This is a genomic window from uncultured Brachyspira sp. (assembly GCF_944393015.1).
In the GTDB taxonomy this organism is placed as follows: Bacteria; Spirochaetota; Brachyspiria; order Brachyspirales; family Brachyspiraceae; genus Brachyspira.
Genome location: NZ_CALXYQ010000021.1, coordinates 1 through 52,642, shown reverse-complemented (window position 1 = coordinate 52,642; position 52,642 = coordinate 1). Strand labels below are relative to the sequence as shown.

Annotated in this window: 50 protein-coding genes, 4 tRNA genes and 1 pseudogene; 15 read left to right on the top strand and 40 right to left on the bottom strand. The window is 27.5% G+C overall.

Annotation, left to right across the window (positions count from 1 at the left end; all coding sequences use genetic code 11):
* A pseudogene (gene eno / locus Q0K19_RS08535) lies at positions 1 to 530 on the bottom strand (phosphopyruvate hydratase); the annotation flags it as partial.
* A 168-nt stretch (positions 531 to 698) separates the two neighbouring features.
* Here eno and Q0K19_RS08530 point away from each other — a divergent pair.
* From Q0K19_RS08530 to Q0K19_RS08510, 5 genes are all read left to right on the top strand, one after another.
* Entirely contained in the window at positions 699 to 1,139 is a 441-nt protein-coding gene (locus tag Q0K19_RS08530; protein WP_297247212.1) for a hypothetical protein, read from the top strand.
* Between the two features lie 69 nt (positions 1,140 to 1,208).
* Entirely contained in the window at positions 1,209 to 1,595 is a 387-nt protein-coding gene (locus Q0K19_RS08525; protein WP_297247210.1) for a hypothetical protein, read from the top strand.
* A 53-nt stretch (positions 1,596 to 1,648) separates the two neighbouring features.
* Positions 1,649 to 2,134, top strand: a complete 486-nt coding sequence (locus Q0K19_RS08520; RefSeq protein ID WP_297247208.1) for a PTS sugar transporter subunit IIA — start codon at positions 1,649 to 1,651, stop codon at positions 2,132 to 2,134.
* Between the two features lie 38 nt (positions 2,135 to 2,172).
* On the top strand, positions 2,173 to 2,943 hold the full coding sequence (gene kdsB / locus Q0K19_RS08515; RefSeq protein ID WP_297247207.1) for a 3-deoxy-manno-octulosonate cytidylyltransferase: 771 nt from the start codon (positions 2,173 to 2,175) through the stop codon (positions 2,941 to 2,943).
* Positions 2,944 to 3,019: 76 nt separating this feature from the next.
* The gene (locus Q0K19_RS08510; RefSeq protein ID WP_297247205.1) at positions 3,020 to 3,250 is read left to right on the top strand and encodes a hypothetical protein; all 231 of its coding nucleotides are present in this window, start codon (positions 3,020 to 3,022) and stop codon (positions 3,248 to 3,250) included.
* A 95-nt stretch (positions 3,251 to 3,345) separates the two neighbouring features.
* Here the strand turns inward: Q0K19_RS08510 and gpmA are convergent, their stop codons facing one another.
* Entirely contained in the window at positions 3,346 to 4,092 is a 747-nt protein-coding gene (gene gpmA, locus Q0K19_RS08505) for a 2,3-diphosphoglycerate-dependent phosphoglycerate mutase (RefSeq protein WP_012671388.1), read from the bottom strand.
* 129 nt (positions 4,093 to 4,221) lie between these two features.
* Between gpmA and Q0K19_RS08500 the strand changes: the two genes are divergently transcribed.
* Complete coding sequence (locus Q0K19_RS08500) at positions 4,222 to 5,787, top strand: DUF6348 family protein (protein ID WP_297247203.1); 1,566 nt, start codon at positions 4,222 to 4,224, stop codon at positions 5,785 to 5,787.
* Positions 5,788 to 6,212: 425 nt separating this feature from the next.
* On the opposite strand, the gene Q0K19_RS08495 is transcribed toward Q0K19_RS08500, so the two are convergent.
* Complete coding sequence (locus Q0K19_RS08495; protein WP_297247201.1) at positions 6,213 to 6,476, bottom strand: hypothetical protein; 264 nt, start codon at positions 6,474 to 6,476, stop codon at positions 6,213 to 6,215.
* Between the two features lie 570 nt (positions 6,477 to 7,046).
* On the opposite strand from Q0K19_RS08495, the gene Q0K19_RS08490 reads away from it, so the two are divergent.
* Entirely contained in the window at positions 7,047 to 7,901 is an 855-nt protein-coding gene (locus Q0K19_RS08490; protein WP_297247199.1) for an Rpn family recombination-promoting nuclease/putative transposase, read from the top strand.
* Positions 7,902 to 8,398: 497 nt separating this feature from the next.
* On the opposite strand, the gene Q0K19_RS08485 is transcribed toward Q0K19_RS08490, so the two are convergent.
* The 19 genes from Q0K19_RS08485 to Q0K19_RS08395 form a co-directional block, all read right to left on the bottom strand.
* Entirely contained in the window at positions 8,399 to 9,823 is a 1,425-nt protein-coding gene (locus Q0K19_RS08485; protein ID WP_297247197.1) for a 6-phospho-beta-glucosidase, read from the bottom strand.
* A 41-nt stretch (positions 9,824 to 9,864) separates the two neighbouring features.
* Entirely contained in the window at positions 9,865 to 11,805 is a 1,941-nt protein-coding gene (locus Q0K19_RS08480) for a beta-glucoside-specific PTS transporter subunit IIABC (RefSeq protein WP_297247195.1), read from the bottom strand.
* Between the two features lie 93 nt (positions 11,806 to 11,898).
* Positions 11,899 to 12,444 carry a PRD domain-containing protein gene (locus tag Q0K19_RS08475; RefSeq protein WP_297247193.1) on the bottom strand — a complete coding sequence of 182 codons (546 nt, stop codon included), beginning with the start codon at positions 12,442 to 12,444 and terminating at the stop codon, positions 11,899 to 11,901.
* Between the two features lie 9 nt (positions 12,445 to 12,453).
* Complete coding sequence (locus tag Q0K19_RS08470; protein WP_297247191.1) at positions 12,454 to 12,735, bottom strand: CAT RNA binding domain-containing protein; 282 nt, start codon at positions 12,733 to 12,735, stop codon at positions 12,454 to 12,456.
* 449 nt (positions 12,736 to 13,184) lie between these two features.
* On the bottom strand, positions 13,185 to 13,637 hold the full coding sequence (locus tag Q0K19_RS08465) for a hypothetical protein (RefSeq protein WP_297247189.1): 453 nt from the start codon (positions 13,635 to 13,637) through the stop codon (positions 13,185 to 13,187).
* Between the two features lie 761 nt (positions 13,638 to 14,398).
* Positions 14,399 to 15,835 carry a 6-phospho-beta-glucosidase gene (locus Q0K19_RS08460; protein ID WP_297247187.1) on the bottom strand — a complete coding sequence of 479 codons (1,437 nt, stop codon included), beginning with the start codon at positions 15,833 to 15,835 and terminating at the stop codon, positions 14,399 to 14,401.
* Between the two features lie 27 nt (positions 15,836 to 15,862).
* The gene (locus Q0K19_RS08455) at positions 15,863 to 16,600 is read right to left on the bottom strand and encodes a PTS glucose transporter subunit IIA (protein WP_297247185.1); all 738 of its coding nucleotides are present in this window, start codon (positions 16,598 to 16,600) and stop codon (positions 15,863 to 15,865) included.
* Positions 16,507 to 17,760, bottom strand: coding sequence for a PTS transporter subunit EIIC (locus Q0K19_RS08450; protein ID WP_297247183.1), 1,254 nt, complete (start codon positions 17,758 to 17,760; stop codon positions 16,507 to 16,509). Before Q0K19_RS08450 ends, Q0K19_RS08455 begins: the two co-directional genes overlap by 94 nt.
* Before the next feature lie 170 nt (positions 17,761 to 17,930).
* Positions 17,931 to 18,254, bottom strand: a complete 324-nt coding sequence (locus Q0K19_RS08445) for a PRD domain-containing protein (protein WP_297247181.1) — start codon at positions 18,252 to 18,254, stop codon at positions 17,931 to 17,933.
* A 13-nt stretch (positions 18,255 to 18,267) separates the two neighbouring features.
* Complete coding sequence (locus Q0K19_RS08440) at positions 18,268 to 18,522, bottom strand: PRD domain-containing protein (RefSeq protein ID WP_297247216.1); 255 nt, start codon at positions 18,520 to 18,522, stop codon at positions 18,268 to 18,270.
* A 58-nt stretch (positions 18,523 to 18,580) separates the two neighbouring features.
* Positions 18,581 to 18,757, bottom strand: a complete 177-nt coding sequence (locus Q0K19_RS08435) for a CAT RNA binding domain-containing protein (protein ID WP_297247179.1) — start codon at positions 18,755 to 18,757, stop codon at positions 18,581 to 18,583.
* Between the two features lie 1,098 nt (positions 18,758 to 19,855).
* Positions 19,856 to 20,422 carry a DUF4234 domain-containing protein gene (locus Q0K19_RS08430; protein ID WP_297247177.1) on the bottom strand — a complete coding sequence of 189 codons (567 nt, stop codon included), beginning with the start codon at positions 20,420 to 20,422 and terminating at the stop codon, positions 19,856 to 19,858.
* A 493-nt stretch (positions 20,423 to 20,915) separates the two neighbouring features.
* The gene (locus Q0K19_RS08425; protein WP_297247214.1) at positions 20,916 to 21,776 is read right to left on the bottom strand and encodes an Rpn family recombination-promoting nuclease/putative transposase; all 861 of its coding nucleotides are present in this window, start codon (positions 21,774 to 21,776) and stop codon (positions 20,916 to 20,918) included.
* A gap of 50 nt (positions 21,777 to 21,826) precedes the next feature.
* Positions 21,827 to 22,654, bottom strand: a complete 828-nt coding sequence (locus Q0K19_RS08420; RefSeq protein ID WP_297247175.1) for a hypothetical protein — start codon at positions 22,652 to 22,654, stop codon at positions 21,827 to 21,829.
* A 284-nt stretch (positions 22,655 to 22,938) separates the two neighbouring features.
* On the bottom strand, positions 22,939 to 23,808 hold the full coding sequence (locus Q0K19_RS08415; protein WP_297247173.1) for a hypothetical protein: 870 nt from the start codon (positions 23,806 to 23,808) through the stop codon (positions 22,939 to 22,941).
* A gap of 401 nt (positions 23,809 to 24,209) precedes the next feature.
* Complete coding sequence (locus Q0K19_RS08410; RefSeq protein WP_297247171.1) at positions 24,210 to 25,241, bottom strand: ankyrin repeat domain-containing protein; 1,032 nt, start codon at positions 25,239 to 25,241, stop codon at positions 24,210 to 24,212.
* 180 nt (positions 25,242 to 25,421) lie between these two features.
* Positions 25,422 to 25,754, bottom strand: a complete 333-nt coding sequence (locus tag Q0K19_RS08405; RefSeq protein WP_297247169.1) for an ankyrin repeat domain-containing protein — start codon at positions 25,752 to 25,754, stop codon at positions 25,422 to 25,424.
* Positions 25,755 to 25,777: 23 nt separating this feature from the next.
* Positions 25,778 to 26,002: a hypothetical protein gene (locus tag Q0K19_RS08400; RefSeq protein WP_297247167.1), complete on the bottom strand. Its 225-nt coding sequence runs from the start codon at positions 26,000 to 26,002 to the stop codon at positions 25,778 to 25,780.
* A 716-nt stretch (positions 26,003 to 26,718) separates the two neighbouring features.
* Positions 26,719 to 28,188, bottom strand: a complete 1,470-nt coding sequence (locus Q0K19_RS08395; RefSeq protein ID WP_297247165.1) for a S41 family peptidase — start codon at positions 28,186 to 28,188, stop codon at positions 26,719 to 26,721.
* A 210-nt stretch (positions 28,189 to 28,398) separates the two neighbouring features.
* Here Q0K19_RS08395 and Q0K19_RS08390 point away from each other — a divergent pair, with 210 nt between their 5' ends.
* The 3 genes from Q0K19_RS08390 (at position 28,399) to Q0K19_RS08380 (ending at position 30,831) form a co-directional block, all read left to right on the top strand.
* A complete protein-coding gene (locus Q0K19_RS08390; protein ID WP_297247163.1) occupies positions 28,399 to 29,097 on the top strand; it encodes a hypothetical protein in 699 nt (232 codons plus the stop codon).
* A 21-nt stretch (positions 29,098 to 29,118) separates the two neighbouring features.
* Positions 29,119 to 30,228, top strand: coding sequence for a glycosyltransferase family 2 protein (locus tag Q0K19_RS08385; RefSeq protein ID WP_297247161.1), 1,110 nt, complete (start codon positions 29,119 to 29,121; stop codon positions 30,226 to 30,228).
* Between the two features lie 84 nt (positions 30,229 to 30,312).
* Positions 30,313 to 30,831 (top strand): YcxB family protein, encoded by a 519-nt coding sequence (locus tag Q0K19_RS08380; protein WP_297247159.1) that lies wholly within the window; start codon positions 30,313 to 30,315, stop codon positions 30,829 to 30,831.
* 59 nt (positions 30,832 to 30,890) lie between these two features.
* On the opposite strand, the gene alr is transcribed toward Q0K19_RS08380, so the two are convergent.
* The 6 genes from alr to Q0K19_RS08350 form a co-directional block, all read right to left on the bottom strand.
* Positions 30,891 to 31,988 (bottom strand): alanine racemase, encoded by a 1,098-nt coding sequence (gene alr / locus Q0K19_RS08375; RefSeq protein ID WP_297247158.1) that lies wholly within the window; start codon positions 31,986 to 31,988, stop codon positions 30,891 to 30,893.
* 108 nt (positions 31,989 to 32,096) lie between these two features.
* On the bottom strand, positions 32,097 to 34,982 hold the full coding sequence (locus tag Q0K19_RS08370) for a methyl-accepting chemotaxis protein (RefSeq protein ID WP_297247156.1): 2,886 nt from the start codon (positions 34,980 to 34,982) through the stop codon (positions 32,097 to 32,099).
* A gap of 100 nt (positions 34,983 to 35,082) precedes the next feature.
* Entirely contained in the window at positions 35,083 to 35,931 is an 849-nt protein-coding gene (flgF, locus tag Q0K19_RS08365) for a flagellar basal-body rod protein FlgF (RefSeq protein WP_014489217.1), read from the bottom strand.
* 36 nt (positions 35,932 to 35,967) lie between these two features.
* Positions 35,968 to 37,245, bottom strand: a complete 1,278-nt coding sequence (gene murA, locus Q0K19_RS08360; protein ID WP_297247153.1) for a UDP-N-acetylglucosamine 1-carboxyvinyltransferase — start codon at positions 37,243 to 37,245, stop codon at positions 35,968 to 35,970.
* A gap of 676 nt (positions 37,246 to 37,921) precedes the next feature.
* Positions 37,922 to 38,458, bottom strand: coding sequence for a tetratricopeptide repeat protein (locus Q0K19_RS08355; protein ID WP_297247151.1), 537 nt, complete (start codon positions 38,456 to 38,458; stop codon positions 37,922 to 37,924).
* Positions 38,439 to 38,723, bottom strand: coding sequence for a tetratricopeptide repeat protein (locus Q0K19_RS08350; protein ID WP_297247149.1), 285 nt, complete (start codon positions 38,721 to 38,723; stop codon positions 38,439 to 38,441). The genes Q0K19_RS08355 and Q0K19_RS08350 overlap by 20 nt, the downstream gene beginning before the upstream one ends.
* Positions 38,724 to 39,221: 498 nt before the next feature.
* Between Q0K19_RS08350 and Q0K19_RS08345 the strand changes: the two genes are divergently transcribed.
* From Q0K19_RS08345 to Q0K19_RS08330, 4 genes are all read left to right on the top strand, one after another.
* A complete protein-coding gene (locus tag Q0K19_RS08345) occupies positions 39,222 to 39,623 on the top strand; it encodes a hypothetical protein (RefSeq protein ID WP_041177523.1) in 402 nt (133 codons plus the stop codon).
* A gap of 147 nt (positions 39,624 to 39,770) precedes the next feature.
* Complete coding sequence (der, locus tag Q0K19_RS08340) at positions 39,771 to 41,279, top strand: ribosome biogenesis GTPase Der (protein ID WP_297247146.1); 1,509 nt, start codon at positions 39,771 to 39,773, stop codon at positions 41,277 to 41,279.
* 4 nt (positions 41,280 to 41,283) lie between these two features.
* Positions 41,284 to 41,931: a glycerol-3-phosphate 1-O-acyltransferase PlsY gene (gene plsY, locus Q0K19_RS08335; RefSeq protein ID WP_297247144.1), complete on the top strand. Its 648-nt coding sequence runs from the start codon at positions 41,284 to 41,286 to the stop codon at positions 41,929 to 41,931.
* A gap of 107 nt (positions 41,932 to 42,038) precedes the next feature.
* Positions 42,039 to 42,434, top strand: coding sequence for a hypothetical protein (locus Q0K19_RS08330; protein WP_297247142.1), 396 nt, complete (start codon positions 42,039 to 42,041; stop codon positions 42,432 to 42,434).
* 612 nt (positions 42,435 to 43,046) lie between these two features.
* Here Q0K19_RS08330 and Q0K19_RS08325 read toward each other — a convergent pair.
* A complete protein-coding gene (locus Q0K19_RS08325; RefSeq protein ID WP_297247140.1) occupies positions 43,047 to 44,186 on the bottom strand; it encodes a VWA domain-containing protein in 1,140 nt (379 codons plus the stop codon).
* Between the two features lie 242 nt (positions 44,187 to 44,428).
* On the opposite strand from Q0K19_RS08325, the gene Q0K19_RS08320 reads away from it, so the two are divergent.
* Positions 44,429 to 45,631, top strand: coding sequence for an ATP/GTP-binding protein (locus Q0K19_RS08320; RefSeq protein WP_297247138.1), 1,203 nt, complete (start codon positions 44,429 to 44,431; stop codon positions 45,629 to 45,631).
* Between the two features lie 3 nt (positions 45,632 to 45,634).
* Here Q0K19_RS08320 and Q0K19_RS08315 read toward each other — a convergent pair whose 3' ends face one another.
* From Q0K19_RS08315 to Q0K19_RS08265, 11 genes are all read right to left on the bottom strand, one after another.
* The gene (locus tag Q0K19_RS08315) at positions 45,635 to 46,816 is read right to left on the bottom strand and encodes a tetratricopeptide repeat protein (protein ID WP_297247136.1); all 1,182 of its coding nucleotides are present in this window, start codon (positions 46,814 to 46,816) and stop codon (positions 45,635 to 45,637) included.
* A 73-nt stretch (positions 46,817 to 46,889) separates the two neighbouring features.
* Positions 46,890 to 46,963: transfer RNA gene (locus Q0K19_RS08310), tRNA-Arg, on the bottom strand.
* Positions 46,964 to 47,175: 212 nt separating this feature from the next.
* Positions 47,176 to 47,937, bottom strand: coding sequence for a hypothetical protein (locus Q0K19_RS08305; protein WP_297247134.1), 762 nt, complete (start codon positions 47,935 to 47,937; stop codon positions 47,176 to 47,178).
* A 50-nt stretch (positions 47,938 to 47,987) separates the two neighbouring features.
* Positions 47,988 to 48,701 carry a hypothetical protein gene (locus Q0K19_RS08300; RefSeq protein WP_297247132.1) on the bottom strand — a complete coding sequence of 238 codons (714 nt, stop codon included), beginning with the start codon at positions 48,699 to 48,701 and terminating at the stop codon, positions 47,988 to 47,990.
* Positions 48,702 to 48,786: 85 nt separating this feature from the next.
* Positions 48,787 to 49,539: a hypothetical protein gene (locus tag Q0K19_RS08295; protein WP_297247130.1), complete on the bottom strand. Its 753-nt coding sequence runs from the start codon at positions 49,537 to 49,539 to the stop codon at positions 48,787 to 48,789.
* A 39-nt stretch (positions 49,540 to 49,578) separates the two neighbouring features.
* Positions 49,579 to 50,292, bottom strand: coding sequence for a hypothetical protein (locus Q0K19_RS08290; RefSeq protein WP_297247129.1), 714 nt, complete (start codon positions 50,290 to 50,292; stop codon positions 49,579 to 49,581).
* A 72-nt stretch (positions 50,293 to 50,364) separates the two neighbouring features.
* Entirely contained in the window at positions 50,365 to 51,102 is a 738-nt protein-coding gene (locus tag Q0K19_RS08285; protein WP_297247127.1) for a hypothetical protein, read from the bottom strand.
* Positions 51,103 to 51,198: 96 nt separating this feature from the next.
* Positions 51,199 to 51,903: a hypothetical protein gene (locus tag Q0K19_RS08280; protein ID WP_297247125.1), complete on the bottom strand. Its 705-nt coding sequence runs from the start codon at positions 51,901 to 51,903 to the stop codon at positions 51,199 to 51,201.
* Positions 51,904 to 52,207: 304 nt separating this feature from the next.
* Positions 52,208 to 52,283, bottom strand: a tRNA-His gene (locus Q0K19_RS08275).
* Between the two features lie 67 nt (positions 52,284 to 52,350).
* A tRNA-Arg gene (locus Q0K19_RS08270) sits at positions 52,351 to 52,424 on the bottom strand.
* A gap of 2 nt (positions 52,425 to 52,426) precedes the next feature.
* A tRNA-Pro gene (locus Q0K19_RS08265) sits at positions 52,427 to 52,500 on the bottom strand.
* Between the last annotated feature and the right edge of the window lie 142 nt (positions 52,501 to 52,642).

Here is a 52,642-nt window from a genome sequence, read left to right as displayed (position 1 = left end):
TCTTTGAAAGTAGGAGCACCAACTGGCATAACCATATATTCTTGGAAGTCGATTGGAGCTGATGAGTGAGCACCGCCGTTTAAGATATTAGCCATAGGTACTGGTAAAGTTTTAGCATTAGCACCGCCTATATATCTATATAATGGCATACCTAATTCTTCAGCAGCTGCTTTAGCTACAGCAAGTGATACACCAAGTATAGCGTTAGCACCTAATTTTCCTTTATTTTCTGTTCCGTCAAGTTCAATCATAGTTCTGTCGATTTCAACTTGATCTAAAGCATCCATATCAATAAGTTCATTACAAATAATTTCATTAACGTTTTCAACAGCTTTTTGAACGCCTTTTCCTAAATATCTTGATTTGTCTCCGTCTCTTAATTCTACTGCCTCATGTTCTCCTGTAGAAGCTCCAGATGGTACAGCTGCTCTTCCCATAACTCCGCTATCAAGCCATACATCAACTTCTACTGTAGGGTTTCCTCTTGAATCTAATATTTCTCTAGCTACTATATTATCTATTAAAGACATATTAAAACTCCTTATAAATTATAATTCTTATATATAATATAACATAAAATATAAATTTCAAGTGAAAAAATTGAACATATAAAAAATATACATATTGAAACTATTATTAAATTATTTTATATTATTTTTTATCATTTGATTTGTTTTATATTTTGAGAGGGCTTTATTATGAAAAAAATTGGATTAATACTTTTATTTACATTACTATTTTTAGCAGGCTGCAATATGTATGTCAGCGATAAAGTGAGTATTTTAATGTTTGATGAAGATACTAAAGGCAATAGACTCACAAATGAAACTTTAAATTTTATTTTGGTTAAAAGAGAAGATACTAACAGCTTTAACAAATTAACATATATTGCAGGAACTATTAACAATAAAAGCGGAAATCAGATTATAAAAAGTATAGAAGAAGCTAAATATATAGAAGATATTAAAAACACTAATAATGTTAAAGATTTGAAATTTGATAATACTAAAATGACTATTAATTATGGTAAAGATAAAATACTATTTACAGATATTGATGGTAAGAAATACACACTTCCGCTGAATAATTCTGAAAATACTTGGTTTTATAAACTACTAAATAATAGTACAAATTTATAATAATTTTATATTAAATTATAAGTTGACATATTATAAAAAAAATGTAATATTGTAACAAGGATTTATGTTATGCCAAAATATCTTTTACCCCAAGATGAACTTTCAAGGGCTTCCGATTGGATAAGTAATTTTCTTATGCGTGAAGGCTATCATGCCGATTACACTATAGAAAGTCTATTTGAAATAGATAAATTTTTTAAAGAAAAAATGAATTTAGTCTTGGAAAGAGATGATAATAGAAATTTTATATTTTCTATAAGTGCGTATATAGGTGAAGTTATAAGGAAAAAATTTAATGGTCATTGGGAATTGTCCAGAGATATAGATTTAGATGATGAAACTATAGGAATTGGTTTCAAAAATCATAAAACTATATATCCCCTTAATATCACATTAGAGTTAATACAAAAAAAATATACTATAAAAGAATATTTAAAAGATAATTTTGGAATTTAATATAAATTTTTTATATTAAATTATTATATTATATATAATGAAGGTTAAATTGTATGATTTCATTAAATGATGTTGAAAAATACATAAATAATTCTTATGTTATTTTAGATTTAAAAGCTGACAATAAAGAAGAAGCTATAAGTGAAATGTTAATATATTCAGAGGCTAATGGACTTAGAATAAATATAGCTCAAATAATAGAATCTATGTATAAAAAAGAGGATATTATAAGCAGCGGTTTAGGATATGGTGTAGCCTTTCCGCATGTAAGAACTAATCAAGTTGAAGACAATGATTTAATATTTGCTGTATCAAAAAAAGGATTAAACTATTCTGCACTTGATAAAAAACCGGTTCATTTACTTACTATGTTTTTAACCAATAAAAATAGTAATGAAAAATATTTAGGACTTCTCTCTTTATTTACAAAGATTTCAAGAATGAGTATGTACCCTGTTGTATTATTAGAATCAAAAACTATAGAAGAATTTAAAGAAAAATTAATAGATATATCCAAAGAAATGCTTAATGCTAAATAAAGAAATAATAAAAAAATAAATATTATTGGAGTAATAATATGGCTAAAATCACAGCAATAATACCTGCCAGATATGAATCAACTAGATTTCCAAAAAAATTAACTTATGAATTATTAGGAAAGCCTATAATAATAGCAGTTTATGATAATGTTAAGGCTGCTAAAAAAATAGATGACTGTATTATTGCAACAGACTCTAAAGAAATAATGGATATATGTGAAAAAAATAATGCTAAGGCGGTAATGACTTCATCAGAACATACTTCAGGAACTTCAAGGATAATAGAAGTTGCTAAAAAGATAGAAAGCGATATTATTATAAATGTACAAGGTGATGAACCTTTAATAAATGAATCAGTGCTTAATCCTTTAATAGATGCTTTTGATGATGAAAATGTTGATATTGCCACCTTAAAAACAAGAATAGAAGATGACAGCCCATTAATAAAAGATGAAAATGCTGTTAAAGTTGTTACTGATATAAATAATTATGCTATGTATTTTTCTAGAGCCACAATACCTCATAAAAGATTCGATCAGAATATTAGTGCTGAATACTATAAACATATAGGAGTTTATGCTTTTAGAAGAGACATTCTATTAAAGATAGAAGGCTTACAAGAATGTAAATATGAGATGATAGAAAAGCTAGAACAATTAAGATGGCTTTATAATGGCATGAAAATAAAAGTTTTAGAAACTAAAAAATTCCTTCATGGTATAGATACAAGAGAAGATTTAGAGTTCGTTCAGAATTATTTAAGAAATTTTGCCCAAAGTGAATTAAATAATGAAAATTTATATAAGTAATTATTAATCACGACAAAAAATGTCATCATTAAAATGTATTATTCCTAAATACCAATTTTTATTTTAAGGATTTAATATGCTTGAAATTATTTTTATAGTATCAGCTGTAAGTTTATTTTTATTTACAGACTTTGAAAAGATTTTCATTGATATATTGGATACATCATTTGGACTTATTAAGGGTGTATTCATTATTATATTTTTAGTGAAAAGATTTCTAGTAAAAAATATAAGTCAATTCTTATATGATATTTTTATTGAGCCTATAATTTATATCTTTGGTTTTCTAAATAAAAAGAACAATTAAAACTAAATATACAATTTAATAAAAAAGGAAGTCTTTTAATGATTAAAGACTTCCTTTTATTTTTATAAAATAAAAAACTATATATTTTTATATTCTTATTTTTTCTTACCTTGATTTGCTACTGCTTCCATAGCTTTTTTAACAGCTTCAGGATCTCCTAAATACTGTTTATTAACTGCTTTGAAATTATCATCAAGTTCATAAACTAAAGGCATTCCTGTTGGTATATTAAGCTCAGTGATATCAGCATCAGAAATATTATCCAAATATTTTACTAAAGCTCTTAAGCTGTTACCATGTGCAGCAATGATGATTTTTTTACCTGCTTTAATATCTGGAAGTATAACATTTTCCCAGAAAGGCACTACTCTTGCAACTGTATCTTTCAAACATTCAGTAAGAGGAAGTTCTTTTTCTGATAAGTTTTTATAACGAGGATCATGTCCAGGATATCTTTCATCAGATTTTTCTAATGCTGGAGGCGGAGTATCATAACTTCTTCTCCAAATTTTTACTTGATCTTCTCCGTATTTTTCAGCTGTTTGTGATTTGTTTAATCCCTGTAAAGCTCCGTAATGTCTTTCATTTAACTGCCAGCATTTGTCTACAGGTATCCATAAAAGTCCCATTTCTTCTAATACTAAATTTAAAGTTTTGATAGCACGAGTTAGTGTAGAAGTGTATGCTTTATCGAAAGTAAATCCTGCTTTTTTTAACTCAGCTCCGCCTGCTTTAGCTTCTTCTATTCCTTTTTCTGATAATGTAACATCTGCCCAGCCTGTAAACAGATTTTCTTTGTTCCAAACACTCTCACCATGACGAATTAAAACAACTTTTGTCATCTTTATAACTCCTTATAATGATATTAAGTTTTATTATATACTAAAATCATAAAAAAGTTAAACAAAAATATATTGTTTTATTATCATAAATATATTATATTTTACCAATAACAAATAAGGATATTATGTATGAATAATGAAGAATTAGATTTACAATTTCACAAATTATATGAAGAAGGAAATCATAGAGGAATTATTGAATTAATACTCTCCTTACCTGAAGAACAATTAAATGATGATATTAAAGGGCAGCTTGCTGTAGCATATAATAATACTGGAGAATTTGACCTAGCAATAGAAATATTAAATTCTTTATCCGAAGAAACCAAAAGCCATCATACTTGGTTTTATAAAATTGCCTATGCATATTCAGGAAAATCTGATATGAGCAATGCCAATTTAAATATAGACAGAGCATTGTATACATTAGAAATGAACAAATCTTTAATAAGCAATGAAGAATATGATTATTACAACAATTTATATAATAATTTAAAAGAATATATACAAGGCGGAAGTATGCATTATGAAGCTAATGCAGTTAATATTGATGATCCTGATTCTATCATAAAAGATATATCATCTATTTTATCAAATGATATAGATAATGAAATAATAGAGGGAAGTATTGTTATAAAAAAATGGAATATATTTATAAATGCTTATCCTGATACTATAACAGATAAAAGTGCAGTTATAAACTATTATATATCAAGTCCTGATTGGGACAGAGATATATTTGAATGCTGTGCCAGTGCTGGAAAAGATGCCAATACTTCTGTAGGGCTTTCAAATGGAAGTTTCATATTCGGTATAATGACAGGCATAAAAGCGATGAATGAAAACAGAATACTTGATGAAGTAGAAACTGAATTTGCCGGTAAAAAACATAAATGGAAAGTTTATACAAGTAATTTAGTTAATATGGGCGGCGATAATGGAAAGCCTAAAAATGTAAATATTTATTGGGACATGTTCAAAGATGATATTTTAAAAAGAATAGGAAATCAAAAAATATGCTACATTAAAATATATGGAGCTAAGGCAGGTAATGATTATTCTATAGGAGAGCTTAGAATCAATGATGTTAATATACCAGTGCTTGCCGACAAAATGAATGAATATGTTAAAACTTGGAATGAAACAGATTTTTCATCAGACAAGCAGTTTTTCTTTTTAGTACAGGATAATGAAACTTACACTCCTTACCCATTCAGTAATGATGAGATTTTAAAATTTATTCGAGAATATTCAAATATAGTTTTAAATTTAAAAGAATCTGAAGAGTCATATGATAAATTAGGAAATTTGGCAGAAGAGCTTACAAAGGATTATAGTCTTGCAAGTGATTTATTTTTATTCTTACCTGAAATATGTGCTGACAATGAATTTTATAATGAGCTTCATTCCGGAGAGATTGTTAATTTCAATTTTCAGTCATCTCAAAAAAATTGTTCTGTATACAAAACCCAGCTTTATACATATCATTTAATCAATAATTATCTATTTGAACTTTTTAGAGAAGGAGCATTTAACGGCAAGGAAAATGATATATATTTAAGATTTATAAATATGAGTGCAGGATACAATATATATTCTCAGATTAAAGCTGACTATGAAAAGAAAAATCAAAAGTTAGAAAATCTTGAAGTAAATTTAGGTTTTAATGTAGATGATGATTATGAAATTATATAACGCACGATAAGTAAATCAATAAATATAATAAAAATTATATTTAAGTGAAAATAATATTTTTTAATTTTGTTTATCGTGCGGTGAATGCATTATAAATTTAAATAAAACTCGGGCGGGCATTAACATTTATTTTAAAACAATAAAGAAATAAAAAACAAAAATAACAGAATAAAGAAAAAAAATATAAAGGGCGGGGAATTAGAAAAGATTCATTCCCAAACCCAGACATTTAAATTTTTTCCCTTTATTAAAATTCTAATTTTAGAATAAAATATAAAAGTTTAGATGAAAGTATATATAAATAAAAAATTTTTAACTTATTTTTTATCAACTTTTTCATGGCATACGCTCTGCGGACTTCGTCAAAGTTGCAAAAGCACATAAAATTATTTAAGAATAGTTACAAATATAATCAATCTTTGCCGCTATTTAATATCCCAGACTTTATCTTCACAGAATTTTTTTGCTATATCATTTCCTTCTTTAGCCATACCAATAATTGAATTTTTTATCATTTCTTTAGACCGTTCATTACCTGAATTGTAGTATTTATCCAAATCATTATATGCTTCTTCAACATATTTTTTAAATTCTTTTGAATCTTTGCTAAATATTTTGGGTAATATAAAATATCTAGTAAAAATGAATATAACTAATAAAAATGCAAACCAAAATGTTAATCCTGACATATACAATTCCTATATAAATATTATAAACAATATTTTAATTTTTGTCTATTAATTTATATAAAAGTATACAAATTTTAAAATTAATATGTATTTTGTTTTGTATATTATAATTCATAAATAAATCATCATTGTTATTAATATTTTCAAAAAATATAAAATAAAAGTAACAGAATAAAGCAATAAAATATAAAGGGCTGGAAATTAGAAAAGATTAAAAAAACAAATTTTATTCTAACTCCCCACCCTCTAAATTTAGAATCTTAACTGTTATTTTTGTTATATTTTATTTTGTTATTTTACTCTGTTATTCTAATACCCACCCAAGCGGTTATTATATTGAAAATTTTTATTAACGCACGGTAAGTAAAATTTTATATATAATGATAATTGTAATTAATAAATATACTTAATAATATAATAATATTCTGCGTGCGGTGAATGCATTATAAATTTAAACAAAACTTGGGGCATTAAAATTTATTTTTAACAACCAAAAAACAAAAATAACAGAATAAAATAAATCAAAAAATTTATTTTGACATTTACAAATTATTTCATTATAATAATATTATGAGTGGAAAGTATTTTAATGTTTTGAATGATTATTTTATGCGTTATATGTTTGCTAAAGAAGGACATGAGCATATACTTAAAAATCTTATTAATTCTGTTAGGATAGATTCTAATCAAGAGCCTTTTGAATATATAGAAGTTTTAAATACTTTTAATCTAAAAGAAAATGTATTTGATAAAGAATCAATAGCAGATGTTAAAGCAAAAACGAAATCAGGCGAAACTATAATTATAGAAATACAAAGAATAGGTAATCAGTCATTTATATATAGAAGTTTATACTATTGGGCTAAAAATTATTTTACAAATTTAAAATCTAAGGATATATATTCAGATTTAACACCTGTAATAAGTATTAATATTCTTGATTTTAATTTGATAAAAGGTATAGATAAGCCTCATAGCTGTTATTTTATTAAAGAGTTAGAAACTAATCATATATTAACTAATCATTTAGAGCTTCATTTTCTAGAGCTTAGGAAATTTAGTAATTCTTATAATTTATATGAAGGTTTATCAGATTGGTTTGAGTTTTTAAATTCGAAAGATAAATTGGAGGATACTATGGAAATATTAGTAAAGAAAAATCCTATAATGAAAGAAGTATATGAAGAATATAACAAATTTGTAAAAAGTAATGATTTATATAATGGCTATAGTAATTATGAAAGAGATTATTTTAATGTTTTAATGCTTAATGAGGAGCGTATAAAGGGAATAGAAGAAGGAATGCAAAAAGGTATAAAAGAAGGACAAACTTCTATAGCAAAACAAATGAAAGATGATAAAGTTGATATTAATATTATTTCTAAATATACAGGTTTGACTATAGAAGAAATAAAAAAATTATGAGCTAAACATTTATAGTATGCTTAAAAATGCATACAAATAAAGAAAAAATATGGGAAATTAGAAAAGATTTAAAAACAAAATTTTATTCTAACTCCCACCCTCTAAATTTAAAATCTTAACTGCTATTTTTATATATTTTATTTTGTTATTTTACACTGTTATTTTAATACCCACCCAAGCTGTTATTATATTGAAAATTTTTATTAACGCACGGTAAATGTATTTTTTTATATAGTTTAAATTATAATTTGAAATAAGCTTATATTTTAAATTTCACACACCGTGCGTGATAGTTTAAATTATAATCAATCTAAGTCCTCACCATTAGAAGCTATAACTTTCTTATTTTATTTATATATAAAAAATCTCGCTTTTATACCTCTATCAGCTAAAGCTGATAGAGGCTCGATTTTTTTATTTAAGAATTAACTCACAACTTCCTTCATCAGTTATCAGCTGCTCGTTTATCGCTGAATTTTAAACCGCATAAATAATAATCAGTCTAAGTCCTCGCCATTAGAAGCTATAACTTTCTTGTACCATGCAAAAGATTTTTTCTTTGTTCGCTTTAAAGTTCCTTTGCCTTCATTGTCTAAGTCTACATAAATAAAACCGTATCTCTTTTTCATCTCTCCGGAACTTGCAGAAACCAAATCAATACAGCCCCAAGTAGTATAGCCCATCAAATCAACACCGTCTATTTCAACAGCATCTTTCATAACTTTTATATGTTCTCTGTGAAAATTAATTCTGTAATCGTCTATGATCTCACCATTTTCATTTATAGTGTCTATTGCTCCTATTCCATTTTCTACTATAAATAAAGGCTTTCTGTATCTGTCATAAACTTGATTCAAAGTTACACGTAAACCCAAAGGATCAACAGGCCAGCCCCAATCAGTATATTTAAGATATGGATTTTTAGCAGAAGCAAATACATTTCCTTCAGAAGATTGAGTATTAGCAGAAACATCAACACATCTTGAATGATAATATGAGAAAGAAACAAAATCCACAGTATTTTCTTCTAAGAGTTTTAAATCTCCTTCCCATATTTCCGGCATGCAATTATTTTTCTCAAGCATTTTCAAAGCATAATTAGGATATTTTCCCTGTGCCTGAACATCTACAAAGAAATACTCTTTTCTGTCTCGGCATAATGCTTCCCATACATTTTTAGGATTGCAGTCAAAAGGATATGTACTTCCTGCCGCAAACATACAGCCTACTTTATTATTAGGATCAACTTCATGTGCTATTTTTGTAGCTAATGCACTGGCAACTAATTCATGATGAGCTGCCTGATATTTTATTTTGTTTTCATCTTCTCCCTCTTCAAAATAAAGTCCTGCTCCCATAAAAGGAAGATGAAGTATCATGTTTATTTCATTGAAAGTTATCCAATATTTTACAAGTCCTTTATATCTATTAAATAAAGTTATGCAAAGATTTTCATAAAAGTCAATTAATTTTCTATTTCTCCATCCGCCGTATTCTTTTATCAAATGCATAGGACAATCAAAATGCGTAATAGTAACTAAAGGCTCTATTCCATATTTATGACATTCTTTAAAAATATTTTCATAGAATAATAAACCTTTTTCATTAGGTGTTTTCTCATCGCCATTTGGAAATATTCTGCTCCAAGCAATGGATAAACGATAAACTTTAAAACACATCTCACCAAAAAGTTTAATATCTTCTTTATAATGATTATACATATCAATACCAAGTTTAGCAGGATAATAATGCTTATCATCAAAGTCAAACATCTTCATTTTACCTGATATCACTTTTAATCTATCTTCACCGATAGGACAAACATCAACATTAGCAAGTCCTCTGCCATCTTTATCAAAACCGCCTTCGCATTGATTGGCAGCAGTAGCACCGCCCCATAAAAAGTTTTTATCAAAAGCCATATTTTATATCTCCTATATTATTTAAACTTTTATTTAAATAATTATTTTATTACTGTTAATATTGAATCTTTATAATTTATATCAATATTGCTTTCTGTTTCTAACACATCTAAATACTCATCTGTATTTACTATTATAATAGGACTTTCTATAGAATAACCTTCTTTTACAATAGAATCAATATCAAATTCTAGTAAAGTATCTCCAATAGAAACTTTATCTCCCTCTTTTAAATTGCTTTTAAAATATTTTCCATTTAATTCTACAGTATTAATTCCTATATGTATTAAAATCTCTATACCGCTGTCAGATGTTAAGCCTATAGCATGAAGTGTAGGAGTAACTGTACTCACTGTACCATTTATAGGTGATACTGCCTTGCCTTCTTGAGGTATTATCAAAGCACCTTTACCTAAACTTTCAGAGCCGAAAGCCTCATCTTTTGAATCTTTTAATTTTAGTAATTTTCCTTTTAATGGACTGAATATTATTTCTTTATTAAGCAAAGCTGTTTTATTTTTATCATTTACATTTTCTTTATTTTCTGTAACTTCTGTATTTTCTATATTTTTCTCTTTATCTTTATAGGTAAAGAAAGTTATTACAAATCCTAATAATATAGCTAAAACTGCACCTGATACTGCAACTATTATATTTCCGCTTGTACCATCTGGATTAATCATAGCAGGAAATTCAAATATACCCATTCCGCCGGCAAAGAATTTTCTAAAATTAAAATGTCCGTAAAAACCTCCTACTAAAGCTCCAACAATACAGCTTATTATAAAAGGCTTTTTCATAGGAAGCGTAATACCATAAATTGCAGGTTCAGTAACTCCGAATACACTTGATATAAAGTTTGGCAATGCCATTTCTTTCAACTTCTTATCTTTAGTTTTTACAAATATAGCAAGTAAAACTCCGGCAGTTGCAAAAGTACAGCCGAAGAAAGGCATCATTATATTATCATAGCCTAATGTTACCATGTTATTAATATACACTGGTATGAATCCCCAATGCATACCGAATATTACAAGTATCTGCCAAGTGCCTCCTACTATAGTTCCTGCAATTAAAGGGCTTACATTTCTAATGGCAAATACAACTTGTGATATAATCATAGAGCCAAACATTGTTATAGGTCCTATGATTAAAAATCCTATAGGCAATGAAACTAATAACACAAGCATAGGAACTATAAAGAATTTTACTAAATCTGGTATTATCTTATTAAAAAATTTCTCGCATTTAGAAGCAAAATAAACTATAAATATAACAGGTATTACTGTTGAAGTATAATCCATTGATATTATAGGTATTCCTAAAATATTTATATAAACATCGGATGCGAATATTGTATTAGCAAATAATGTATATAAAGGCTCTGCATTTTTTGATAATGTGCTTAATTGCAAAGCAGGATAGCACATAGCAGCACCTATTGCCAAACCTAACATAGGCTTTAAATTGAATTTCTTAGCTGAAGTAAAACCCAAAAATAAAGGAAGAAACATAAATAATGCATCGCCTATTCCATTTAATAGTATTGAAACTCCTGAACTGTCCTTATATAATCCCAAAGCAAGAAATAAAGCATTGAATCCTTTAAGCATTCCGCATGCAGACATAACTCCCAATATAGGCTGAAATATTCCAGACACTATATCTATAGCTCTATTAAATAAATTTCCTTTATTATTTTCTTCTTCCTCATTATTAGAACTTTTACTTTCTAATCCGGCAATAGTACATACATCACCATAAACTTCAGCTACATGATTACCTATAACTACCTGATACTGTCCGCCGCTTTTCATCACTGTAACAACACCGTCCATATTTTTTAAAACTTCATCATTTGCTTTAGATTCATCTTTTAATTTGAATCTTAATCTTGTGATACAGTGAGTAAGAGAATTAATATTTTCTTTTCCTCCTACATTTTTAATGATTTCTTTTGCCAATGATTCATATTTTCCCATCAGCGTATCCTCCAATTATAATAATTTTTTATAATAATGAAGGTTTGGCCAACTTAATGTCACCATCCAAATATATTAAATCCTATAAATATTTTATTCTCTCCTTTTTGCTTTCTCTATATGTATAGTTAAATATAATTTCTCCTCATCGCTTATATCATAAGAATAAGAAAGCAAAATATATTCTGCTATTTTTAAAGTGCATTCATAAGCTTCTTTATATTTCATCTTTACCACAGATAACAAATCTTCATCTTCTTTATCATTATAAATATTTTTTTGGAACAATCTCAAAGCAAAAAATTTTAAATGAGTTATAAATCTGTTATAATACAAAGATTCTTCATTGAACTTTATATTAAAATGCCTCTCTACTATCATAACTATTTTTTGTATAAGTTTTGTAATCTCGCCCATTTCTTTTATGCATCCGTAATCATCATTAGTTTGAGCATTAACTATATGAAAACCTGCCTCATCATCTGAAAGTCTTATATTAAAATCTTCTTCTATAATATCCAAAGCCTTTAAACCTATATTATATTCATCTTTATAGAATTTTTTTATATCCCAAAGCATCATATTTTTTATATTGACACCGTCTTTAGTTCTAACTATTGCCATATATATATGATCCATTAAAGTGATTTACAAAAAATCATTTAAACTTCTTTCAGATTTAGTTTTGGCATACGCAATAATTTTTTCTGTAGTATTTAAATATTCTGCAGGTATATCTTTTAATAATTGCTGAAGTTTGCTGTTATTGTCTGAATTTTCTAATAAGAACGTTTTATCAATTTTTTCTTCATCTATAGTATCGCCAACTTTTTTACCAAAGGCTATACCTCTGCCCATAACGATTTTCTCTGTTTTACCGCTTTCAAAAACAACAACGACATTATTATTAAGTATCTTTCCTACTTTCATAATAAATTCTCCTAAAATAAAAAAACCTATTTATATAAAAACAAAATATACAATACTTCCGAATTTCGTCTTTATATAAATAGGTTTAGCTTGTCTTAAAAGATTTAAATAAAACAATCACTATCCAATATGATGTTATTATCATAAACTATATAACATTAATTGTCAAGGACTTTTTTATATTAACTTGTTAAAGCTATATAAAACTTTTATTTATTTTAAATTTTAAACTGCAATTTTTCCAACACAGTTTATCTAAATTTGTTATGCTTATATACCGCACGTTGAATAAAATTAATAATATAATACAATTTTTCATTATAATTTAATCATATAATTAAATTTCATTAATCGTGCGTTAAATAGATTTTAAATTTAAAAATCGCTTGGGCGGGCAGATGTAATTAATTTTTCAAGCTTTATTATAAAATCATTAAAATATTTTAATACTATTCATATAATCTAAAATTATTATTAATTTCTTTTGCTATATTTTCTTTTATAATAAAATTTTTTGTTTCATGTTCTCTTGCCTGCTTTTCAAATGGATTATTATAATAACCATACTTTATACTGTAAACAAAATAAAGAAATAAAAATTTTATTTTTCCTAATATTTCGCCTTGATAAATATGCACCAATTCATGCTTATATAAAAAATATTCTTCAGTAATATTGTCATAATAATTTTTATTTATTAAATGTATTCTATTTGTAAGCGGATTAGTAATAGCAATAAAATCAGATTTACTAATTTTATTTACCATTATTAGTATAAAAGAAAGTAAGGAGTTATAGCAATACTTTATCTTTCCAACGTTTTTTACTTTTTTGATTTTAGCATAATATAAAATGATAAATAATACAAACAATATAAAAACTATTAATAAAGCAATGAACATATAAACCTCTTTGGAATTTTATATATTAGAAGTATCTATTATAAATTAAGTTTCTCCATTTTTTGACTATTTTTTTAAACAAAATATTTTCTTAAAAAGTTTTATTTTTATTTTAAACTGTGATTTTACTGACACAAATTTTATTTAAATTTTCTACTTTTATACCGCACGCTAAATAAAATTAACAATATAAAATAATCCTTAATTATAATTTACACATACAATTAAAATTCATTAATCGTGCGTTAAATAGATTTTAAATTTAAAAATCGCTTGGGTGGGCGTTAACATTTCTTTTTAAACAATAAAGGAACAAAAAATAGAAATAACAGAATAAGGCAATAAAACATAAAGGGCGGGAATTAGAAAAGATTTAAAAACAAAATTTTATTCTAACTCCCCACCCTCTAAATTTAAAATATTAACTGTTATTTTTAATATATTTTATTTTGTTATTTCGCTCTGTTATTTTAATACCAACCCAAGCTGTTATTAGACTATTAATTTTTATTAACGCACGGTAAATAAATTTTTTAATATAGTTTAAATTATGATTTTAAATAAGTTTATTTTTATTATTGCTAACGATAAACTTATTATTTATATATAAAAAAATCTCGTTTTAATATCCCTACCAGCTAAAGCTGATAGGCTCTCGATTTTTTTATTTCTAAATAGCTGACAACCTACTTCAAAGTTGCCAGCTACTCGTTTATCGCTTTAAAAATTAATAATTCATTAACTCTACACAATAATATAAATTAATCTAAATCTTCGCCATTAGATTCTATAACTTTCTTATACCAAACAAAAGATTTCTTTTTGTATCTGTTTCCAGTTCCTGAACCATCATCATTTTTATCTACATATATAAAGCCGTAACGTTTTCTAAGTTCGCCTGTAGTAAATGAAACTAAGTCTATACATCCCCAAGGTGTATATCCCATAAGATCAACTCCATCAATTTCAACAGCTTTCTTTAACTCTTTTATATGTGCTTTAAGATAATCAATACGATAATCATCATCGCAAGTGCAATCCGGTTTAAGTTCATCAATAGCACCAAAACCATTTTCAACTATAAATAGAGGAATTTCATAACGCTCATAAAGTGTAACAAGAGAATATCTAAGCCCAACAGGATCAATCTGCCAACCCCAATCAGAAGCCTTTACATAAGGATTTGCTATTGAATTCAATGTACTTCCATCCATAGTTGCCTTTATATCTTTCTGTATATCAGCTTTTACTGCATTTGACATATAATAACTAAATCCTAAATAATCAACTTTTCCTTCAGATAGTATCTTTTCATCTTCTGCTTCCATAACAGGGGCATTATTTTCTCTTTCCCATTGTTTTTTGGCAAAAGCAGGATAATGTCCGCGGCAATGAACATCAGCAAAGTAAAAACGCTCATGCATACTTTCAGCAGCAATCATTATATCATCAGGATTACAAGAGTATGGATAAAAAGGAACAAAAGAACACATACAGCCTATTTTAAAATCAGGATTAATTTCATGACCTTTCTTTACAACAAGTGCAGAAGCCACAAGTTCATGGTGTACAGCCTGATACATAGCTTTTTTAGGATCATCAAACTCACTATATTTTACACCAGAGCAAGTCCATCCAAAAATATCTGCTGATGTATTACTCTGATTGTTTATTTCATTAAATGTCATCCAATACTTAACTTTATTTTTATAGCGGTTCATAACAGTAATAGCATATTTTACAAAGAAATCTATAACTTTTCTATTTAACCAACCGCCATACTCTTTAGCTAAATGATATGGCATTTCAAAATGACTAAGTGTTATAACAGGTTCAATCTTATGTTTAAGAAGTTCATCAAACATATCATCATAAAATTTTAAACCTTCTTCATTAGGCTCAGCTTCATCACCTTTAGGGAAAATTCTTGTCCAAGCTATTGATGTACGGAAACATTTAAATCCCATTTCAGCGAATAATACAATATCCTCTTTATATTTATGATAGAAATCAATCGCATCATGATTAGGGTATCTTTCTCCGTCTATAACACCGTCAGTTATACGGCGCATAACACCATGGGCACCAGCTGTAAGAACATCGCTTACGCTTGCACCTTTTCCGCCTTCATTCCAGCCTCCTTCAAGCTGATGGGCAGCTACTGCTCCGCCCCATAAAAAATTATTTGGTAAACTCATAATGACACTCCTTTCTAAGTTTATTAATTATTTTCTTATGCTGATGATAGAATCTCCAGCACTTATATTTCCTGATACTTTTTCTAAAGTAATATCTGAACACTCTTCTGTATTTGTAATTATAATAGGTGTTATTATATCAAAATCCTTTTTAATATTCTCTAAATCAAATTCAGCTATTAACTGACATTTTTTAACTTTATTTTGAACATTAACTTTTGTTTCAAAATATTTTCCGCCAAGTAATACAGTTTCAAGTCCTATATGCACTAAAATCTCAACTCCATTTTTATCCTCAAAACCTATTGCATGCTTTGTATCAAAAATAGATACTACTGTACAATCAAAAGGAGCATATAGTTTTCCCTCGGATGGAATTATTGCCACACCTTTTCCCATCATTCCGCTAGAAAAAGTTTCATCGTTCACATCTTTAAGTTCTTTTATCTCACCATTTAAAGGTGAATAAACAACAGTACTTTCATTTCCTGAAACAGATTTTTCTTCTGCAGAATCTGATTTATCATTATTATCAGCTGTATTTAAAATTGAAGGCTCATCAAAACCTATAATCTGAACAAGCAGAATAGAACCTATAATTGCAATACCACATCCTACTACTTCACCAATAAATGAACTTGGATTTTTCGGACTTATAGCATTAACAATAGTTAAAAGACCTGGAAGACCTGAATATATATATAGTACATTGAACCAAAGAAACTTGATACAGCAGCACCTATTGCACCAGCTATACAGCCGCATATAAAAGGTTTTTTAAATCTTAATGTAACACCATAAATTGCTGGTTCTGTAATTCCAAAAACACCTGTTAAACCTGCAGAAAAAGCAACACGTTTAAGCTCCTTGTTTCTTGTTTTTAAGAATACACCAAAAGCAGCTGCCGCCTGTGCCACAACAGTACATGTTTGGAAAGCCTGAAATGAGTTGCTGCCGTTATTGGCAAAATCAGCAAGTACAACCGGAGTAATTCCCCAGTGAACACCGAATATAACAACAACTTGCCAAAAACCTCCTATTACTAAAGCAGCAAGAGCAGGAACCGAATAATAAATGAAATTGTATCCTGCCGCAATAGCTCTAGCAAGATTGTCTGAGATAGGTCCGATTACAACTATTGTTGCAGGAACCATGATTAAAAGACATATAAAAGGTGTTCCTAAAGCTTTAATAACATCCGGAAGTATCTTTTGACATAAACGTTCCAAATAAGATAAAATCAACACCAGAAATAAAGGCGGTAATACAGTTGAAGTATATGTTGTTTCTGACAAATTGAATATCAAAAATTTTATTGTTTCGCCATTTGCAATACGTGATGCCATATCATTCCAAGTTGGGTTTACAAGAGCACAGCAGCAAGCAATAGCAATATATGTATTACATTTAAAATGTTTTGATGCTGTAATACCTATAAATATAGGGAGAAATGTAAATGGAGTCCAAGAAATAAAACTTATAACTTCATAAGTTCCTGTCTTTACAAAATCTGGTGCAAACTGTGTTATTATAATAAGACATCCTTGAATAAGCCCCGCACTTGCTAGTATATATACAAAAGGTGCAAAAACCGCTGACATTGTAGCAATAATTCTATTTAATAAACTTTCTTTTACTTTGGTAACACCATTTTGTTTTGCATCCAAATTAAGCTCTTTTGCTACTACATCAAATACTTCTCCTACATGAGTTCTGATTACAATCTGAAACTGTCCGCCCTTTTCAACAACAGTAATTACAGCAGGCATTGATGAAATTTTTTCTTTAGCATCATTTGGAGTTTCTTTAAGCACCAAACGAAGTCTGGTAGTACAGCGGGAAACATTTGTGATGTTCTCCTCACCTCCCACAGCAACAATTATGTCGCGTGCTAATTTTGAATAATTTCTGATAGGTTCTGGCATAGTTATTCTCCCTTAAAATTATAAATTCTATTATTTTTTAGTCTTGTACAAAAGTTTTTAAACAAAAAATCCAGACAAAAAACAGATTGATTTTCTGCTTTTTAATCTGGATATTGCCGAATTTAATCGTTACAAGTCCTAAATATTATTTACTTTTTATGATATCTTCCTTATGACATCACTCTTATAATATGTACAGCCAAAAAAGTTGTTTCTTCATCTCCTATTTCTATATCATATTCTCTGCTGACAAAATCAGCTATTTTTCTAGCACATTTATACTCTTGCGGATACTCTTTTTTTATTGTATCAACTAAACAGTCTGATTTAACCTCTAAAAATTTTTGCTCAATGACTCTTTGTGCAAAAAATAATAAATGAGTTACAAATCTTTGATAATCCAAAGAATCCTCATCTAATTGCTTACCAACAAAAAGACTTACCACATTTATTGCTTTTTTAACAATACGTATCATTGATTCTGTATGAGACATATTGCCGTCAAATTCAGCATTTATAATATAAGTTGCTATAAGCAGCTACCTCTTCTTCCGGTAATCTTACACCAAAATGCTTCTCTATTATATTCAAAGCATATTGACCAATTTCAAACTCTTTTTTATATATCTTACGTATTTCCCAATAAAGTACATTTTTAAACTCAATTCCTCTCTCAAAACGCTCTATTGCAAAATCAATATGGTCCGTCAATGTAATATATATATTTTTATTTAAATCTTTATTTAGATTTTTTTGGCATATTCTATAATTTCGGTACTAGCATTTATTGATTCTATTTTTACTTCTATAAAAAGCTGTTTTAGTTTAGCTGTTGAAGATGCAGTTCCATACGAAAAATTTTTTCTATTTTACTATCTTCAATTTCTTGTCCTACTTTTTGTTTCCATCCTATTCCGTTTCCAACAACAATTATTTCCTGCCCATTTTCGCTAGTTGAAGTAACTACATTATTATTTAAAATTTTTTTAATAATCATTATTTGCCACCAAAATATAAAAATTGCAAAAAAAACCAAACAAAATAGTATAGCTATAATATATAGCTTATAACAATTGTTTGGTATTGCCTGATTTAACAGTAGCAAGCCTTATTAATTTTGAAAGAAATATAACATATATATGTATTTTTTTCAAAATTATTTTTATTTTTTCAATTTTTAATTTCGTCAATTTTTATTGCTATTTTTCCCGCTACAGAGTCAAGAACAATACGAAAGTACAAGTATAAAAGTACTACAAATTTTGTTTAAATTTATTATATCTATACCGCACGCTAAATAAAATTAACAATATAAAATAATCCTTAATTATAATTTACACATACAATTAAAATTCATTAATCGTGCGTTAAATAGATTTTAAATTTAAAAATCGCTTGGGTGGGCGTTAACATTTCTTTTTAAACAATAAAGGAACAAAAAATAGAAATAACAGAATAAGGCAATAAAACATAAAGGGCGGGAATTAGAAAAGATTTAAAAACAAAATTTTATTCTAACTCCCCACCCTCTACATTTAAAATCTTAACTGTTATTTTTATGATATTTTATTTTATTATTTTACACTGCTATTTTAATACCCACCCTAGATGTTATTAGACTATTAATTTTTATTAACGCAGGGTAAGTAAAATTCTATATATAATGATAATTGTAATTGATAAATATACTTAATAATATAATAATATTCTACGTGCGGTGAATGCATTATAAATTTAAATAAAACTCGGGCGGGCATTAACATTTATTTTAAAACAATAAAGAAATAAAAAACAAAAATAACAGAATAAAGAAAAAAAATATAAATGGCGGGGAATTAGAAAAGATTCATTCCCAAACCCAGACATTTAAATTTTTTATCTTTATTAAAATTCTAATTTTAGAATAAAATATAAAAGTTTAGATGAAAGTATATATAAATAAAAAATTTTAAACTTATTTTTTATCAACTTTTTCATGGCATACGCTCTGCGGACTTCGTCAAAGTTGCAAAAGCACATAAAATTTATTTATTTAGGAATAGTTACAAATATAATCAATCTTTGCCGCTATTTAATATCCCAGACTTTATCTTCATTAATTTTTATTATAATGAAGTTCTTTTACTTTTGTCCATATAGTATTTAATTTCTTTTGCACAATAATATCAGGAATAAGCAGCATAGCAGTAATTACTAGAATAATAATAATGAGTGCCAATATAGTACCAGCAAATACTAATAATACTTCAGGATTCAAAGTAAAACTATTATAAGCTCCTCCGTAAAGTACTGACATACCGCTTAGCAATACTCCCATAACAAAAGCAAATATTAATCCCCCTATAATTGGCATACCTACAAATAATACAATAATAAATGAAACCATACTTATTTGAGTGACATCATTTTTATCGTTTTCATCAATTTTTAAAGCTATTTCTTTATGAATAATGTTTCCGTATTTATTATACCAAAATACGCTGTAAAGATTGCATGTAATAATACTAAGTAAAAGTTCTAATGAAGGAGATATATCTTTTCTTTTGGTAAAATTCTGCACTTCTAAAGTAATATAATAAATCCAATAGTAATGGTATATTCCTAAAGTAAAGAAGTTTAGAATAAACATTGTAGGAATTGATCTTACAGCACCTATATTCATATTGTTTCCTATTATTAGGTTCGCCTACACTAATATAAGCCAGCAACTAAAGTTACTGGCTGCTCCGGCTCACTTGGTTGTTGCTATGTCACCTGTAAAGGTACCTACTCGGTCGGCTCACTTTTTTATTAATATAATTTTCAAAAGCTCGTAATTTTTTATTCTGTTGCTATGCCGCCTTTAATGGTGTCTTGCCTACATCTGCCGACACCATAAGGTGGACTTCGTCGGCACGCTTCGCGAGGTGGACTTAGTCCTGCACACAGAGTGTCGGCCGGCTCACTTGGTTGTTATTATGCCCCCGTAATGGTGCCTTACCGACATCATAGAGGACTTCGTCGGCTAGCTTTTTTATTTTATATAAAAAACTTATTCGTTAATACACTCACAAGTTTTTGTTAGTTCTATATGGTTTTAATTTTTTATTATTGTTATGTTATTTTTTAATTTATTATATCCGCATACTTTTCATCAAATACTAACATTTATAAACTTACAATTTTTCTATTTCTTCTATACTCAATCCTGTATTTTCACTAATTATTTTTATATCGATGCCGGCTTTTTTTAAATTACTAGCTATAGATATTGCTTTGTTTTTTTCACCTTCTTCAATTCCTAGTCTTCGCTCTTCTTCAAGCATTATTTGATTTCCATATAAATATACTTGTCTTTTATCATATTCATTCATCATTAGTCTGTCTTTAATGAAGTTATTATATCTTCTTTGCACTTCTTCCATTATAGGTTTTTCTTTTACTATTTCTGACATAATAGCCTCCTTATTATCATTTTCTTTCATAGTAAAAAATTTAAGCCAGCAATCTAAATCTGGTTTTAATAAATTGCATTTAAATTTTTTCACTTCAATTATATGTATTTGTAAATGGTCTGTTAATAATCTTTGATTAACTGTATCATAAATCATATAACAGGAATGAATATTTGCTGAATCATCTAAATTAAAATTAAGAAGATTAATACTTATTACAGGAGTTAGAGCATCATACTTTTCACCCTGCTTTAAAAGTTTACTGTAATTATAAGACCAATAATAAAGTATGCGCTCTGGAAACCTTGAATTACCTTGAAGCTGAATCTCTATTATAACAACTGAACCATTTTGAGTTATACATTTTACATCTGTTATGATTTCTTTATCTTCATAATTTTCCTTATAATTAAAAGGAGTAAGTATTTCTACACTTCTAAAAGTCTTCATTCCAGAGTCAAGCATTATTGAATTAATAAAATCCAATAATATTGCCTCGCTTCCTTTATCAGAAAAAAGATATCTAACAAAATAATCATTTAATGTATTAAAATATTTTATACTTTTATAATCATTATCCATCATACAAACATTATAATAAAATTAATATAAATTGTCAAAATTATATTGTTTTAATTATATCTAGTTTTTATCTGCGAACCATGAACAAAACCATGAATCGTACCTTTGCTGTCATTATCATCAGGAGGTAAGTAATACACTTCAATCCAGTTTTTTTCCCAATCACTTAAATCGCCGTTAATATCAACTAATAATAAAAGTCCCCCATTATTAATCATATCTTTTTTCAAAATCTTTCCTATTATTTTTCCATTTGCTTTATCTCTTATATTCACATAATCATCTTTAGAATTATATTCAAGAATACTATAAATAGCTTCTCCTTTAAATTCATAATCATACTTATCAAAATACTCTGTTTTAATATCTCCTAATAGTTTGAAATTTACAAGCTCTCCATAAGCCTCTCTTCCTGCTTCACCTTCACAAAAAATAGAATAATTTCTTATTGTTACCTCCGCCCTTACAGCAGCAGCACCTAAAAATCTTTTATTCAAAGGTTCTGGTAATTTTACTTTAATATTTTCTAATAAAACACCGAAGTCTAATCTTTCAAATTCTTTATAATCATCTATATTATAGGAATCTGCACTAACTAGACTAAATAAAAAAGGCAAATCAATATTATTATCAGGATAAAATCTTAAAGCACTATAAATAGTATCAACATCAGAATTATCAGATCTTTCAAGAACTCCTGTTAATGTAATTTCACCATCAAAATAAGCAGAATAATTGCCGCCATCAATTTTTTTTAGTTTAAGTGTATTTTTTGTTACTTTACCATTATCGCTTAAAAGTTCAGAAAAATACGCTTCACTAGGCGGAAATGCCCATAAGAAATTAATGCTTAAAAGAAACAAAATAATTTTCTTCATTGAATAACTCCTATTGTTGCTATGCTCGCCTCGCCTTAAAGTAGTGAATAAGTAAACTTATTCACTGGCTTGGCTCGCTTGGTTGTTGCTATGTCACCCAAAGGGTGCCTACCCGGTCGCCCACCGAAGGTGCCTACTTGGTCGCTAATATAAGCCAGCAACTAAAGTTACTGGCTGCTTACCAAAGGTACCTTGCCTACGGCACACAGAGTGTCGGTCGGCTCACTTTTTTATTAATATAATTTTCAAAAGCTCGTAATTTTTTATTCTGTTGCTATGCTCTTTTAATAGCCTCCGTTTTCAAGTTTTATCTGTGAACCATGCACAAAGCCATGAATTGCATCTTTTCCGTCTTCAGCCTCTGGAGGAAGATAAAATACTTCAAGCCACTTTGTTTCGATATCTTGATAATTCTCATAATCAATACCTTCTCCATTGATAGATAATAAAATTCCCCCATTATAAATCATATCTCTTTTCAAAATCTTTCCTATTATTTTTCCATTTGCTTTATCTCTTATATTCACATAATCATCTTTAGAATTATATTGAAGTTCGTTGTAATGAACATCTCCTGAATTATAATTATTTTTACTAAAATACTCTGTTTCTACATCACCTAAAGCCTTAAAACCTACAATATCACCGTAAGCCTCTCTAGATGCTTCACCTTCTCCGTAAAAATGATAATTTTTTATTGTTATTTCTGCTCTTACAGCAGCAGCACCTAAAAATCTTTTATTCAAAGGTTCTGGTAATTTTACTTCAATATTTTTTAATAAAACACCGAATTCCAATCTGTCAAATTCAACACCGCTAAAATCCCAAGAATCACCATATTTAGAAGCACCTTGATTTTTCAAATCCATTTCAGATGAAACGTATAAAAAAGGAAGATCTACATTATTATCAGGATAAAATCTCAAAGCAGTATAATTATTTCCCATATCATAATTATCAGATCTTTCAAGAACTCCTGTTAATGTAATCTCTCCATCAAAATAAACAATACCATAACTTTCTACATTATAGGCTTTAAGTGTATTTTTTGTCACTTTACCATCATCGCTTAAAAGTTCAGAAAAATATGCTTCACTAGGTGGAAATGCCCATAAAAAATTAATGCTTAAAAGAAATAAAATAATTTTTTTCATTGTAATAACTCCTGTTGTTGCTATGCTCGCCTACGCCTTAAATAAGCTAGTGAGTAAACTCACTAGCTGGCTTCGGCTCGCTTGGTTGTTGTTATGTCACCCAAAGGGTGCCTACTTGGTCGCCCACTGAAAGTGCCTACCTGGTCGCCTTAAAGTAGTGAATAAGCACGTCTGTGCTCGGCTCACTTTTTTGTTATATATAATTTTCAAAATCTTGTAATTTTTTATTTTGTTGTTATGCCACCCGCAAGTGTGTCTTACCTACATTTTTTATTATATATAAAAAATTTATTTTTTACTACACTCACAAGTTTTTTATTAGTTATATATAGTTTTAATTTTTTCTTATCCTTATATATAAATTAAAACATAAATATTACAAATTTATAAAACATTCAATATTATACTATTTTATAACCGTACTCCTTTGCTATATCACTAGCTGTTTTACCTTCTTTATTTTTTATATTAAGATCAGGATTGAATTTTAATATCTCATCTACAAGAGGTTTATATTTAAAGGTTACAGCATACATTAATAAAGTGTTTCCTTTGTTATCCTGTGAATTGATATCTGCCCCATTATCTGTTAATAGCTTTACAAATTTAATAACATTTTTAGTTGCTTCTTCTTGTTCTTTTTTTCTATTCCCTGTTATAAATTCACTTATGTCAGCATTAATTTTTCCAAACATATTATATGTCATATTTTTACCATAATCTATAGCATAAAAATATAATAATGTATAAAATAAAGCTGTTTTTCCTTCTTTGTCTTTTATATGAAGATTGGCATTTGCTGATAAGCACATATTTACTATTTCAATATTATAATCCTTGACAGCAAACATCAATGTTGTTATTCCTTCATTATCCTGAGCATTAACATCTGCGCCGTTTTCAATTAAAAACCTTACAATATTTTGGCTTTGGTATGCTAACGAATATTGTATTAAAGCAGTTCTTCCAGTTATATCTTTTTTATTAACATCAATACCGTTTTTTATTAGATAATCCATAGTTTCTATTTTACTAGCATAAAATAAAGCAGTAGCACCGTCATTATCTACAGTATTAAAATCAGGATTATATTTTTCAAATAGTTTTAACATTTCAAGTTCATCTAAAGCAGCAGCCCAGAAAAAAGCATTTCTTCCATTATTACTTTTTATTTTAGTAACATCTGCATTATGTTCTAATAAAATTTTAACAGTTTCTATTTTTCTTCCTCTTATAGCATTCATTAAAGGAGTATATCCTTTTTCTTCATCTTGAACATTAATATTAACTTTATCAATTAATTTTTCAATTATATCAATGTAACCATAATGGCAGGCATTCAAAAAATTTCTTTCATCTTGAGATATACCATAAGAAATATTTACCATTAAAACTATTCCAACAATAATTAAGACAATATATTTTTTTATCATTTGAATCCTATTATTATCAATAAAAATTGTTCGCTAACCAACTCTAGCAAATAAATTTGCTAGATCCTCACAATTTTTATAAATTATATTTTATTATTACTATGCCAACAATAAGGGTCTTACCTACAGCATCGCCAATATAAGCCAGTAACTAAAGTTACTGGCTGCTTGTTATTATTCTTATCTTTTTGCACCAAGCTCTATTAATTTTTCTTTAGCCTCTTTTTTACGAGATAAAAGCAGAGCAGTTACTCCTAAATCATCCATGTGATTTACATCAAGACCTAAATCTTTTACTAAATATTCAAATACATCTATATTACGAAAATCAGCTGCTATAATAATTCCATTAGCATTATTGCCAGTTCTTGAATTAACTAAATTAGGATCATGTTCAACTAACATCTGTATAATTTCAACATTACCTGCACCGCAAGCCCAAAGAAAAGCATTTCTCTCTCTGCCGTCATAAATAGAAGGATCAGCACCATTATCAAGCAGATATCTTATCATATCTTTATTTCTACTAAGTACAGCTAATATAATATGATAGGAGTTTCTTTATTAATCTCATAAGATCTATCTAATATAGAAACCTCATCCTTTATGGTTATTCCAGTATTAATATTTTCTTTGTTTATTAATTTTTTGAGACATTCTAAATCATTATTTACTATAGCATCTAATATATTATTATTATTTGAACAAGATATGGTAAAGATACTCAATAAAAATGATAGAATTAAAATTAGTTTTTTCATTATACACCTCCATTATTGTTTATATTTTTATAAGTATGTGCACTTACTTACTAATTTGGCATTAGCTTTATTATTTTTTAATATTATTTATGATGTTGTGTTTGAATATGCAATTAATGACATAATACAACTTTTCATAAAAATAAAACCTCGTTTAATAATATATATTATCAAAATAAAAATGTCAATATAGGCATATACGGTATACACAAAAATAACTACATTTTGTAAATTTTAGTTTTTTCAATTTTATTGTTTGTCAATCAATACACTTTATGTAGAATTATCTACTTTTTTGCCGCACAAAAAAGTAGCAAAAAACGCAATTGCTAGAACTTTATATTTTAAGAATATCTATCAAATATGGTGTAATAGCATAATTTTAGGTTAAAATGCAGTTGTTCGCGAAGCGTATCCGAGCCTGTCGAGGATATAAGGTTCTCGCCGCAGGCGGGCTTCGCCTTATACCAATACCGAAAGGTACCTTGCCTACGGCACGCAGAGCGTCGGTAAAAGAACTGGTGGGTTACGAAGTACGCAGAGCGGTGGGGCTAGTCCCCACAAATAATAAAACTAATAAAATAATTTTTGACAGAATATAGTTGTTTAGGTATATACTATTTTTATATGAATAATTTAATATATATTTATGCAATTAAAAAAGGTGATAATATTAATAATACTATCACCTTTTATATTAAAGAAATTAAAACTTATTAATTTTCTTCTTTTTCATTTGACCAATTTTCTCTAGGCTCTTCTTTATCTTGAGGAGGCTCTTTACCTGTTTGTAAATATTCAATAGCAGCCTTCAACTGTTTATCATAACGAAGATCATATATCTCTTTATAATTATCTAAGTTTCTTTCATTATATATTAAACGCTCAAGTAAATAATCGCTAGCCATTATATTTTGTTTTCTAAGCTCTTCTTTGAAAGCAGGCAAAGCTGTAGCATCTGAACTTTCATTAGGGTATTTTTTAGCATAAGCAGAAATCTGTCCGCCTTTTCTAAGCTCTGTTAAAGCTGTGATATCTGTGCTTGAAAGTTTAGGCTCTACTACAACGAAGTCAGGAGTTAAACCTTTACCATGAAGTCTTCTTCCATTTGGTGTATAATAATGTGCTACAGTGAATTTGAAAGAAGTATTATCTCTAGCATCTAATGGAAGCACATACTGTACACTGAATTTTCCGAATGTAGTTTCACCCAAAAGTTTAGCTCTTCCGCTGTCTTGTAATGCACCTGAAAGTATTTCAGAAGCAGAAGCACTGTATTGATTAACTAAAACTAATGTATCGCCTTCAAGCCATTCATCGCCTTTTTTAGAAGCATAATAATCCTGATTTTCATTTCTGCTTCTTCCTCTTGTATAAACTATTTTTCCTTCAGATAGGAATTCTTCTACTATATTTATAGCAGTATCAAGTCTTCCGCCAGGATTATTTCTTAAATCAAGAATAAGTTTTTTCATACCTTGTTTTTTAAGATCTATTAAAGCATTTTCTAAATCTCTAGCAGTATCATCACCGAAAGTAGTTATTCTTATATATCCTATATTATTATCAACCATTTTATATTTAACGCTTTTTATTTCAATGATTGCTCTTGTAAGAGGATATTTAATAGGCTCAGCCACTCCTTCTCTTACTATAGTTAAAGTTACTTTACTGCCCTCTTTTCCTCTCATTATATTAGCAGCATTATCAACAGACATATCTTTTGTGCTTTTTCCGTCTATCTCTGTAATAATATCACCTGATAATATACCAGCTTTTTCACCCGGACCATCTTCTATAGGAGAAACTACCATTAAGCCTTTATCAGCATTCTTTGAAATAGAAAGTCCTACTCCGCCGTATTTACCAGACATTTCTGTATTCAATGCTGTATTTAATTCCTCATCAAGTAAAAATGTAAATGGGTCTTCAGTAGCTTCAAGCATACCTTTTATAGCACCATACATAAGTTTTTTTGTTGTTACACTATTAGTATCAACGAAATTCTGCTGTAATGTTGCAAATACTTTTTGGAACAATCTGCTGTAATAATAAAAATCATTATCAGACTGAGCATTTCCCTGCTGTGCTATTGCAAGCGAAGGGCTTTTAAAATTGAAAAAAGAAATTGCTACTACAAAAATTAAAAGAAATATCCATAAAAGTCTTTCTTTGTTTTTCATCATGTCTAAAATCCTTATTTGAAAATGTATATAAAAAAGATATTTATATTCAAAAAATTTTATACCTTATATAAGTAAATTATAACATAAATAGTAAAAAATTTATATACATAAACTGTAAAATATTATGATAACTTTATATTATTTGCTTTACTTTTAAAATTCTTTCTATATAATTAATATGTAACGCCTTATAATTAAACGGACATATTTATGAAATATACTAAAAATTTTATATTAATTTTTACCGTCTTATTAGTATTACTATCATGCAGCGATATACCTACATCATCAATCGGAACTATTAAATTAAAAAATAGGGCCGGACGATATTCTATTAAAGGCAATTTTAATAAAGATATAAAATTAGACTTTATAATATTTGAAACAGGAAATATAAATTTCATAGGAAGTAAAGCAGATACAGCAAATAATCTAGGTACTTATATACTTGGAAACCCTGAAAGTACAAATAAAACCTTTTCTTTTGATATAAAAGAAACTATAAACGGCGTAGAGCCTAATACTTATTTTATAGATTTTCAATATGGCAGATTCAGATATTCTGATAAAGAAGTTTATTTCGAAAGAAGCTCTTATAGTACTAATGTAAAATTCAAAGAAAGGATTGGAGTATATTATAATCAGAGTAAGCAAAAAAGAGTAATAATAACAGCTAATAAAATAGAATGGAGTTATTTTACTGATGCTTATATCGATATAGAAAATACATATACTGAAGAAATGGTATTTACAAAAACAGTAGATTTCACAAATACTGCTGGTGAAAATCATAGCTTTACTATAACATTTACTTTTACAGATAATTCAATAAAATTAAAATTTAATATAACAGATCCTGCCTACTCTCAATATAATACAGAAGAAGAATATAGAATAGTTTGGGAATAAAAAATTAAAAGGTTATAATTTATGATAAAAGTATCAGTTGTTTTGCCTATATATAATGTAGAAAAATATTTACCTAAATGTTTGGATAGCATTATCAATCAGACATTAAAAGATATAGAAATAATATGCGTTAATGATTGTTCTACAGATAGCTGTGAGACTATAATTAAAGATTATAATAAAAAAGATGATAGAATAAAACTTATTAATCATGATGAAAATCAGGGTTTAGGTTTTGCAAGAAATACAGGATTTAATAATAGCAATGCTGATTATGTGGCATTTATAGATTCAGATGATTTTGTTTCTAATGATTATATAGAACATTTATATAATACGGCAAAAAAATACGATGCTGATATAGTTTTTACAGACAATATATATACAGTTAATGAAAGCAAGGGATATATAAAACCTTATTATCATAATAGATTAGAAAAATGGAAAAAAGATTTCAAAGATAAATACCTTGAAGGAATAAGTAATTTTGATGTAAGCGCAATAGAAAAAGAAAATACACCTGAATATCCTCTTGCTGTTGCTTGGAATAAATTATATAAAAAAAGTTTTCTTAAAGAAAAAAAATTATTATATACAAAAGTGAGATTGGCTGAAGATGTTGATATGTTCTATAGAATTTTGGCTAATAATCCTAAAATGTATTATAATCATAATTCAAAATATTATTATCTTCAAAGAAGTACATCTCTTGCAGGAAGTGTGCATACTGCTAAAAAAATCCCAATAGCTATATTAGAAGTTTTTGAAAATGTATTTAATTATTATAAAGAAAATAAAAAAGAATTATTAATAGAATGCAATTATTATAATTTCTTATCATTAATGCATACATTCAATAATTATAAAGCTGATAATAAAAATGAATTCTATAAAAAATGTAATGAATTAATGAAAAAATTAGATGTAGAAATAGACAGAGATAAACATGCTTTTTATGCTTATAGTGTATATATAATGAAAACTTATGATGATTATAATATATATTTAGAAAAGATTGAATCAATCAAGAAAAAAGTTTTTGATGCAGCTTGGTGGATACCTTCAATTACATTAAGAGAAAAATATAAAAAAACAAATCTCGATAAGCTTGCAAATAAGAATTGGAAATAATAAAATAAACTAATACTTGAAAAAACATTCAATTATACTATACTAATAAAATTAAAAAATAATAAAAGGTATTGAAACTGAATAATGAAAAAAGAATATAAATACAGATTAACAGAAGATGATTTTATAGATTTTCAGCTTCATTATTTGAAATCAAATTCAAATATGAATTCATCAGTAAAAAAAACTATTATAATACTTGTAGTATTATATATTGTAGTATTTGCATCTATGGCAATATATTTCAGAGATAATGCTTTTTTAATAGTAGTAATAGCTTTACTGGTGTCTGCTTTTTCTATTCTTCAAATATTAACATATAAAAAGCGTCTTGAGAAAAAGATTGTTAAAAAAGTAAAAGAGTATGTAAGAAGCGGTAAATTGGATAAGGTTTTTGGAGATAAAGAATTAACCATATATGATAATAAAGTTGTTTTCAAAGAAGATAGAGGAACAAGCGAGTTTAATAAAGATGAAATAATAAAAATAGATTCTACAAATAAATGCGTATTTTTTTATATAGATGAAATGTCAGCTATAATAATACCTAAACAAATATTAAACTCTGAAGATATAGATTTGCTTTTATCGTATAAAAAATAGCCTATAATTCTATTTACTAATATTTTAAGTAATAACAAGTATATGATAAATTGCCGACTTTATTCTATATAAACTCTTTTTACCCTTTCGCCTATATTAACAAGCACTTCATGGCTTATGCTTCCTATTCTTTCAGCTAAAGTATCAGCATTAAGTCTTTCATCATTTCCAAATATCAATACTTCATCACCTGTTTTTACATTGTCATTTTCTATTTCAGCAATGATAGAATCCATGCATACTCTTCCGCGTAAAGGATAATATTTTCCATTAATTTTAACTTCCCAATTATTTGATAATTTTCTTGGTACTCCATCAGCGTATCCTATAGGTATAACAGCAACTTTAGTATCTTTCTCAGCAGTCCAAGTCATACCATAAGAAATACTCTCGCCTTTCTTTATATTTCTTACTAAAACAACATGAGATTTTAAATTGAGTATAGGCTTAATACCTAAGAATTCATCATTATAGCCATAAAGTATAATTCCGGCACGCACCATATCAAAATAAGTGTTCTTATATGAAATTATAGCTGCCGAATTTGAAGTATGGGCATTTTTTATTTTTATACCATTTTCATTCAAATCATTCAATACATTATTAAAAATATCAATCTGCTTATTAGTAAAGCTCACAGAAAAATCATCCTGCATATCTGAAGCGGCATAATGAGTATTAATACCTTCTATATTCAAAGTATCATAAGATAATATTTTTTTTGCTAAAGAAACAACTTCCTCAGGCTTAGCTCCCATTCTGTTTAATCCTGTATCAACTTTTATATAAAGGTTCAAATTACCGCCGTTCTTTTTCAAAAATTTATCATAAGATTCTAAGCATTCATCATTACTTATAATAGGACTTAAATTATATTTGCATACCAAATCTGATTCATCTTTGAAATGCTGAAATAAAACCAATATAGGAAGTTTAATTCCTGCCTCTCTTATCTTTACACCCTCTTCAACATTAGCAACACCTAAAGCATCTGCTCCAAATCTCTCTGATGCCTTTGATATCTCTATCAAACCATGTCCATAAGCATTAGCCTTAACAATATTAAGAAGTTTTACGTCTTTTATGATAGACTTTATAATATGCATATTTTTTTTCAATATAGATAAATCAATTTCTGCTATAGTATAATTTCCCATAATTTCAACCTACTTATTTTTAAAGTTAAAACTTTATTATTAGAAAAATATAAAAAATGAGATATTATTATGCATAATATCTCATTATTAAAAGTCATAAATATATATTTACATGCTGAACATTTCAGGATTTTTGAAATCCTCTTTAAGCATCTCTAATACATCATCATCTTTTTTGAATTCATCATTATCCCTTTTGAATTCTTCTTCAAGACTTCTAAGCTCCATATCCATTCTTTCATCAACAGTATAATTTTCAGGATTCTTTTTACTAACCATTTCATTTTTAGCTTCTTCTAAATTATCAGCATTAGTAACAAACTTACCCATAAGCTCATTAAACTTCACAAATATTTCATTCAATTTGCTTGTAGCTGTATAGAACTCTTTATTACCCTCAACCGTTTTTACAGAAAGCTCATTCAAAAAGCTCATAGCATGCATAACTTCTTTAGCACCTGAACTATTAGCTTCAATTATATCAGAAACTTCTCTAGTAATTTGGTCAAGCAAAGTAATTTGGCTGTCTACCACATCACCGCTGTTCATCTGTTCTTTTACGCTGTCTTTAACACCTGTTGTAATATTATTCAAGTGTCTAATTGTTTCAAGTATATCTCTACCGCCTACCTCTAATTCACTGTTTGCTGTATTTATTTCAGAAACAACTCTTGCGGTATTTTCTGACATATCAAGTATGTTATCAAGAGATTTACCACTGTTACTAGCAAGTTCCACAGTTTCTTCTATTCTCTTAGTAATAGCTTTAATGATGTTTGTAATAGATTTAGTGTTATCCGCTGTGTGCTCAGCCAAAGATCTAATCTCATCAGCAACTACAGAGAAACCTCTTCCTTGCTCTCCGGCATGTGCTGCCTCTATAGCTGCGTTCATAGCCAAAAGGTTAGTCTGCTCAGCAATGCCTTGAATAACGTTAACTATCTCTTTAATCTGGTCAGAGCTTTCCTCGATACCTCTAACCGCCTCAATAACTTCATCTACCGTATCACCGCCGTCATGAGCATCAACAAGAAGTTTTTTAGAGAAACTGTCTGCTTTATTAACGCTTCTTGCCACTGATGTAATATTAGATATCATCTCCTCAATAGAAGCCGATGTCTGCTCTACAGCTGATGACTGACGTTCCATGTTATCATTAATTTTATAGATTGTCTGCAAAAGCTCTTCTACAGCAATAGAAGCTGATGAAAAAGCATGCCTTTGCTGATCTGTAGAATTAGTAACATTCTGTATAGAAGTAATAATATTATTAACACTCGCTACACTTTCAGTAATACTTGAGCTTTGATCATTTATTCTATTAGTATTTTCATCAATAATTTTTTCTATTACTTTTATCTCTTCAAATACCTTATAACTTTCTATTTTTAAATCTCCTATAAGATTATCCAAACTAGATAAGAATAAGTTAAAATTATAAATCAAAACACCTATTTCATCATTGTTTTTTGAAGATATTCTTTTTCTTAAATCTCCATTTCCGCCTAAAAGCATTTTTGTAGATTGATTTGCTCTGCTTATAGAAGATAAAAGTATTTTTAATATAACTAAATAAATAACAAAGAACAAAATAAATACAGATATAAATACAAATATAAAATTAAATATTTTTATATTTATATCAGAATCTTTTATTATTGTACTTACATCTTTATAATACAAGCCTATAACTTTTAATTCTTCTATATATGAAACTATAGCAATAGATTTTTTTCCTGCTACATTAATAGGATAAAATATTTCAAATGTTTTATTAGCACCAAATGATTTCTCAAAATTCTCTATATTTTTAATAAGATCAGGAGATGATGATAATACTTCAGAAGCACTTTCAGCTATATATCTGCTGTCAGAGCCAAGTATTATATCTCTTTTTACAGCAACATAATAAACATAAGACCATTGAGATAGAAGATCATTCTTTTTTATTATATTATTAATATTTCCTATGCCAGTTTCTGATATAAGATATCCTATGTCTCTTCCAAATAATCTTAAAGGAGTATAAGCAGATACATATATATTATTTCTATCATAAACATCTATACCTAAAGTTACAAAGTTATTTTGTATATCATTTTCTAAGAAATTATGAATAGTTAAAGCATCTGATACTCTGCTTGTATATCTATCTGTAGCAGCATCTTTTGATATTGTTACAGAATAAGGAAGATCTGTATCTAAATATTCCTGATTTATATTAACTGAAACCGAATCATATTTATTTTCTAAAGTATCATTTATATATGCCAATCTATTAACGAAATGAGTTTGTATATCATCTCTTGAAATTACATTCTTATTAGAATAAATATTAAGTACCGCTTCTGAATAGGACATCATATCTGATTTTATATTATCATCAAAATTTTTCATATTATCAGATATAGTAAGCATTTCATTTAATACTAAATTGCTGTAATTTTTCAAATAAACATCTTCTTCTATAGATACATGATTCAAAAGAAAGGCTAATATTATAGTTGAGAAGAACAAATATACTATAAGTCCCAATTTAGCTATAAGCGGTATATAAAAAGTTACTATGTTTTCATCTAATTCAAAATTCTTAGATAATAATTTAAACAATAGCATAAATACGCATGACAATAAAGCAGTATTTATGGTAGCATTGAATATAGCTAATGCTGTAGTATGTAAAAATGCTTTAGTTATAAGAGAATATCCTATTATTTCTATAATGCTTCCTACTAAGGAAATTATAAAAAACACTAATATTACTCTGCTGGCTAATTTTATCTCAGAATTTAACCTCCACATTTTTAAATACTTAAAGAAGAATATAAAAGAGATTGCAGAAAAGACTATCTTTAGTCCATAAATTGGAGGTATTTCTTTATATATAAAAAATAACGCTATATTCCAAATAACAATATCCACTAATAAATATAGCGGAATGGTTAAAATTCTTAGCCTTCTAATAACATGTATTTTTATCTTTTCTGAAGCCATAATATCCTCTATTAAATAAATGCATTAATACACTATTATATATTATCGTTTATTTTTTATCAAAATTTATTTGTAAAAAAATGAAGCATATATTAAAAAATTATACTCTTCCCACTTCATTAATTACTCTTCCGACCAATGTATCATGAGTAGCTATAGTTTTGGAATTTAATTCATAAGCACGCTGAACTTCAATCATTCTAACCATTTCGTTTATAGGATTTACATTACTCATTTCTAAGAATCTTGATAATACTTTAGGTCTGTCAACACCTTTCTGAGCTATATAAGCAGGACCGCTGATATCTGTATCTACCCAGAAAGATTCACCTTCTTTTTTCAAATATCTTTCATTATCAAATCTTACTATTTTTAATGTATCAAGTATCTCTTCATCTTCCCATTCATTATCATTAAACTGTACAAACGTATTACCGTCTTGATATCTTCTATTAATACTTACTCTTCCTTCTTCATCTATATTGAAGTTATTAGTTTTTATCTGAATATAACCATTCTCACCCATAACTTTATAGCCATGTTTAGTTACAAGATAATGATCTTTATCTATTAAAAAACTTCCGTTTCTTGTGTATCTTTCGCCATTAGGAGTTTCTATAGCAAAGAATCCTTTATCGCCCAAAGCTATATCAAGCTGATTGCCTGTTTCTCTTAAAGAACCCTGCTCCCATTCTGTGAAAACTTCATTAACTTCAACGCCTGTTCCCATTCTTCCTACATAAGGTCTTACATCTGTAGAACCAAGCGGAAATATTACTACTCCGTCATCTTCTGTTCTTGCAGCCATCATTTCTGGAAAAGCCTTAAAACTTACTGTATCTCTTTTAAATCCAGGTTTATCTACATTAGCTAAATTGTTAGCTACAACATCTAGTCTAGCCTGTTCAGCCATCATTCCGCTGGCACCTGTATAAACTCCTCTTACCATCTATAATCCCCCTAATTTTAATTCTTAATAATATAATTATAAAATATCATCTTTTTCTTTTTTTGTTTCTATATTAATAGTTTTTAATTTTTCTTCTAAATTTTCATATCCTCTTTCTATATGATAGATTCTATGAACATTAGTTGTACCTTTAGCTATAGCTCCGGCAGCAACCAAAGCAGCACCTGCACGCAAATCACTAGCTTGAACATCGGCACCTGATAACTCTTTACCGCCATTTACAACTATGTCAGAAGTATTCAACTCTATATCAGCACCCATACGAACAAGTTCCGGTACATGACTGAATCTATCAGGATAAATACCCTCTATAAGCTCGCTCTTACCTTTTATAGTGCATGCTAATGTTGTATAAATAGCCTGCAAGTCTGTAGGAAAGCCAGGATATGACAAAGTTTCAACCTTAAAAGGCTTTAATTCCTTATCTCTAGCATCTATTTCTATAGTATTTTCTGTAGTTTTTATATCACATCCTATATCTGAAAGCAAATCTAATACATAAGTTAAATGTTTAGGTTCTGCATTTTCAAGCTTCAATTTACCTCTTCCGGCAGCAGCTATTGCTAGGAAAGTGCCTGTTTCTATTCTATCAGGAATAACAGTAAACTCAGCACCATGAAGAGCTTCAACTCCTTCTATAGTTAGAATATCAGTACCGCCGCCTGTGATTTTTGCTCCCATAGCATTAAGCAAATCAACCAAGTTAGTACATTCCGGTTCTTTTGCAGCATTTCTTATGATAGTAGTACCTTTAGCCAAAGTAGCAGCCATCATAACATTATCAGTACCTAATACTGTAGGGCCGAATTTACCTGACAAGTCCATATCAGCACCTATTAAATCGCCTTCAACTCTAGCATCGATATATCCTGCTGTAATATCTATTTTAGCTCCTAATGCTTCCATTCCTTTTAAATGCAAATCTATTGGTCTTGGACCGAAAGCACATCCGCCCGGATATGATACTCTGCAATGCTTCCTCTTAGCTAGTAATGGCCCTAATACTATTATAGAACCTCTCATCTTTTTAACTAACTTATAAGGAGCTTCCTCGCTTTTTCCGTTATGAGATATTATTACAGTGGTATTATTTTTAAAATCTACTTTTTTCCCTAAAGGCTCTAATATATTTATAAGAACATGCACGTCTACCAAATCTGGAACATTATGAAGTATAACAGGTTCATCTGTTAAAATAGATGCAACGAGCAAAGGCAATGATGCATTTTTTGATCCTGATACCTTTAATACTCCCCCAATATTGTTTGAACCTTCTATCACATATTTATACATATATTTTCCGCCTTTAAACTTTAAAAGTATAAAAAATCTGCTTTCTTTATTTTCGGTATAATGAAAAAAGCCTTAATAAATTTTATTCATATATTATGTAAATATTCAAAAATTCGTCATTAAAACGCACGGTAAATAGGCTTAAATATATAATTTAAATCACCATTATCCATAAACATATATTTTTAATCCCATTAACATGTGTGGTATATTCTTTACAATTTTTAAAAAAACTTGGGCGGGTGCTGTAATTTCTAGTTTAAACAGAAAGAAAATACAAAGCAAAAATAACAATATAAATTAAAAAGCCTAGAGGGCGGGGTATGTAAATAAAATTTTAAACTTATTTTTTATCAACTTTTCCCGCAGCAAAAGTTGCAAAAGTGCCAAAATATATTTTATTTGAAACCTTATAAGAATTAAAGAACCTAAAGGGCGGGCAAGTGTAAATTAAATTTTAAAACTTTATTTACATACCCACCCTTTATTCTTTATAGTATATTTTTCAAATTTTAACTTTAATTATATTAATAACTTGATAATAAAAAGCACACCCACCCAAGTGATGCTTAAATTTAAAATCCATTTAACGCACGATTAACGAATTTTAATTATTTAATAAATTTCCATTGATAATGCAGTTAATTTTTTAGGTTTTATTCACCGTGCGTAAAGTTTATTTCAAGCCATATTTATCTTGAATCTCTTTTATATTTTCTCTAGCAATATCATAGTTAGGGTCTAATTCCAAAGCCTTTTTATAATCTTTTAAAGCTTCATTGTACTCCTCTAAATTTTCTTTAGATACTCCTCTGTTATTATAAAAAGCTCCATTATTAGGGTTTAACTCTATAGCCTTATCATAGTCTTTAATAGCTTCTTCATATTTACCTAAAACATCTTTAACACTTCCTCTATTATAATAAGCATCACTATCATTAGGGTTTAATTCTATTACTTTATTAAAATCTTTAATAGAGTCTTCATATTTACCTAAAACATTTTTAACAATTCCTCTGTTATTATAAGCATCACTGTAATCAGAGTCTAACTCTATAGCCATATCATAGTCTTTAATAGCTTCTTCATATTCACCTAAATCAACTTTAACACTTCCTCTGTTATTATAAGCAGCACTATAATTAGGGTACAACTCTATAGCCTTATCATAGTCTTTAATAGCTTCTTCATATTTACCTAATTTTTTTAGCATTTCCTCTGTCATAATAAGCATTAGTATAATTAGGGGTTAATTCTATTACTTTATTAAAATCTTTAATAGAGTCTTCATATTTACCTAAATCATTTTTAGCTTTTCCTCTGCCGTTATAAGCATCAGTATAATTTGGGTCTAACTCTATAGCTTTATTATAATATACTATGGCTTCTTCATATTTTCCTTCAAGAGAAAAAATATTTGCCCTATCAAAATAATATTCTGAATCCCTACCAGAATCATTATCATTAACAACTGACATAAAAATTTCCTAATATAAATTTATTGAAATAATTATAATATAAAAAAAATTTAATACCATGATAATTGGCATAAAATATTACGCACGCTTAACTAAGCTCTATATATAATAAAGATTAAAATTATAAATCTATCTATATTTTAAATATTATTCTGCGTGCGGTATGTGAATTTTAAATTTAAAAAACGCTTGGGTGGGCGTTATAATTAAATGAAAAACTATCAAGAAAAATAAAATAAAAATAACAAAATAAATTTACATACCTAAAGGGCGGGCAAATGTAATTAATTTTTTAAACTTAATTTACATACTTTCCTATTCACATTATAAAATTATAATTTAAATTTAATAAGAAAAAAGTATATACAACAAGAATTTTATTAGTTTTTTAATATATTTACCATATTAACATAATATTTTTTATAAATTTGGTTTTAATAAAAATATAATTATGGTATAATATATCTAACAATTTTATTAGGAGTAGGATGGAATATTATGACATACATTAAATTGAACAAAGAATATAAAGATGAAATAGTATACGAAACTATGCTTAAAATGGGATTTTTACATTATTTTAATACTAACTATTATTATAATAATAAAGGTATTCAATTCAAAAATGATGCTGAATATACTTTTATAGGTTTATTCTTATCATTTGATAATAATATACTTACTATTAACCATAATCATAGTATTTTGTATTTATCAGAATTTTTAACTAAGCATAATATAACTAAATTAACAGATATAGAACCTTCTTCCTTAATTGATGTAGAATATGAAGGAAAAGATCCTTATTACTGTTTTTCAAAATTAAATAATATTACACAAAAAGTTATTATTACTTTTATTGCAGAATTTGATAGAATTTACAGCAGTCTTGCAAAATAATATAAATAAAAGCGGTAAGAACTAAAAAATATAAGACATACAATTTTTGTCTTCTTCATATAATTCTAAAATAAAAATATAATAGCAATATATTAAAAATTATGATATGATTAATTTTCATCATAATAATATAAAAGGCTTAAATAAATGATAAATATCGCTATACTTGGAAGACCGAATGTTGGTAAATCTACACTATTTAACAGATTTGCAGGAAGAAGAAAATCTATAGTTGACCCTATGGCAGGAGTTACTAGGGATATAAGTATAGCTAAAACTTATATTGATGATATTGCATTCAATGTTTTTGATACCGGCGGACTGCTTGATGTAAGTGATGACACTTTAAATGAAAAGGTAAGAGAAAAAGCATTAAAAACTGCATTAGAAGATTCGGATATACTTTTATTTTTAGTAGATGCACATCAAAGCCACCCAGATGACAGACATTTCATTAATATAATAAGAAAATCCGGAAAACCTATAATACTTGTTATAAATAAAGTAGATGCTGATTCCCATAATAATTTGGTAAGCGAGTTCTATTCATTAGGTATAAAAGATGTATCTATAATAAGTGCCGAGCATAATAACGGTATTTATGATTTAAGAGAAAAAATATTAGAAGTTCTTGAAAGAAACGGATTTGATTTAGAAGCAGAAAAAGAAATATCTAAAAATAATAATTCTAATATAACAGATGAAAATAATAATACAATAGAAATTGAAAATATTGATGAAGATTTTGAAGAAGAATATTATGATGATGATTTAGATGAAGATGATGAAGAAAATTATAATAATAAAAAAGAAAAATCAAAACAATATAGGCTCGATGAATATATAGCACAAAAGAAAACAATCAACATAGCAATAGTTGGAAAGCCCAATGCTGGAAAATCTACTTTATTAAACACATTAATAGGAAAAGACAGAAGCATCGTTTCAAATATAGCAGGCACTACAAGAGATTCTATAGATGAAACATTCGATTTCAAAGACGATAATATTTGTCTTGTAGATACTGCCGGAATAAGAAAGAAAAAAAATGTTAATACTGATGTTGAATATTATAGCGTAAACAGAGCAATAAAAGCCATAGAAGCATCTGATGTTTGTATATTAATGCTTGATGTTTTTGAAGGGCTTACAGATCAGGATAAAACTATAGCTAATCTTATAATAGAAAGAAGAAAGGGAATAGTAATAGCAGCAAACAAATGGGATATAAGAGAGAAAGGAACTACTTGGAATGATTATGAAGCATATATGAAAGACGCTTTTCCTGTTCTTAATTATGCTTTTTATGCAAGAGTTTGTGCCAATAGAAAAAACGATGCAGAAAAACTTTTATCTTTAGCAGTAAGAGTAGCAAAAACAAGAATGCAGAGATTTGAAACTCATGCACTCACAGAAACTATGGTAAGGGCTACTAGAGAATATTCAATATCAGCAGGAGGAAATCCTTTCAAAATTTTCTATGTAGTTCAAACAGGGGTAAATCCTCCGGCTTTTGCTGTATTTTGTAATCATCCTCATAAATTAAATTCGCATTATAAAAGATATTTAGAAAATAGATTCAGAGAGATGTTCGACTTTAGGGGAACACCTATTATCCTCAATTTCAGAAAAAGAGGAAAAAAATTTGGAGGTTAAAAATATGATAGTTAAAATTATAGTAAGCATACTTGTTTCATATATAATCGGAGCAATACCATTTTCATTCATAATAGGAAAAATAAATGGACATGATGTAAGAAAAGAGGGAAGCTGCAATCCGGGTGCCAGCAATGTACTTCGCGTATGCGGTAAAAAAGCTGGAATCGCTGCTTATATTTGCGATATAGGTAAGGGAATGATTGCCGTTTTAGTACCGTCTTTTATATTATCAAGCATCATTTCAACTCATAGTTATATATTAGTAGCTTGTGCTATTGCTTCTATACTTGGGCATGTATTTTCTATATTCTTAGGATTTAAAGGCGGTAAAGGTGTTGCAACTAGTGCAGGTTCTATGTTTATGCTTGCACCTGTAAGTTTGCTTCTAACTATGGTATTTTTCTTTATAGGTTTATTTGCCTCAAGAAAAACTGTTGCTATAGGTTCTACTTGCGGAGCTATTGCTTTTCCTATAGTTTTAAGTTTTTTATATTTTAAAGCTAATTTTTTATACAGAATCTTTTTTAATATAAACTACATTATTCTTCTTCCTATAGCTATACTTCTTGCAATATTTATAATTATAAAACATATACCAAATTATAAAAGAATGCTTAAGGGCGAAGAAAATAGTTTTTCAAAAAAATAATAATTAATAAAAATATTAATATTAATTTTTGATAAAATACTATTTACAATTTCATAAAAAACATTACTATTGTTTTACATAAAATTAATTTATTTAGGGGTTAAATTATGAAACATTGTATTAAAATTCTAAGTGTATCTTTTATATTTTTATTTATTTTAAGCTGCGGAAATAAAAATGATCCTATAGAAAATCTAAAAGAAACAGCTAGATATGAAGGAACTTTAATAACTACACAAAATACTAGACAGCTTGAAACAAATAAATGCACTTTAATTGTTAATGAAGATAGTTCCATAGAAATCATCATAGAAGGCGGAAATATACGTAACAGTAGAGTAACCATAGCAAAAGAAGAATTAACTAAAGCTGGAGATGCTTCATACACAGCAGATAAAGAAGGAAAAAAATATTCTTTTGCTTTTTATGATACTTACATGAATTTAACAATCAACAATACTGATAATACAACATCAGAAGGAAAACTTTCAAAAATTAGTTAATCGCACGGTAAGCTGATTTTTATTTATTGTTTAATTCATAATTATAATTAGACATATATTTTTAATTTTATTATACGTGCGTTGTGTACACAATAAATTTAAAATCCGCTTGGGCGGGCAGCTAAAAATTCTAATTAAGCAAATAAAAAAATAAAAGTTTATACTGCAGATTGAAACTTTAAATATAAAGGGCGGGCGAATGTAATTAAATTTCATACCCCACCCTTTAAAATTTATTGCTATACTTTTTAAATATAAAAATCAATTATATTTAAAGCCTAATCAGAAAATAAAGCACCCACCCAAGTATTTTTTTATTTTAAAATCTTATCAACGCACGTTTAATTAAATTCTAAAATATAAAAAAATCTGAATTAAAAATGAATCTATATTTTTAGCTTTGTCTCCCGTGCGGTAAATACATAACAAATTTAAAATCCGCTTGGGGGGCAGCAAGAAATTCTAATTAAGAAAATAATAAAATAAAAGTTTATATTGTAGATTAAAACTTTAAATATAAAGGGCGGGCAAATGTAATTAATTTTTATATACCTAACACTTTATATTTTAAATTACAATTTTAAAATAAATAATTTTTCTATCAAGAAATACTCATGATATAACAGTGCTTATCCATTTAGAAAGTTCATTAGGTGTAATGGCCGCAACTTTAGCACCGATTTTTGACAACTGTTTCGCTGCCTCTTTATCATAACTTGCATCAGCATTATAGTCCAAAGCAGGAAGTACAAAAAGTTTAGACCTTGCCTCTATTATATCTCTTGCACTTTTATACATATATTTGTAATCTTTATTATCATATAAATCACTTATAAGAAGAACTATGGTTTTATCAGGTATAGTTGTGATCTTTTTAGCATATTCCAAAGCCATTAGAATATCAGTACCCCCTCCCAATTGTACTTTGAATAATACGTCAATAGGATCTTTTACCCTGTCGCTTAAATCAACTATAGAGGTATCAAATATTACAAGTTTTATTGATAAATATGGAAGGTTTGAAAATATAGAAGCCATAATCGAAGAATATATAACTGAATCAAGCATAGAACCGCTTTCATCTATTAATATTATTATATGCCATGGATTATATTTTTTTATGTTTTGATTGAAATATAATTTATCTACAAAAATGGTTTTATCTTCTATGTTATAGTTTTTTAAATTATTTCTTATTGTTTTTTTTACATCAAGATTTTTAAATATTTTATTTTGAGTAGTAGAGTTAGGAAGTTTTTTTCCATAGAAAACTTTTTTTATATCGCTTTCCATTTTATTTTTTATTTCATTGACAACTTTTCTTACTATATTATAAGCAAGTTTTTTAACGTTGCCGTTCATCATATCTTTAAATGTAAGAATATTTTTTAAAAGCTCCATATTAGGTTCCATCTCTTTTAAAATATTCTCATCAGTAATCATCTCGGTAAGATTATATTTTTCTAATGCATGAGTTTGCATAATTTCAACTGTTTTTTTTGGAAATAACTTTTTTACCTTAGCAACCCAAGTAGGAACAGTTAAAACACTTGCACCTTTTCCGCCTCTCTGTTTATCATTATTTTCAAAATCAGCATATCCAGCTTCTTTGCTGTACTCTCTATCATATAAAAAACCTAATGATTGATCCATTTCAGAATACTCTCCGTCAAGCTTTAAATTATCTTCAGCGAAACTTCCGAGTATTAAACGCCATCTATTTATATTTTTATTATCTGCATTATTATTCATACAATAATAATAAAACAAATAAATAAAAAATCAAATTTTTTTATGCTTTAAAATACTATTCTAATTCCCCGCCCTCTATGCTTTCTGCTTTATTTTGTCATTTTAGTATTTATTTTCTTATTTAATTTAAAAAGAAATTACAGCACCCGCCCAAACTTTTTTAAGTTTTTTAATCTTTACATATTTGATATTGTTTTGTTTTTATAAGGTTAAAGAGAAAATATTTTAAAAAATAAAATAATATGCTAAAAAAATTTACAATTTCAAATTACAGATCTTTTTATGATGAGGCTGTCTTAGATTTAACTGTTGATATTTCCGAAAAAAATGAATGCCGATTTATAAAGAAGATCAATGATGAATATATATCAAAATTATGTCTTTTATACGGATATAACGGTTCTGGTAAAAGTAATTTAATTAATGCTTTAAAATTTATTCTTTATTCTAATAATGGATATATAACTTCAAGCGATGATAGTATAAAAAAACTTTTAGACCCAAATATGATTCATGGCAAAAATGATAAAAGCAGATTCTGTTTGGAATTTTACTCTAATGATGAATGCATATTATATTTGTATGAATTAGTATTGGACAATGAAAATAAAAGAATATATTCAGAAAAATTTATAAAAAATAATGATATTATAGTATTTGAAAGAGAATTAAATCATATAAAAGACGGCATATTTAATTATAATAAATATATTCCAGATACAAATACATTTTTAAGTTTTATAAATGATGAAAAAATAGATGAATACAGAGAAGAAGTAAATTATTATCTTTCATTATTTAAAAATTTATGTTTCTTATTTCCATTTACGAATGAAGCAGACTTTTCTTCTTATGCTATAGTAGAGGCTTTCGATTATTTTAATAAATATAATGTTTGGTATATATATAAAAAACTATTATCTTTTATTGATATAGATGATTTGAATATAGAAGAAGGCATATCTCAAAATGAATTTTCTTTTATTATAGACAATAAGAGATTAGTATCAAAACATGATAGTTATAAAAATGATTTCGATGAAGTAGAATCAGAAGGAAGTAAAATTTACGCTATTAATTTGATTTATATATTAGTTTCTCTTATCAATGGCACATTATCTATAGTTGATGAATTTAATGGCATACAATCAGAATTACTGGAATTTGTTGTGAATTTATTCGGCAGTAATTTTTTTAATAAAATTCACCCAATAGAAACAGATACTTCTCAGCTTATACTTTCCACCCATGATTCATCTCTTATGAGTATTGGCGGAACTATGCTTTATAATTATTTTATAACAAATAAAGAAAATAATATAAGCCGTATTTATAGAGTTGATGATTTATCTAAAACAAATAATAATTTAAATATTGATAATTTAGAAAAAGAGTATAGAAAAAATAGATTAGGACTTACAAAGAAAAAAATAAGTATATTTTAATGATTAGTATTTATATATATACAATGAGCCTCTGTTATCATAAAGAGCTTCAGCAGAATTAATTTTGAATGCCATATTACAATCTTCTATAGATTTGTCGAAATATTTTTTATCACCGGAGTTTTTATATTTAGTAAAATATAAAGCACTTCTATTATTAAGAGCATATATATTATTATAATCTATTTTTATAAGCTCATCATAATCATTTAAAGACCTTGTAAATATATTTTCATCACCGCCTATTTTATATTTCACAGAATATAAAGTTGCTCTGTTATTAAGAAGCTCTACATCCAAATGATTAGCAGATAAAGCATCATTGAATATAATTAAAGCAGTTTCATAATCTTCTTCTGATTTCTTTAACTCATATCTTACAGAATATAATATTGCTTTGTTGTTTGATACATTTTCATTATTTGTATATAATGATAAAGCATATTGAAAATATTCATTTGCTTTTTTGAAATATTCATCTTTATTTTCTCTGCCGTACATTTTTGTATATAATATACCAGCCCCATTCAAAGCTAAATGATTTCTATCATCTAATTGAAACATCTTCTCTATTATTTCTAATGCCTGATCATCTCTTGAGTTTTTCATCTCTTTTACTAATCTTTTGTACATTTCTTCAATCTCAAGTCTTATAGCTTCGATTGAAGATGAATCAATCATATTTCCTATAGGATTAGAAGGTTTTTGAGTATCCTCTTTAATATTTTCATTTGCATTATTAACCGGCGGACTGACATGAACTGTATTATTTATACTGTTATTGGTGAAATTAATTACAAGAGTCAATATAAACATAAGAATTGCTATAAACAATAAAGCATAAGTAGTAGTTCTTACATTATTTTTCATTGTATAATCTACAGAAAATTTAAGAGAATTAAAATGCGGAGTAATACCTAATCTTACCTGTTCTTTAACTAAATTAGTAAATTCATTTGTTATGGCATAATTATTCAACTCTTCTTTAAAGTATAAAGTCATCATATCCATATACTTACTTTCCATTCTCAATGAAAGTGAGTTTGTAAAGTTTTCGAGTTCTCTTCTAATTCTATTTTCTGTACCTACACTATATATATTATATGTAATAGAGAATACTAAAAGCATTATTGGGAATAGTATTAATATAACTAAATTGAGTTTTCTTATAGCTTTTTCTTTCATTTCTTATAAAAAACCTTCTTTCTATTACATTATCTATATTTTAACACATTTATTTAAATAATCAATTTTTCTTCGCGTCTGAGAGGAATCGAACCCCCAACCGGCGGAACCGAAATCCGCTGCTCTATCCAATTGAGCCACAGACGCTTTACAATATTATTATAATTATCGGCAATTATGAACTATAGTTTACAATATAGAGGTAAATCTCAATAACATATTTTGTATAAAAGTATAATAAAAAATGATTATTTTCAAATGCTATTTTAATAACTTTAAAACTAAATATATATAATAGTATATTAATATATATTAATATATGAGAAAATATCAAGTTATATTGAAATTAATATGTTTTTTTATTCTAACTTAGGAGCAAATCTTAATCCTAATTGAAAACCGAACTCTATTGCATCTTCTCTAAAATTTGAATCTTTCTGTTGAAGTCCAAAATCATAGTTTATATGAACTCCCAAATTAAAAGCTATATTATCAACAAAGAAAAAAGAATAATCTGCTGTAAGTTTAATATAGGGTATTACAGGTATTACTTTACTATTTTTTATATCTTCAAAATTAAAATTCTCTATTTTCTGATTTTTGCTATATGTTTCTCCGACTTCGGTTGCATTTAGATATGCATATTCAGTTGAAAAAATTGCCAATAAAGGAATTTTAACGCCAAATCCTAAACCAAAAGAAAAATTTCCTTTATTAAATTTAGGAAGCAGCCCTATTTTTATACTATGAGTTCTTACATTTTTAGTTAAAGTATCCGAAAGATCAAATCCTTCCCCTTCTATACGCATTATTGATGTATAAGAATTATAATGATATCCTATTTCAGCCAAAGCACTTATACCCATATCATCATATATATTAAATAAATATCCAAGCTTTACATCTACTCCAGCACTTGCATTTATTTTACCGATAACATCTCCCCTCTTAATAGAAAAATTATCCCCATAAACATCAATATTAGGTTTTCCAATAGGTATAGTAAAAGAAGCCCCTATAGGCATATCAATTATAGCTTCAAATCCGCTATCAGCAAAAACATTAATATTTGATATCATTAAAATAAAAATTATCAATATAAAATTATTTATTTTTTTCATAAATTAAAATCCTAATAACAAAATTAACATATAGTATAAGTCTTTATATTTTACAATTTGCTGCCGTATCTAAGTCCTACCTGAGCAGTTATATCCAAACTATCCAATCTTATATTCTGAGATGATCCAGCTACAGGTAATCCAAAGTCATATCCTAAATATGCCCCAACCACAACAGCAAACTTTTCTGTGAAAAAGAAATTGTAATCAAAACTGAGTTTTAGATATGGTATTATATTTCTGCTGTAAGTATCTTCTATATCTTTTCTATTTAGTTTAGCTTTTATATTTTCTACTATTTCACGGTCATTATTACGGGAACCTGTTCTTTTAAATTCATATTCAGCAGCCAATGGAATTTTTAATCCAAATCCAAGACCTATTGCAAAATTTTCTATATTAATTTGAGGCATAATTCCTATTTGAAAGCTATGTGTTCTTAAAGACAAATCTACAGACTGTCTTGATACCTTTCCTAAAAATCTACTTTCTCCAAATGAACCAAACCCATAACTATCATAGCTATAGCCTAATTCAAACAAAGGAGTAATTCCAATCTTGCCTAAATCAAACATATATCCTAATTTAGTATTAACCCCGGTATTGATGCCTATTTTATTAAGAGGTTCTGCCAAAATTAATCCATCGCCAATACATACTGACAATCCTACTGGCACATTAAGTATAGCTACAAAACTATTTTCAGCAAATGATTTTATACTAACTAGAAATATAAATGCAATAATCAATATAATATTTTTCATTATAATCGTCTCCTAAAATACAGTCTATAGTATATTAAAATATAAAAAAATATCAAGTTATATTAAAATTAATATATTTTTTATTTTATAGTATAGGGGCGAATCTTAATCCTAATTGAAAACCGAACTCTAATCCGTCTAATCTGAAATCAGTACCTTTAGTCTGCAAACCAAAATCATAATTAAAATAAGCTCCTATATTGAAAGCTATATCCTCAACAAAGAAAATAGAATAATCTGCTGTAAGTTTAATATAAGGTATTATAGGTATTTCATAATTATCCTTTATACCTGTAAAATTGAGTTCTTCTATGAACTGACTTTTGTTATAATAAGGTTTTTCTATATTAAAATATAAATTTTCTCTTGCCACAATTGCATATAAAGGCACCTTGATTCCAAATCCTAAACCCAAAGAAAAATTTCCTTTATTAAATTTAGGCAGTAATCCTATTTTTATACTATGGGTTCTTATATTTTTAGTTATATTATCATCAAGCTTTTCTCCTGATTCATCTTTTATATGAATTACCGTAGTATAAGAATTGTAACTATATCCTATTTCAGCTAAAGTACTTATTCCTATATCCTCATATATATCAAATAAATATCCAAGTTTAACGTCTATTCCAGCACTTGCATTTACCTTACCATTTATTTCTTGTATCTTAATAACATTATTATTGCCTAAATTAAAATCAGGGGTACCAAAACACATAGTAATAGAAGCACCTATAGGCACATCAATTATAGCTTCAAATCCGCTTTCAGCAAAAACATGAATATTTGAAAGTATTAAAATGAAAATTATCAATACAAAATTATTTATTTTTTTCATAGAATCAAAATCCTAAAATAAAAAATACAGTATCAGTTTTCATAGTATACTGTTATATCTAAGCCCTACCTGAGCAGTTATATCCAAACTATCCAATCTTACATTCTGAGATATTTCTTTTATAGGCAGTCCGAAATCATATCCTAAATATGCCCCTATAGTAACAGCTAATTCTTCTGTGAAAAATAAATTGTAATCAAAACTGAGTTTTATATATGGTATTACATTTATGCTGTAAGTATTTTCTATATCTTTTCTATTTAGTTTATCTTTATTATGTTCTGATACTTCTATTTTATTATAATCGGATTTTATTCTTCTATATTCTAATTCAGCAGCTAATGGAATTTTTAATCCGAATCCGATACCTATCGCAAAATTTCCTATATTAATTTGAGGTATAATTCCTATTTGAAGACTATGTGTTATTAAAGTCATATCTAAAGACTGTCTTATAAGGCTTCCAACAAATTTAGTTTCATTAAATGAAACAGCTCCATAAGTATCATAACTATATCCCAATTCAAACAAAGGAGTAATTCCAATACTGCCTAAATCAAACATATATCCCAATTTAGCATTAACTCCAGTATTTAATCCTAATTTAGTAAGAGGTTTTCCCAAAATCAATCCATCAGCAATACATACAGATAATCCTACAGGAACATTAAGTATAGCTACGAAACTATTTATAGCAAAAGATTTTATATTAACCAGAAGAATAAAGGCAATAATCAATGGAATCTTTTTCATTATAATTATCTCCTAAAAGATACATTTTATAGTATATTAAAATATAAGAAAAATATCAAGCAATATTAACTATCATAATCTAGGAGCAAATCTCAAACCAATCTGAACACCTATATCAAAACTATCAACTCTATATGTTTCATTTAAGTTTGATGCTTTATATGATAGTCCTATATCATAAGCAAAATAAGCCCCTAAATTGAAAGCTAATTTACTTGTAAAGAAGAAAGAATAATCAAATGTAAATTTAAAATAACCTATAACAGATGATAAATAGTCTGATTTTTTATAATCTGTTTTAATATTATACTCCGATTTTATTGAATCGCCTAATATATTTATAGTTTTTTTTGTTTTACTTTCTCTTGTTCCTGAAATTGGTATTTTTACTCCCCCTCCTATACCAAAAGAAAATGCACCGAAATTAAACTTTGGAAGAAGACCTATTTGAAAGCTATGCAAATACAAACTATTTTCTATATTATATTCCTCACTTCCCCCTAATGCTGAAACACTATGATATACTGAATATCTAAAACTATCATAACTATATCCTAAATCTGCTAAAACACTTAATCCGAATTTTCCAAAAGCAAACATATAACCAAGCTGAGCATTCACTCCTGCATCAAATCCTGCTTTAGTATTGATTTGAGGCTCATTTCCTATTGACTCAACCTCGCCATTGAATATTCCTAAGGAAACCCCTAAAGGTACATTTAATACTGCTTCAAAACCGCTTTCGGCAAATAACTTTATATTAAATGTCATAATGATAATAATTAATAATATTTTCTTTATATTCTTCATAAATAAACCCAATATAACTAATATATAAAACCATAAAATAAAAGTCCGCCGATATAAAAATCAGCAGACTTTTTATTCAGTAAATAAAATCAAATATTAATATCCAACTCTAGGACCGAATTTGAATCCTAATTGAGCTCCTACATCGAAACTATCCACTCTGGTATCTTTATCTGTTTTGTCAGAAAGTCCTATATCGTATCCTATATAAGCACCTAAAACGAAAGCCATATTATCAGTAAAGAATAAAGAGTAATCAAATGTAGCTTTAATATATCCTATGATATTTGAACCAAAATAAGAAGATTTATAATCTGTTTTTTGATTATTACTTTCTGAACCATTATATGTTTCTTTCATTTCAATAGTACCCGATATAGGTATTTTTACACCTCCGCCTATTCCTAATGCAAAGTTTCCAAAGTTAAATTTAGGAAGAACTCCCAACTGGAAACTATGTAAATATAAATTTCGATATAGCTTCATTTCATTACCAAAACCACTTATTGAAAGTGAATATCTGTAGCTATCATAACTATATCCCAAATCACCTAAAAGGCTTAATCCAAAACCGCCGAAATCAAACATATACCCTATTTGAGCATGCACTCCTGAATCAAATCCTATTTCTGAATTAATTGCTGGAGCTATACCGGTTGTAGTAATTTCTCCTGTAAATATACCGAAAGATGCTCCTAATGGTACACTTAAAGCTGCTTCAAAACCGCTTTCTGCAAATACTTTCATATTAGCTGCTAATATGAAAAGAAATACTAATGATAGTTTTTTTATTTTGTTCATTATTTTCTAGTCTCCTTAAAAAATATTCCATATATAATTAATAAACTACTTTATTTTTTATAAAAAATCAATGAGAATAATAAAGATTTTTTACTTATTAATACAAATTATTTATATATATAGTACAAGTATAATACAAATTATAAATTTTAAGTGTTTAATCTGTTGATCTTATAAAGCTTTGCTGCTAAATGCTTCAAACTAGATTTTTTATATTAAATAAAGAGGTCAGACATTTTATGGACTTATTTATAAGTAAAAAATTATAGTATTAATTATTGAAAGTTAATGTGGAAGAAAAAATGGGCGAAAGACGGGACTTGAACCCGCGACATCCAGATCCACAATCTGGCGCTCTAACCAACTGAGCTACATTCGCCATTTAAACATTAAAAAGAGTTATTATTTTTTATCATACAATAAAAGCCGATGACAGCGGCTTATATACGCGCCAGACAGGAATCGAACCTGTAACCTACTGCTTAGAAGGCAGTTGCTCTATCCAATTGAGCTACTAGCGCATTCGGGATGGTGAGACTCGAACTCACAACCCCCTGCTCCCAAAGCAGGTACGCTAACCAATTGCGCTACATCCCGTTAATTTATGTGTGTTAATTATATACTAATTATATTTTTTGTCAACATTATTTTTTAATATAATCTGTTTAAGAGCCATAGATATTGCACACTTTTAGTTTAAAAAAAAGATGGTATTCCTTATAATTTATAATTGCTACAA

What these genes read in the sequence shown, in the direction of transcription:
- Q0K19_RS08455 (WP_297247185.1), bottom strand. Translation starts at nt 16,600, where the DNA reads ATGCGGCTGTATAGCTGGTGCAATAGGTGCTGCTGTATCAAGTTTCTT.
- Q0K19_RS08380 (WP_297247159.1), top strand. Translation starts at nt 30,313, where the DNA reads ATGAAAAAAGAATATAAATACAGATTAACAGAAGATGATTTTATAGAT.
- Q0K19_RS08480 (WP_297247195.1), bottom strand. Translation starts at nt 11,805, where the DNA reads ATGGGAAAATATGAATCATTGGCAAAAGAAATCATTAAAAATGTAGGA.
- Q0K19_RS08485 (WP_297247197.1), bottom strand. Translation starts at nt 9,823, where the DNA reads ATGGCTTTTGATAAAAACTTTTTATGGGGCGGTGCTACTGCTGCCAAT.
- Q0K19_RS08300 (WP_297247132.1), bottom strand. Translation starts at nt 48,701, where the DNA reads ATGAAAAATATTATATTGATTATTGCATTTATATTTCTAGTTAGTATA.
- der (WP_297247146.1), top strand. Translation starts at nt 39,771, where the DNA reads ATGATAAATATCGCTATACTTGGAAGACCGAATGTTGGTAAATCTACA.
- Q0K19_RS08425 (WP_297247214.1), bottom strand. Translation starts at nt 21,776, where the DNA reads ATGGATAATGATTATAAAAGTATAAAATATTTTAATACATTAAATGAT.
- plsY (WP_297247144.1), top strand. Translation starts at nt 41,284, where the DNA reads ATGATAGTTAAAATTATAGTAAGCATACTTGTTTCATATATAATCGGA.
- Q0K19_RS08420 (WP_297247175.1), bottom strand. Translation starts at nt 22,654, where the DNA reads ATGAAGAAAATTATTTTGTTTCTTTTAAGCATTAATTTCTTATGGGCA.
- alr (WP_297247158.1), bottom strand. Translation starts at nt 31,988, where the DNA reads ATGGGAAATTATACTATAGCAGAAATTGATTTATCTATATTGAAAAAA.
- Q0K19_RS08500 (WP_297247203.1), top strand. Translation starts at nt 4,222, where the DNA reads ATGAATAATGAAGAATTAGATTTACAATTTCACAAATTATATGAAGAA.
- Q0K19_RS08490 (WP_297247199.1), top strand. Translation starts at nt 7,047, where the DNA reads ATGAGTGGAAAGTATTTTAATGTTTTGAATGATTATTTTATGCGTTAT.
- Q0K19_RS08470 (WP_297247191.1), bottom strand. Translation starts at nt 12,735, where the DNA reads ATGAAAGTAGGAAAGATACTTAATAATAATGTCGTTGTTGTTTTTGAA.
- Q0K19_RS08415 (WP_297247173.1), bottom strand. Translation starts at nt 23,808, where the DNA reads ATGAAAAAAATTATTTTATTTCTTTTAAGCATTAATTTTTTATGGGCA.
- Q0K19_RS08400 (WP_297247167.1), bottom strand. Translation starts at nt 26,002, where the DNA reads ATGAAAAAACTAATTTTAATTCTATCATTTTTATTGAGTATCTTTACC.
- Q0K19_RS08390 (WP_297247163.1), top strand. Translation starts at nt 28,399, where the DNA reads ATGAAATATACTAAAAATTTTATATTAATTTTTACCGTCTTATTAGTA.
- Q0K19_RS08320 (WP_297247138.1), top strand. Translation starts at nt 44,429, where the DNA reads ATGCTAAAAAAATTTACAATTTCAAATTACAGATCTTTTTATGATGAG.
- Q0K19_RS08385 (WP_297247161.1), top strand. Translation starts at nt 29,119, where the DNA reads ATGATAAAAGTATCAGTTGTTTTGCCTATATATAATGTAGAAAAATAT.
- Q0K19_RS08460 (WP_297247187.1), bottom strand. Translation starts at nt 15,835, where the DNA reads ATGAGTTTACCAAATAATTTTTTATGGGGCGGAGCAGTAGCTGCCCAT.
- Q0K19_RS08405 (WP_297247169.1), bottom strand. Translation starts at nt 25,754, where the DNA reads ATGATAAGATATCTGCTTGATAATGGTGCTGATCCTTCTATTTATGAC.
- Q0K19_RS08325 (WP_297247140.1), bottom strand. Translation starts at nt 44,186, where the DNA reads ATGAATAATAATGCAGATAATAAAAATATAAATAGATGGCGTTTAATA.
- Q0K19_RS08330 (WP_297247142.1), top strand. Translation starts at nt 42,039, where the DNA reads ATGAAACATTGTATTAAAATTCTAAGTGTATCTTTTATATTTTTATTT.
- Q0K19_RS08465 (WP_297247189.1), bottom strand. Translation starts at nt 13,637, where the DNA reads ATGTTCATTGCTTTATTAATAGTTTTTATATTGTTTGTATTATTTATC.
- Q0K19_RS08350 (WP_297247149.1), bottom strand. Translation starts at nt 38,723, where the DNA reads ATGTCAGTTGTTAATGATAATGATTCTGGTAGGGATTCAGAATATTAT.
- Q0K19_RS08345 (WP_041177523.1), top strand. Translation starts at nt 39,222, where the DNA reads ATGACATACATTAAATTGAACAAAGAATATAAAGATGAAATAGTATAC.
- Q0K19_RS08280 (WP_297247125.1), bottom strand. Translation starts at nt 51,903, where the DNA reads ATGAACAAAATAAAAAAACTATCATTAGTATTTCTTTTCATATTAGCA.
- Q0K19_RS08370 (WP_297247156.1), bottom strand. Translation starts at nt 34,982, where the DNA reads ATGGCTTCAGAAAAGATAAAAATACATGTTATTAGAAGGCTAAGAATT.
- Q0K19_RS08430 (WP_297247177.1), bottom strand. Translation starts at nt 20,422, where the DNA reads ATGAATATAGGTGCTGTAAGATCAATTCCTACAATGTTTATTCTAAAC.
- gpmA (WP_012671388.1), bottom strand. Translation starts at nt 4,092, where the DNA reads ATGACAAAAGTTGTTTTAATTCGTCATGGTGAGAGTGTTTGGAACAAA.
- Q0K19_RS08290 (WP_297247129.1), bottom strand. Translation starts at nt 50,292, where the DNA reads ATGAAAAAGATTCCATTGATTATTGCCTTTATTCTTCTGGTTAATATA.
- flgF (WP_014489217.1), bottom strand. Translation starts at nt 35,931, where the DNA reads ATGGTAAGAGGAGTTTATACAGGTGCCAGCGGAATGATGGCTGAACAG.
- Q0K19_RS08495 (WP_297247201.1), bottom strand. Translation starts at nt 6,476, where the DNA reads ATGTCAGGATTAACATTTTGGTTTGCATTTTTATTAGTTATATTCATT.
- Q0K19_RS08525 (WP_297247210.1), top strand. Translation starts at nt 1,209, where the DNA reads ATGCCAAAATATCTTTTACCCCAAGATGAACTTTCAAGGGCTTCCGAT.
- Q0K19_RS08285 (WP_297247127.1), bottom strand. Translation starts at nt 51,102, where the DNA reads ATGAAGAATATAAAGAAAATATTATTAATTATTATCATTATGACATTT.
- murA (WP_297247153.1), bottom strand. Translation starts at nt 37,245, where the DNA reads ATGTATAAATATGTGATAGAAGGTTCAAACAATATTGGGGGAGTATTA.
- Q0K19_RS08445 (WP_297247181.1), bottom strand. Translation starts at nt 18,254, where the DNA reads ATGTCTCATACAGAATCAATGATACGTATTGTTAAAAAAGCAATAAAT.
- Q0K19_RS08450 (WP_297247183.1), bottom strand. Translation starts at nt 17,760, where the DNA reads ATGCCAGAACCTATCAGAAATTATTCAAAATTAGCACGCGACATAATT.
- Q0K19_RS08395 (WP_297247165.1), bottom strand. Translation starts at nt 28,188, where the DNA reads ATGATGAAAAACAAAGAAAGACTTTTATGGATATTTCTTTTAATTTTT.
- Q0K19_RS08295 (WP_297247130.1), bottom strand. Translation starts at nt 49,539, where the DNA reads ATGAAAAAAATAAATAATTTTGTATTGATAATTTTCATTTTAATACTT.
- Q0K19_RS08475 (WP_297247193.1), bottom strand. Translation starts at nt 12,444, where the DNA reads ATGGATCATATATATATGGCAATAGTTAGAACTAAAGACGGTGTCAAT.
- kdsB (WP_297247207.1), top strand. Translation starts at nt 2,173, where the DNA reads ATGGCTAAAATCACAGCAATAATACCTGCCAGATATGAATCAACTAGA.
- Q0K19_RS08410 (WP_297247171.1), bottom strand. Translation starts at nt 25,241, where the DNA reads ATGATAAAAAAATATATTGTCTTAATTATTGTTGGAATAGTTTTAATG.
- Q0K19_RS08305 (WP_297247134.1), bottom strand. Translation starts at nt 47,937, where the DNA reads ATGAAAAAAATAAATAATTTTATATTGATAATTTTTATTTTAATGATA.
- Q0K19_RS08315 (WP_297247136.1), bottom strand. Translation starts at nt 46,816, where the DNA reads ATGAAAGAAAAAGCTATAAGAAAACTCAATTTAGTTATATTAATACTA.
- Q0K19_RS08435 (WP_297247179.1), bottom strand. Translation starts at nt 18,757, where the DNA reads ATGATTATTAAAAAAATTTTAAATAATAATGTAGTTACTTCAACTAGC.
- Q0K19_RS08520 (WP_297247208.1), top strand. Translation starts at nt 1,649, where the DNA reads ATGATTTCATTAAATGATGTTGAAAAATACATAAATAATTCTTATGTT.
- Q0K19_RS08530 (WP_297247212.1), top strand. Translation starts at nt 699, where the DNA reads ATGAAAAAAATTGGATTAATACTTTTATTTACATTACTATTTTTAGCA.
- Q0K19_RS08355 (WP_297247151.1), bottom strand. Translation starts at nt 38,458, where the DNA reads ATGCTAAAAAAATTAGGTAAATATGAAGAAGCTATTAAAGACTATGAT.
- Q0K19_RS08510 (WP_297247205.1), top strand. Translation starts at nt 3,020, where the DNA reads ATGCTTGAAATTATTTTTATAGTATCAGCTGTAAGTTTATTTTTATTT.